This window comes from Streptomyces sp. NPDC058457, assembly GCF_042720695.1.
In the GTDB taxonomy this organism is placed as follows: domain Bacteria; phylum Actinomycetota; class Actinomycetes; order Streptomycetales; family Streptomycetaceae; genus Streptomyces.
Window position 1 is genome coordinate 112,131 of record NZ_JBHXLU010000008.1, and the last position, 55,026, is coordinate 167,156.

At 71.9% G+C, this 55,026-nt stretch carries 53 protein-coding genes and 1 pseudogene (1 of these 54 cut by a window edge); 17 read left to right on the forward strand and 37 right to left on the reverse strand.

Annotation, left to right across the window (positions count from 1 at the left end):
- The 8 genes from ACFWPS_RS09580 to ACFWPS_RS09615 form a co-directional block, all read right to left on the reverse strand.
- Nucleotides 1–330, reverse strand: the beginning of a protein-coding gene (locus ACFWPS_RS09580; RefSeq protein ID WP_383702820.1) for an acetylornithine transaminase. It extends 867 nt beyond the left edge of the window; only the first 330 of its 1,197 coding nucleotides appear in the window; it begins with the start codon at nt 328–330; its stop codon lies off the left edge, out of view.
- Nucleotides 327–1,256: an acetylglutamate kinase gene (gene argB, locus ACFWPS_RS09585; protein WP_383702822.1), complete on the reverse strand. Its 930-nt coding sequence runs from the start codon at nt 1,254–1,256 to the stop codon at nt 327–329. Before argB ends, ACFWPS_RS09580 begins: the two co-directional genes overlap by 4 nt.
- A 162-nt stretch (nt 1,257–1,418) precedes the next feature.
- Nucleotides 1,419–2,570 carry a bifunctional glutamate N-acetyltransferase/amino-acid acetyltransferase ArgJ gene (argJ, locus tag ACFWPS_RS09590; protein WP_383702824.1) on the reverse strand — a complete coding sequence of 384 codons (1,152 nt, stop codon included), beginning with the start codon at nt 2,568–2,570 and terminating at the stop codon, nt 1,419–1,421.
- Nucleotides 2,567–3,595 carry an N-acetyl-gamma-glutamyl-phosphate reductase gene (argC, locus tag ACFWPS_RS09595; protein ID WP_383702826.1) on the reverse strand — a complete coding sequence of 343 codons (1,029 nt, stop codon included), beginning with the start codon at nt 3,593–3,595 and terminating at the stop codon, nt 2,567–2,569. The genes argJ and argC overlap by 4 nt, the downstream gene beginning before the upstream one ends.
- A gap of 150 nt (nt 3,596–3,745) precedes the next feature.
- Nucleotides 3,746–4,165 (reverse strand): GtrA family protein, encoded by a 420-nt coding sequence (locus ACFWPS_RS09600; RefSeq protein WP_383702828.1) that lies wholly within the window; start codon nt 4,163–4,165, stop codon nt 3,746–3,748.
- Nucleotides 4,165–5,139, reverse strand: a complete 975-nt coding sequence (locus ACFWPS_RS09605) for a glycosyltransferase family 2 protein (RefSeq protein WP_383702830.1) — start codon at nt 5,137–5,139, stop codon at nt 4,165–4,167. The genes ACFWPS_RS09600 and ACFWPS_RS09605 overlap by 1 nt, the downstream gene beginning before the upstream one ends.
- A 23-nt stretch (nt 5,140–5,162) precedes the next feature.
- Nucleotides 5,163–7,787 carry a YfhO family protein gene (locus tag ACFWPS_RS09610; protein WP_383702832.1) on the reverse strand — a complete coding sequence of 875 codons (2,625 nt, stop codon included), beginning with the start codon at nt 7,785–7,787 and terminating at the stop codon, nt 5,163–5,165.
- 196 nt (nt 7,788–7,983) lie between these two features.
- Nucleotides 7,984–8,907, reverse strand: coding sequence for a DMT family transporter (locus ACFWPS_RS09615; RefSeq protein ID WP_383702834.1), 924 nt, complete (start codon nt 8,905–8,907; stop codon nt 7,984–7,986).
- 81 nt (nt 8,908–8,988) lie between these two features.
- On the opposite strand from ACFWPS_RS09615, the gene ACFWPS_RS09620 reads away from it, so the two are divergent.
- Nucleotides 8,989–9,897, forward strand: coding sequence for a LysR family transcriptional regulator (locus ACFWPS_RS09620; RefSeq protein ID WP_383702837.1), 909 nt, complete (start codon nt 8,989–8,991; stop codon nt 9,895–9,897).
- 129 nt (nt 9,898–10,026) lie between these two features.
- Nucleotides 10,027–10,461, forward strand: coding sequence for a carboxymuconolactone decarboxylase family protein (locus tag ACFWPS_RS09625; RefSeq protein ID WP_383702839.1), 435 nt, complete (start codon nt 10,027–10,029; stop codon nt 10,459–10,461).
- Here the strand turns inward: ACFWPS_RS09625 and ACFWPS_RS09630 are convergent.
- Nucleotides 10,448–12,934, reverse strand: coding sequence for an alpha-L-arabinofuranosidase C-terminal domain-containing protein (locus tag ACFWPS_RS09630; protein WP_383702841.1), 2,487 nt, complete (start codon nt 12,932–12,934; stop codon nt 10,448–10,450). The two genes, ACFWPS_RS09625 and ACFWPS_RS09630, sit on opposite strands and share 14 nt — an antisense overlap.
- A gap of 174 nt (nt 12,935–13,108) precedes the next feature.
- Between ACFWPS_RS09630 and ACFWPS_RS09635 the strand changes: the two genes are divergently transcribed.
- Complete coding sequence (locus ACFWPS_RS09635) at nt 13,109–13,552, forward strand: DUF6314 family protein (RefSeq protein ID WP_383702843.1); 444 nt, start codon at nt 13,109–13,111, stop codon at nt 13,550–13,552.
- A gap of 95 nt (nt 13,553–13,647) precedes the next feature.
- Here ACFWPS_RS09635 and ACFWPS_RS09640 read toward each other — a convergent pair whose 3' ends face one another.
- The 3 genes from ACFWPS_RS09640 to ACFWPS_RS09650 all read right to left on the reverse strand — a co-directional run bounded on the left by ACFWPS_RS09640 (nt 13,648) and on the right by ACFWPS_RS09650 (nt 16,292).
- Entirely contained in the window at nt 13,648–14,241 is a 594-nt protein-coding gene (locus ACFWPS_RS09640; protein WP_383702844.1) for a histidine phosphatase family protein, read from the reverse strand.
- A 116-nt stretch (nt 14,242–14,357) separates the two neighbouring features.
- Nucleotides 14,358–14,804: a GNAT family N-acetyltransferase gene (locus tag ACFWPS_RS09645; RefSeq protein WP_383702846.1), complete on the reverse strand. Its 447-nt coding sequence runs from the start codon at nt 14,802–14,804 to the stop codon at nt 14,358–14,360.
- A gap of 42 nt (nt 14,805–14,846) precedes the next feature.
- Nucleotides 14,847–16,292, reverse strand: coding sequence for a PLP-dependent aminotransferase family protein (locus tag ACFWPS_RS09650; protein ID WP_383702848.1), 1,446 nt, complete (start codon nt 16,290–16,292; stop codon nt 14,847–14,849).
- Here ACFWPS_RS09650 and ACFWPS_RS09655 point away from each other — a divergent pair.
- Together ACFWPS_RS09655 and ACFWPS_RS09660 are read left to right on the forward strand one after the other, a co-directional pair.
- Complete coding sequence (locus ACFWPS_RS09655) at nt 16,291–17,253, forward strand: DMT family transporter (RefSeq protein ID WP_383702850.1); 963 nt, start codon at nt 16,291–16,293, stop codon at nt 17,251–17,253. The genes ACFWPS_RS09650 and ACFWPS_RS09655 overlap by 2 nt on opposite strands.
- Before the next feature lie 13 nt (nt 17,254–17,266).
- Complete coding sequence (locus tag ACFWPS_RS09660; RefSeq protein WP_217550412.1) at nt 17,267–17,467, forward strand: DUF1918 domain-containing protein; 201 nt, start codon at nt 17,267–17,269, stop codon at nt 17,465–17,467.
- Nucleotides 17,468–17,504: 37 nt separating this feature from the next.
- Here ACFWPS_RS09660 and ACFWPS_RS09665 read toward each other — a convergent pair whose 3' ends face one another.
- Complete coding sequence (locus tag ACFWPS_RS09665) at nt 17,505–18,752, reverse strand: glycoside hydrolase family 10 protein (protein ID WP_383702852.1); 1,248 nt, start codon at nt 18,750–18,752, stop codon at nt 17,505–17,507.
- A 170-nt stretch (nt 18,753–18,922) separates the two neighbouring features.
- On the opposite strand from ACFWPS_RS09665, the gene ACFWPS_RS09670 reads away from it, so the two are divergent.
- A complete protein-coding gene (locus ACFWPS_RS09670) occupies nt 18,923–19,783 on the forward strand; it encodes a 3-hydroxybutyryl-CoA dehydrogenase (protein WP_383702854.1) in 861 nt (286 codons plus the stop codon).
- 207 nt (nt 19,784–19,990) lie between these two features.
- Complete coding sequence (locus ACFWPS_RS09675; protein ID WP_189264734.1) at nt 19,991–20,248, forward strand: hypothetical protein; 258 nt, start codon at nt 19,991–19,993, stop codon at nt 20,246–20,248.
- On the opposite strand, the gene ACFWPS_RS09680 is transcribed toward ACFWPS_RS09675, so the two are convergent.
- From ACFWPS_RS09680 to infC, 10 genes are all read right to left on the reverse strand, one after another.
- The gene (locus tag ACFWPS_RS09680) at nt 20,245–20,781 is read right to left on the reverse strand and encodes an NUDIX hydrolase (protein WP_217550406.1); all 537 of its coding nucleotides are present in this window, start codon (nt 20,779–20,781) and stop codon (nt 20,245–20,247) included. The genes ACFWPS_RS09675 and ACFWPS_RS09680 overlap by 4 nt on opposite strands.
- Nucleotides 20,782–20,846: 65 nt before the next feature.
- The gene (locus tag ACFWPS_RS09685; RefSeq protein WP_383702856.1) at nt 20,847–22,187 is read right to left on the reverse strand and encodes a transcriptional regulator; all 1,341 of its coding nucleotides are present in this window, start codon (nt 22,185–22,187) and stop codon (nt 20,847–20,849) included.
- Nucleotides 22,188–22,407: 220 nt separating this feature from the next.
- A complete protein-coding gene (locus ACFWPS_RS09690; protein ID WP_383702858.1) occupies nt 22,408–23,514 on the reverse strand; it encodes a PP2C family protein-serine/threonine phosphatase in 1,107 nt (368 codons plus the stop codon).
- 293 nt (nt 23,515–23,807) lie between these two features.
- Complete coding sequence (gene pheT, locus ACFWPS_RS09695) at nt 23,808–26,321, reverse strand: phenylalanine--tRNA ligase subunit beta (RefSeq protein ID WP_383702860.1); 2,514 nt, start codon at nt 26,319–26,321, stop codon at nt 23,808–23,810.
- On the reverse strand, nt 26,321–27,454 hold the full coding sequence (gene pheS, locus ACFWPS_RS09700) for a phenylalanine--tRNA ligase subunit alpha (protein WP_383702862.1): 1,134 nt from the start codon (nt 27,452–27,454) through the stop codon (nt 26,321–26,323). Before pheS ends, pheT begins: the two co-directional genes overlap by 1 nt.
- A 152-nt stretch (nt 27,455–27,606) precedes the next feature.
- On the reverse strand, nt 27,607–28,743 hold the full coding sequence (locus tag ACFWPS_RS09705) for an ATP-binding protein (RefSeq protein WP_383702864.1): 1,137 nt from the start codon (nt 28,741–28,743) through the stop codon (nt 27,607–27,609).
- Between the two features lie 53 nt (nt 28,744–28,796).
- On the reverse strand, nt 28,797–29,651 hold the full coding sequence (locus tag ACFWPS_RS09710; RefSeq protein ID WP_383702866.1) for a TrmH family RNA methyltransferase: 855 nt from the start codon (nt 29,649–29,651) through the stop codon (nt 28,797–28,799).
- 345 nt (nt 29,652–29,996) lie between these two features.
- Nucleotides 29,997–30,380: a 50S ribosomal protein L20 gene (rplT, locus tag ACFWPS_RS09715; protein ID WP_020938960.1), complete on the reverse strand. Its 384-nt coding sequence runs from the start codon at nt 30,378–30,380 to the stop codon at nt 29,997–29,999.
- 100 nt (nt 30,381–30,480) lie between these two features.
- On the reverse strand, nt 30,481–30,675 hold the full coding sequence (rpmI, locus tag ACFWPS_RS09720) for a 50S ribosomal protein L35 (RefSeq protein WP_016576627.1): 195 nt from the start codon (nt 30,673–30,675) through the stop codon (nt 30,481–30,483).
- A 133-nt stretch (nt 30,676–30,808) separates the two neighbouring features.
- Nucleotides 30,809–31,528 carry a translation initiation factor IF-3 gene (gene infC / locus ACFWPS_RS09725; RefSeq protein WP_383702868.1) on the reverse strand — a complete coding sequence of 240 codons (720 nt, stop codon included), beginning with the start codon at nt 31,526–31,528 and terminating at the stop codon, nt 30,809–30,811.
- Between the two features lie 355 nt (nt 31,529–31,883).
- Here infC and ACFWPS_RS09730 point away from each other — a divergent pair, with 355 nt between their 5' ends.
- Nucleotides 31,884–32,258, forward strand: coding sequence for a DUF1844 domain-containing protein (locus ACFWPS_RS09730; RefSeq protein WP_361291445.1), 375 nt, complete (start codon nt 31,884–31,886; stop codon nt 32,256–32,258).
- Between the two features lie 4 nt (nt 32,259–32,262).
- Here ACFWPS_RS09730 and ACFWPS_RS09735 read toward each other — a convergent pair whose 3' ends face one another.
- A complete protein-coding gene (locus ACFWPS_RS09735) occupies nt 32,263–33,000 on the reverse strand; it encodes an SseB family protein (RefSeq protein WP_383702870.1) in 738 nt (245 codons plus the stop codon).
- Between the two features lie 150 nt (nt 33,001–33,150).
- Between ACFWPS_RS09735 and ACFWPS_RS09740 the strand changes: the two genes are divergently transcribed.
- The gene (locus ACFWPS_RS09740; protein ID WP_383702873.1) at nt 33,151–34,161 is read left to right on the forward strand and encodes a serine hydrolase; all 1,011 of its coding nucleotides are present in this window, start codon (nt 33,151–33,153) and stop codon (nt 34,159–34,161) included.
- Between the two features lie 113 nt (nt 34,162–34,274).
- Here the strand turns inward: ACFWPS_RS09740 and ACFWPS_RS09745 are convergent, their stop codons facing one another.
- On the reverse strand, nt 34,275–34,547 hold the full coding sequence (locus tag ACFWPS_RS09745) for an asparagine synthase-related protein (RefSeq protein ID WP_383702875.1): 273 nt from the start codon (nt 34,545–34,547) through the stop codon (nt 34,275–34,277).
- Between the two features lie 44 nt (nt 34,548–34,591).
- On the opposite strand from ACFWPS_RS09745, the gene ACFWPS_RS09750 reads away from it, so the two are divergent.
- On the forward strand, nt 34,592–34,909 hold the full coding sequence (locus ACFWPS_RS09750; RefSeq protein ID WP_383702877.1) for a hypothetical protein: 318 nt from the start codon (nt 34,592–34,594) through the stop codon (nt 34,907–34,909).
- Between the two features lie 39 nt (nt 34,910–34,948).
- Here ACFWPS_RS09750 and mycP read toward each other — a convergent pair whose 3' ends face one another.
- Complete coding sequence (gene mycP, locus ACFWPS_RS09755; protein WP_383702879.1) at nt 34,949–36,112, reverse strand: type VII secretion-associated serine protease mycosin; 1,164 nt, start codon at nt 36,110–36,112, stop codon at nt 34,949–34,951.
- Complete coding sequence (locus tag ACFWPS_RS09760) at nt 36,109–36,924, reverse strand: hypothetical protein (protein WP_383702881.1); 816 nt, start codon at nt 36,922–36,924, stop codon at nt 36,109–36,111. The genes mycP and ACFWPS_RS09760 overlap by 4 nt, the downstream gene beginning before the upstream one ends.
- An 817-nt stretch (nt 36,925–37,741) precedes the next feature.
- On the opposite strand from ACFWPS_RS09760, the gene ACFWPS_RS09765 reads away from it, so the two are divergent.
- Both ACFWPS_RS09765 and ACFWPS_RS09770 read left to right on the forward strand, forming a co-directional pair.
- Nucleotides 37,742–38,377 carry a hypothetical protein gene (locus ACFWPS_RS09765; RefSeq protein WP_383702883.1) on the forward strand — a complete coding sequence of 212 codons (636 nt, stop codon included), beginning with the start codon at nt 37,742–37,744 and terminating at the stop codon, nt 38,375–38,377.
- Nucleotides 38,378–39,042: 665 nt separating this feature from the next.
- Nucleotides 39,043–40,245 (forward strand): amino acid deaminase/aldolase, encoded by a 1,203-nt coding sequence (locus ACFWPS_RS09770; protein ID WP_383702885.1) that lies wholly within the window; start codon nt 39,043–39,045, stop codon nt 40,243–40,245.
- Nucleotides 40,246–40,249: 4 nt separating this feature from the next.
- On the opposite strand, the gene ACFWPS_RS09775 is transcribed toward ACFWPS_RS09770, so the two are convergent.
- The 4 genes from ACFWPS_RS09775 to ACFWPS_RS09790 are packed head-to-tail and all read right to left on the reverse strand — an operon-like array spanning nt 40,250 to nt 44,657.
- Entirely contained in the window at nt 40,250–41,056 is an 807-nt protein-coding gene (locus tag ACFWPS_RS09775; protein ID WP_383702995.1) for a DUF2510 domain-containing protein, read from the reverse strand.
- Nucleotides 41,057–41,104: 48 nt separating this feature from the next.
- Nucleotides 41,105–41,896, reverse strand: a complete 792-nt coding sequence (locus ACFWPS_RS09780; RefSeq protein ID WP_383702887.1) for a 3-oxoacyl-ACP reductase — start codon at nt 41,894–41,896, stop codon at nt 41,105–41,107.
- Nucleotides 41,893–43,272 (reverse strand): aldehyde dehydrogenase family protein, encoded by a 1,380-nt coding sequence (locus ACFWPS_RS09785; RefSeq protein WP_383702889.1) that lies wholly within the window; start codon nt 43,270–43,272, stop codon nt 41,893–41,895. Before ACFWPS_RS09785 ends, ACFWPS_RS09780 begins: the two co-directional genes overlap by 4 nt.
- 8 nt (nt 43,273–43,280) lie before the next feature.
- A complete protein-coding gene (locus ACFWPS_RS09790; RefSeq protein WP_383702891.1) occupies nt 43,281–44,657 on the reverse strand; it encodes a glutamine synthetase family protein in 1,377 nt (458 codons plus the stop codon).
- A 99-nt stretch (nt 44,658–44,756) separates the two neighbouring features.
- Here ACFWPS_RS09790 and ACFWPS_RS09795 point away from each other — a divergent pair, with 99 nt between their 5' ends.
- Together ACFWPS_RS09795 and ACFWPS_RS09800 are read left to right on the forward strand one after the other, a co-directional pair.
- The gene (locus ACFWPS_RS09795; protein ID WP_383702893.1) at nt 44,757–45,491 is read left to right on the forward strand and encodes a FadR/GntR family transcriptional regulator; all 735 of its coding nucleotides are present in this window, start codon (nt 44,757–44,759) and stop codon (nt 45,489–45,491) included.
- Between the two features lie 84 nt (nt 45,492–45,575).
- Complete coding sequence (locus ACFWPS_RS09800; protein WP_383702895.1) at nt 45,576–46,274, forward strand: gamma-glutamyl-gamma-aminobutyrate hydrolase family protein; 699 nt, start codon at nt 45,576–45,578, stop codon at nt 46,272–46,274.
- Here ACFWPS_RS09800 and ACFWPS_RS09805 read toward each other — a convergent pair.
- Together ACFWPS_RS09805 and ACFWPS_RS09810 are read right to left on the reverse strand one after the other, a co-directional pair.
- Nucleotides 46,246–46,653 (reverse strand): annotated as a pseudogene (locus tag ACFWPS_RS09805) (phosphotransferase family protein); the annotation flags it as partial. The gene ACFWPS_RS09800 and the pseudogene ACFWPS_RS09805 sit on opposite strands and share 29 nt — an antisense overlap.
- Before the next feature lie 317 nt (nt 46,654–46,970).
- Nucleotides 46,971–47,891, reverse strand: coding sequence for a LysR family transcriptional regulator (locus ACFWPS_RS09810; RefSeq protein WP_383702897.1), 921 nt, complete (start codon nt 47,889–47,891; stop codon nt 46,971–46,973).
- Between the two features lie 70 nt (nt 47,892–47,961).
- On the opposite strand from ACFWPS_RS09810, the gene ACFWPS_RS09815 reads away from it, so the two are divergent.
- A complete protein-coding gene (locus tag ACFWPS_RS09815; protein ID WP_383702899.1) occupies nt 47,962–49,080 on the forward strand; it encodes a TDT family transporter in 1,119 nt (372 codons plus the stop codon).
- Here ACFWPS_RS09815 and ACFWPS_RS09820 read toward each other — a convergent pair.
- Nucleotides 48,992–49,855: a helical backbone metal receptor gene (locus ACFWPS_RS09820; protein ID WP_383702901.1), complete on the reverse strand. Its 864-nt coding sequence runs from the start codon at nt 49,853–49,855 to the stop codon at nt 48,992–48,994. The genes ACFWPS_RS09815 and ACFWPS_RS09820 overlap by 89 nt on opposite strands.
- Nucleotides 49,856–49,865: 10 nt before the next feature.
- Nucleotides 49,866–50,438 carry a helix-turn-helix domain-containing protein gene (locus ACFWPS_RS09825; protein ID WP_383702903.1) on the reverse strand — a complete coding sequence of 191 codons (573 nt, stop codon included), beginning with the start codon at nt 50,436–50,438 and terminating at the stop codon, nt 49,866–49,868.
- An 812-nt stretch (nt 50,439–51,250) separates the two neighbouring features.
- Between ACFWPS_RS09825 and ACFWPS_RS09830 the strand changes: the two genes are divergently transcribed.
- Nucleotides 51,251–52,180, forward strand: a complete 930-nt coding sequence (locus ACFWPS_RS09830; protein WP_383702997.1) for a 5'-3' exonuclease H3TH domain-containing protein — start codon at nt 51,251–51,253, stop codon at nt 52,178–52,180.
- Nucleotides 52,181–52,304: 124 nt separating this feature from the next.
- Nucleotides 52,305–53,153 carry a siderophore-interacting protein gene (locus tag ACFWPS_RS09835; protein ID WP_383702906.1) on the forward strand — a complete coding sequence of 283 codons (849 nt, stop codon included), beginning with the start codon at nt 52,305–52,307 and terminating at the stop codon, nt 53,151–53,153.
- 46 nt (nt 53,154–53,199) lie between these two features.
- Here ACFWPS_RS09835 and ACFWPS_RS09840 read toward each other — a convergent pair whose 3' ends face one another.
- Entirely contained in the window at nt 53,200–53,976 is a 777-nt protein-coding gene (locus ACFWPS_RS09840; protein WP_383702908.1) for an ABC transporter permease, read from the reverse strand.
- On the reverse strand, nt 53,973–54,980 hold the full coding sequence (locus tag ACFWPS_RS09845; protein ID WP_383702910.1) for an ATP-binding cassette domain-containing protein: 1,008 nt from the start codon (nt 54,978–54,980) through the stop codon (nt 53,973–53,975). Before ACFWPS_RS09845 ends, ACFWPS_RS09840 begins: the two co-directional genes overlap by 4 nt.
- Nucleotides 54,981–55,026: the final 46 nt, after the last annotated feature.

Genomic DNA, 55,026 nt, shown 5'->3' on the forward strand with positions numbered 1-55,026 from the left:
GTTGGCCTCGGCGCCGGAGTTGCAGAAGAAGACCCTGCCGTCCCGGCCGAAGAGCTGGATCAGCCGCTCGGCGAGGGCGACGGTGGGCTCGGCCATGAAGAAGTTGGAGATGTGGCCGAGGGACGCGATCTGCCTGCTGACGGCCTCGACGATCGCCGGGTGGGCGTGGCCGAGCGCGTTGGTGGCGATGCCGCCGACGAAGTCGTGGTACTCGCCGCCCTCGGTGTCCCAGACCTTGACGCCCTCGCCGCGGACCAGGGGCAGCCGCGGGGTGCCGTAGTTGTTCATGAGCGCGCCCTGCCACCGCGCGGTCAGTTCCTGGTTGCTCATGACTCCCCCTCCGCGTCCGGCACGACCATGGTGCCGATGCCTTCGTCCGTGAAGATCTCCAGCAGGATCGAGTGCTGGACCCGGCCGTCGATGACCCGGGCGGTGGTGACGCCGTTGCGTACGGCGTGCAGGCAGCCCTCCATCTTCGGCACCATGCCGGAGCTCAGCTCCGGCAGCAGCTTCTCCAGTTGGGAAGCGGTGAGGCGGCTGATCACCTCGTCGGAGTTCGGCCAGTCCTCGTAGAGGCCCTCGACGTCGGTGAGGACCATGAGGGTTTCGGCGCCCAGAGCAGCAGCGAGTGCCGCAGCCGCCGTATCAGCATTGACGTTGTAGACATGTCCGTCGTCCTCGGAGCGGGCGATGGAGGAGACGACCGGGATCCGGCCGTCGGCGAGCAGTGCCTCGATCGCGCCCGTGTCAATCGCGGTGATCTCGCCGACCCGCCCGATGTCGATCAACTCGCCGTCGATCTCGGGCCGGTGCTTGGTCGCGGTGATGGTGTGCGCGTCCTCGCCGGTCAGCCCGACGGCGAGCGGCCCGTGCTGGTTGAGCAGGTTGACCAGCTCGCGCTGGACCTGCCCGGCGAGCACCATCCGTACGACGTCCATGGCGTCCTCGGTGGTGACCCGCAGCCCGGCCTTGAACTCGCTGACGATGCCGTGCTTTTCCAGCGCGGCGCTGATCTGAGGGCCGCCGCCGTGCACGACGACCGGCTTGAGGCCGGCGTGGTGCAGGAAGACGACGTCCTGGGCGAAGGCGGCCTTCAGGTCCTCGTCGATCATGGCGTTGCCGCCGAACTTGATCACGACCGTCCTGCCGTTGTGCCGGACCAGCCAGGGCAGGGCCTCGATGAGGATCTGCGCCTTGGGCAGCGCGGTGTGCTTACGGGTTGAGGACTTTCGCTCTTCTGAGTGATTGACCGTCATAGCCGACTTTCGGAAGAATTTCGGATCAGCCGCCGGGCGGGCGGTTCTGGCCTGCGGAGGCGGCGTAAGACTTATCCCGGTCTCGTCCGGGGCGAGCTGCCGCCGGTGAAACAGGAACCCTCGTCGGCGACGACGGGGACCCGTGACAACCAAGCGGGCACGTCAAGACGAGTACGCGCTGTTCTCGTGGACATAGTCGGCCGTCAGGTCGTTGGTCCAGATCACCGCAGACTCATTGCCTGCCGCGAGGTCCGCCACGATGTGGACCTCGCGGTAGCGCATGTCGACCTTCTCGCGGTCCTCGCCGACCCCGCCGTTCTTGCACACCCAGACGCCGTTGATGGCGACGTTGAGCTGGTCGGGCTCGAAGGCGGCCCTGGTGGTGCCGATGGCGGAGAGCACACGGCCCCAGTTGGGGTCCTCACCGTGGATGGCGCACTTGAGGAGGTTGTTGCGGGCGATGGAGCGGCCCACCTCGACGGCGTCGTCCTCGGTCGCGGCGTTGATCACCTCGACCTTGATGTCCTTGCTGGCGCCCTCGGCGTCCCGGATCAGCTGCTGGCCGAGGTCGTCGCAGACGGCGCGGACCGCCTCGGCGAACTCCTCGTACCGAGGGGTGACTTCGCAGGCGCCGGAGGCGAGCAGCAGCACGGTGTCGTTGGTGGACATGCAGCCGTCGGAGTCGACGCGGTCGAAGGTCGTACGGGTGGCGGCGCGCAGCGCCTCGTCGAGGGCCTCGCTCTCGACAACCGCGTCCGTGGTGAGGACCACCAGCATGGTGGCGAGGCCGGGGGCGAGCATGCCCGCGCCCTTGGCCATACCGCCGACCGTCCAGCCGTCCTTCGTGACGACCGACGTCTTGTGCACGGTGTCGGTGGTCTTGATGGCGATGGCCGCCTTCTCGCCGCCGTGCTCGCTCAGGGAAGCGGCCGCGGTCTCGATTCCCGGCAGCAGCCTGTCCATGGGCAGGAGCACGCCGATCAGGCCGGTCGAGCAGACGGCGACCTCGATCGCGCCCCGCCCCAGCACCTCGGCTGCCTTCTCGGCGGTCGCATGGGTGTCCTGGAAGCCCTTGGGACCCGTACAGGCGTTGGCGCCGCCGGAGTTGAGGACCACGGCGGAGACCTGGCCGCTCTTGAGGACCTGCTCGGACCACAGCACGGGGGCGGCCTTCACGCGGTTGGAGGTGAAGACGCCCGCGGCGGCACGGCGGGGCCCGGTGTTGACCACGAGGGCCAGGTCCGGGTTGCCGTTCTCCTTGATCCCGGCGGCGATGCCCGCGGCCGTGAATCCCTTCGCTGCCGTCACGCTCACGGCGCAACTCCGATCGTGGTCAGCCCGGTGGACTCGTCGAGCCCGAGGGCGATGTTCATGCTCTGCACGGCACCGCCGGCGGTGCCCTTGGTCAGGTTGTCGATGGCGCTGATCGCGATGATGCGGCCCACGGCCTCGTCGTATGCGACCTGCACCTGAACGGCGTTGGAACCGTGGACGGACGCCGTGGCGGGCCACCGGCCCTCGGGGAGCAGGTGGACGAAGGGCTCGTCGGCGTAGGCCTTCTCGTAGGCGGCGCGCACGGACTCCCCCGTCACCCCGGCCACGGCCTTGGCGCTGCACGTGGCGAGGATGCCCCGGGGCATCGGCGCGAGCGTCGGCGTGAAGGAGACGGCGATCCGCTCCCCCGCCACCGCGCTGAGGTTCTGGATCATCTCGGGGGTGTGCCGGTGGCCGCCGCCGACCCCGTACGGGGACATGGAGCCCATGACCTCGCTGCCCAGCAGGTGCGGCTTGGGTGCCTTGCCCGCGCCGGAGGTGCCGGACGCGGCGACGATCACCGCCTCGGGCTCGGCGATCTGGGCGGCGTAGGCCGGGTAGAGGGCGAGAGAGACGGCGGTGGGGTAGCAACCGGGTACCGCGATGCGCTTGGACCCCTCCAGCGCGGCACGGGCACCCGGCAGTTCGGGGAGGCCGTAGGGCCAGGTGCCGGCGTGCGGGGAGCCGTAGAAGCGCTCCCAGTCGGCCGGGTCCTGCAGGCGGAAGTCGGCGCCCATGTCGACGACGAGGACGTCCGGGCCGAGTTGCTCGGCGACGGCGGCGGACTGCCCGTGCGGAAGCGCGAGGAAGACGACGTCGTGCCCGGCGAGGGCTTCGGAGGTCGTCTCCGCCAGGACGCGGTCGGCCAGCGGGAACAGGTGCGGCTGCAGCGCGCCGAGGCGCTGGCCCGCGTTGGAGTTGCCGGTCAGGGTGCCGATCTCGACCTCGGGGTGCGCGAGGAGCAGCCGCAGGACCTCTCCGCCCGCGTACCCGCTCGCTCCGGCCACCGCCGCACGTACCGCCATGTCCATCCTCCTCCAGATGGCATGACTATACGGTGGCATGCACTTTTATGCAACGCCCACCTCGGCGCCCCGTAAGGGGGGCGCGGGGCCGTATTGAATTTGCGACTACCGCCGCACGGGCGCGACCAGCCACGACGCAGCCGCAGACGACTACGCGGCCTCCACCTTCGGCAGCATCACCCATCGCGACACCACAAAGGTCACCGGAATCGCCGCAGCCGACGCCATCAGCGGAGCGAACTTGCTCGCCCCGTGCAACATGTCGACGATCACGTACACCCCCACCGTGGTGATCACGAAATTCGTCGCGTTGGTCAGCGGAAAGAGCAGGAATTTCCGCCAGGTGGGACGCGTCCGGTAAGTGAACCTGGCATTGAGAAAAAACGAGCCGATCATACTCAGCAGGAATGCGAGAATATGCGCGGCCAGGTACGGCAAATACATCAGAAAAAGCAGGTAAAGGCCGTAGTACGTCGCCGTGTTGACGACACCCACCAGTGCGAAGGTGATGATCTGCCCGGATATCGGGCGGGTGGGTCCGGTGGCGGTCGACAGGGTGGCGTTCGGCATCAGGGGATGAGGTCCTTCGTCGTGCCGCGGGTGCGGTCTTCCGTTCGGTCCACGTTCGTCGCCTTCACCAGGAAGTGCGGACGCCCCTTGACCTCGTAGTAGATCCGGCCGGTGTACTCGCCGATGACCCCGAGCATGATCATCTGTACGCCGGCCAGGGCGGTGACGGCTGTAATGATGGTGACATAGCCGGGCGTCTGTACGCCGTTGATCATCGCGGCGCCCACGATCCACGCCGTGTACGCACCGGCCAGGGCCAGCAGGGTCATGCCGAGGTAGAGCGCGGCGCGCAGCGGGCGGTTGTTGAAGGAGAGCAGCCCGTCGAGGCCGTAGTTGAGCAGGCTGCGGAACGACCAGGAGCTGCTGCCGTGTTCGCGCACCGCGTTCTCGTACTCGAAGGTGGTACTGGGGAAGCCGACCCAGGCGAACAGGCCCTTGGAGAACCGGTTGTACTCGGTGAGGCTCACGACCGCGTCCACCACCCGGCGTGACATCAGCCGGAAGTCGCCTACGCCGTCGACGAGTTCGATGTCGACCATCCGGTTGATGAGCCGGTAGTAGAGGCGGGCGGTGAGGGTGCGGGTGACGCGGTCGCCCTGCCGGGTGCGCCGGGCGATGACCTGGTCGTAGCCCTCGCCGCGCAGTTCGACCATCCGCTTGATGAGGGCCGGCGGGTGCTGGAGGTCGGCGTCCATGACGATCACGGCGTCGCCGCCGGCGTGCTTCAGGCCGGCCAGCAGGGCCGACTCCTTGCCGAAGTTACGGCTGAAGGAGACGTACCGGACCCGCGAGTCGCGGTCGGCGAGCCGGCTGAGGAGGGTCAGGGTGCGGTCGCGGCTGCCGTCGTCGACGTACACGAACTCCATGTCGTGGCCGAGCGGCAGGAGTTCGTCGGCGATCTTCTGGACCTGCTCGTGGAAGCGTTCTATGACGTCTTCCTCGTTGTAACAGGGCGCGACGATCGATATCAGCATGGGTTCTTCCCCCTGGGGACGGGTCAGTGAGCGGTGGTCGTGCGCTCGCCGGAGCGGATGGCGGTTCTACGGCGTACGGCCGAGACGGTGCCGATGAGGATCAGGGCCAGCAGCGAGGTGCCGCCGACGGCGGCGCCCAGGCGCAGACCAGGCGGGTGGAAGGTGCAGGTCAGGCTGGTGGCGGAGGCGCCCAGCGGGACGGCGATCAGGCCGTGGAACTCGCTCGCCGCGACCTCGTGCCCGCCGGCGGAGCAGCGCCAGCCGGCGATCCGCGGGGCGGCCACGACGGCGGTCCCCTTGCTGCCGGCGGGCAGTTCGGCGTGCAGGGTGCCGTCGGAGACGGTCACCTCGGTCGCGCCGGTGGACTTCAAATGCTGTACGGCGGTGCGCAGTCGCGCGGTGTCGAGGCAGCCGACCGCGCCCTGCGCCGGGACGCGGCTGAGCCGGTCGGGCTTGAGCTCGATCCGGACCTGTCCCGCGGCGCGTACCGTGCCGAGCGGCTGCATCGCGGCGATCTTCGTGTTCTCGGCGTCGGACCGGTACAGCTTCTGCTCGCCGCCACTGGCGAGTTGGGCGGTACCGGAGTAATGCGGTGCCCACAGGAAGACCGAACTCCCGGGCCGGCACTGCGCGGTGATCGTCTGCTCCCCGTCGACCAGCAGGCCTCGCGCCGCGTCGCCCCTGCGCACGCCGCTGAGGGTGGTGCGGGGCAGGGTGTAGACGCGTGCGCCGAGCAGGAGTTCCTGGTTGCGGTACGGGGACGGGCCGAAGGCGGCGGGGGTGGAGTGCGCGGCGGTGGGCCGTACCGTCACCAGCGGCGGGACGTCCTCGCGGGTCACGGTGGACGGGCCGCCGCCCTGGGGCAGCCACTTCTGGTGCGGGTCCGGCGGGTTGTGCACCCGGGCGCCCACCGAGAAGATCGCGTCGGTGACGGGGTTGTCGAGGCTCTGCAGGCTGCGGCCGCGCGAGGTCCAGCCGTCGCCGAGCGCGGTGAGGGTGCGGCTGAGGACGTCGGCGGTGAGACTGCTGTAGTACTGGGAGCCCTGGCCGCCGACCATCATGGGGTCGTTGCCGACGGTCTGGTCGCGGCCGGGGTCGGTGCGGTACGCGGGCCAGGCGTCGGCGCTCGCGACCGCGTCCGCCTCCTGCTGCTGGCGGTCGCCCCAGGGCGCGTAGTCGTCCATCTGGCCGAGCCGCATCCGGGTGGCCACGGCCGAGGTGGCGGCGGCCTCGCCGAACTGCGCGCCGATCAGCAGCGCCACGGCCAGGCCGGCCAGCACCGGCCTGCCGTTGCCGAGGCCGAGCAGCGCGAGCCCGCCGAGCGCGCCCGCGACCGCGAGCAGTACCACCGGCCAGGTGTGGTGGCTGTGCTGCTGGGTGAGGGTGCTACGGCTCGCGGCGGCGGCGATCAGGACCAGCAGCACGGCGGCCGCGCCGAGTGCCCGCCGGTCCGGCAGCCCGTGGGCGAGTGCCTGCCAGGCGGCGATGACCAGCAGGGCGCAGAGCACGAAGGCCTGCCGGTAGGAACTGCCGTTCGGGGCGGCGAAGGCGTGCCAGGCCAGGCTGGTCGGCGCCCACTGCAACGACAGGGCCACCACGAGCACCAGCACCGACCAGCCGGCCCGCACCCGGACCGGGACCTTCCGGTGGAAGGGCAGTGCGAGGGCGAGCACCAGCGCGGTGATGCCGACGTAGAGGGCCGGGGAGCTGTAGCTGTACGTGGTGGGCAGCAGCCGGGCGAGCAGGTCCTCGGTCCCGACCGGGGCGAAGTGGCCCTCGCGGCCCGGGTAGGCGTGCTTGGTGCCGGAGTACACGACGATCACCAGCGGCGCGGCCAGGCCGATGCCCAGTCCGACGGTCACCGCGGCCCGGCCGAGCACCGCCGGGGCGCGCCGCCACGGCAGTTCGGCGAGGACCAGCCGGAGCAGCAGCACCAGGGCGGCGCCGAGGGTGGCCATGTAGGCGGTGTAGAAGTTGGCGATCCAGGCGAGCGCCACGATCAGCACCCCGAGCAGCGGGCGCCGGCCGGCCATGACCCATTCGCCGACCAGGCACAGCAGCGGCAGCGCGATCAGGCCGTCGAGCCACATCGGGTTGTAGGAGGCGAGGGCGAGGCTCCAGCCGCACAGGGCGTAGGAGGCGCCCAGCAGGCCGGCCGCCCACCAGCGGCCGCGGCGCAGGCTGAGCAGCAGCCAGGCCATGGCGGCGCCGGCGACCGCCGTCTTCAGCACGGTGATCACGTACACCGCGAGGTCGATCTCGTCGCGCGGGAAGAGGGCCACAAGGAGCGCGAACGGACTGCTCACATAGGTGCCGAGGTCCGGCAGGAAGCCGGAGCCGTAGCCGGACTGCCAGTTGACGAGGAGGCCGCCGTCGGCCCTGCCGTGCAGCAGGTCCCACAGGTGGGCGTGGAAGGGCACGTACTGGTTGCCGAGGTCGTTGACGCCACGGGTGCGGGACCCGAACGGGTAGCTGCCGGCGACCACGTCGGCGGCACAGAACGCCACGGTGGTGAGAAGGGCCGCGAGCAGCGCGGCGGCCGCTCTCGGATCGGCGCTCCGCCATTTCGCGGAACCGGTTTCCCGTTCCTCTTCGCGCCCTGCCGGTTTCGCCCCCTGTTCGCGCCCGGCCAGGGTGGTGCGATTCATTCTGTGCGGCCCCCAGATAAAAAACGGGGGCGTCACTCCCCGCAGGTCGGTGTTTCGCCGACTTAGACGGAGTGAGGTTCCTGATGGTTGTGCCGCGCCTGTGAAGTAATAAGCCGAATTCCGAATCCATGTGCGCTATCGGAAAGAATTCGCGACTTCAGAGGGAACAGAAGATTTCGGGAACATGATTCGGAGGTTAACGAGCCCGTGCGGCGCCCGTGCCGGCGTCGTGGCGGACCGTGTCGCGCACCGCCGCCGGGGCGGGCCGGCGATGGGCGCGTTCGACGGCCTCGCCCCAGTACGTCCCCGTGACGATCAGCGTGGCCCCCAGGACGGAGAGCCCGGTGAGCCGCTCGCCGCCGAGGACGATGCCGACCAGCAGGGCCCACACCGGTTCGGTACCCAGCAGCAGTCCGGCGCGGGTCGCCGAGGTGCGCTGAACCGCCCAGGTCTGGGCGAGGAAGGCGAACAGGCCGCAGAAGAGGGCCAGGTAGAGGAGCTGGGCCCAGGTGACGGCACCCGTCCGGGCGAGCGCCGGCAGCCTGGGGGCCGCGGGCAGCAGGAACAGGGCGGTGCCGACGGCACACTGCACGGCGGTCAGCTGCAGCGGGCGCAGGGCCCGGCCCGCGGTCACCCGGCCGACCAGCACCACATGCCCCGCGCGGACCACGGCCGCCGCGAGCATCAGCAGATCACCGGCTCCGGGGGCGCGGAGCCCGTTGCCGGAGACCAGCAGTCCGACACCGGCCATGCACACCCCGGCGGCGAGGAAGAACCTCCCCGGCAGACCGACCCGGTCCAGGACAGGGGTGAGGACGAGGGTGAGGCTGATGATCAGGCCCGCGTTCCCGGCGCTGGTGTGGGCCACGCCGTACGTCTCCAGGACGAGGACGGCGGCCTGGGTGAGGCCGAGCAGGCAGCCGTAGGCCTTCTCGTCCCGGGTGAGGCCGCCGAACCGGCGCAGCACGGCGGCGCAGGCGAGCGCGGCGACGGCGTAGCGCAGGAAGAGGACGGTCGGGACGGGGAGGGCGTCCGTGGCGGTCTTGGCCGTCAGGTAGCTGGAGCCCCAGACGACGGCGACGGCCAGGAGCACCAGGTCGATGCGGCGGGTGGTCGGCATGCTGTTCACGATCCACGGCCTGCACGTTGAAGTAAACGACGACTTTCTCAACCAACCTTTTAGCGAAGCTACACTCAGCTCGTGGACGAACGGCAGCTGCGGGTCCTGCGGGAGCTGGGCGAACTGGGCAGTGTCACGGCGGTCGCCGAGGCGCTGCGGGTGACGCCCTCGGCGATCTCGCAGCAACTGCGGCTGCTCCAGCGCTCGATCCCGGTCCCGCTCACCGAGCGGGCCGGCCGCCGGCTGGTCCTCACACCGGCCGGGCAGGCCCTGGCGGAGGCGGCGATCGGCGTGGAGACGGCGCTGGCCCGGGCCCGCCACACCATCGACGCGTACGTCGACGAACCCGACGGCACGGTGTCGCTGGCCGCCTTCCACAGCGGAGCCGCCGCGTTCTACCCCTTGCTGCTACGACGGCTGGACCGGCCGGGCTCCCCCCGGCTCACCCTCCACGACGAGGACGTGGCCCAGGCCGACTTCCCGCCCCTGACCCGCGCCTACGACCTGGTCCTGGCCCACCGCCTGGACCACGCCCCGCCCTGGCCCCGGACCGCCACGGCCACCCCGCTGCTGCGCGAGCCGCTCGACATCGCCCTGCCGGCCGGCCACCCGCTGGCCGCGCGGCCCGCCCTGACCGCGCACGATGTCGCCGGGCAGCCCTGGATCACCGTGCACGACGGCTTCCCGCTGCTGGCCACGGTCGAGGCCATCGCGGCGGCAGCCGGGCGCGGGGTCGACATCGTCCACCGCGTCAACGAGATCGCCGTCGTCGCGGAGGTGGTCGCCGCGGGCGGCGGAGTCGCCCTGATGCCCCGCTGGACGTCCCGTCCGCACCCGGGCGTCATCCTCAGACCGCTCAGCGGCATCGAGGCCCACCGCCACATCGACGTACTGCACCGCCCCGAACGCACGGCCCGCAGGGCTGTGCGCACCGTTCTCGGCGAACTCGTCGCGGCCGCGGAGGTCATCCGAAGCCGGGGTCACGGCTGACCGGGATCCCGCATGTCCGGGTGCGCTCCCGCAGCCGCCGCTGCCGGCTTGACCTGGAGTGCGCTCCAGCTCCTAGCGTTCGGGGCGTGACCGTGTCCGATGAGATCCGATGCGAACGGAAGAGCTGACATGAGCGAGAGCAGCACCCGCGACGAGCGTTTCGCCCGCGGCCTCGAGGTCCTGGGCCGGGTCGACGGCGGCACCGGGCAGCGGGTCCTCGACACCCTGGCGGACATCAGTCCCGAGCTGGGCCACCAGGTGGTCGCCTGGGGCTTCGGCGAGATCTACTCCCGGCCCCAGCTCCCGCCCCGGGACCGGCAGCTGGTGACGCTGGGCATGCTCACCGCGCTGGGCGGGTGCGAGCCCCAGCTGGAGGTGCACATCAACTTCTCCCTCAACGCAGGGCTCACCCCCGAGGAGATCGTCGAGGCACTGCTGCACTCCGCCGGGTACTGCGGTTTCCCCAAGGCGCTCAACGCCACCCTGGTCGCCAAGAAGGTCTTCGCCGAGCGCGGGCTGCTGCCGGTCGGCCAGCAGCCCGCGCAGGACGCTAACTCTGCCTGATCCGCAGGAAGGTGACCGAGTCGGCCGGGAAGGTGTACGTGAACCGGTCGGCGACCCCGGTGAAGGTGGACGTGACCGGGGCGACCGCGGTGGTCGTCTCGGTGTTCACCGCGTCGGGCGCCGCCGCCAGCGTGGTCACCCTGGCCTTCCTGGCCACCTTGGCGCCGCCGAGGTCGATCGCCGTACGGGCCGCCGCGGACTGGGCGTTGACGACCTTGACGATCAGGTCGCCGGTCTTCCGGTCCTCGGTGACGACCTGCCGGAACGGCTCGGCCGGCTTGTCGTCGGTGAAGCTGCCCCACTCCCGGCCGTCGAGGGAGAGGGTGACCTGGCGCCCCCGCACCTTGATGTCGACGTCGTAGGCCCGGCCGGTGTCGACCGACCCGGGCTTGGCGATCAGCGTCGACTTGCCGCCGTCGACGGCCTGCTCGACCGCGGTCTGGGTGTTGTTCCAACCGCCGATGTTCCACCAGTAGTAGTTGCCGGTGTCCTTGACGCCGAAGGCGACGAGGAAGCCCTCCTTGCCGGACTTCTTGACGGCCTTCACGTGCAGGTCGTAGTCGTGCCAGGACGGGTCGCCGGCCGTGACCATGGTGTTCTCGGCGGTGTCGGAGGTCTCGACGTACTGCCCGTCCTGCACCGCCCAGCTGCCGCCACCGGTGTGCGTCCACTGCGACGCGTCACCGGAGAAGTCGTCGGTGAGCAGCGTGTTCCCGTCGGCGCCGGTCACCTTGACGTCGTCGTACGCGGCGCTGGTGTTCCAGGTGGACAGGCCGACGGCGCCGGTGATGGGGGCGAGCAGGGAGGGGGTGCCGGTGGCCGTGGAGGGCACGACCCGGTCGCCGACGTTGTTCATGAACAGCTTCTGGACCTCGTAGTTGGCCGAGCCCCAGGAGGCGTGGTTGTTGAACCACACCATGTCCGGGCTCCACTGGACGTAGTCCTCGTTGGCGAACAGCGGCGCGTAGGAGGCCAGTTTCACGACGTCCGCGTTGCGTTCCAGGCCGGTCATGTAGGCGGCCTCGGCGAGACCGTTCTTGAAGCTGTTGCCGCCGGAGGCGTACTCGCCGACGAAGACCTTCGGCCCGCTCCGGTCGTAGGAGTCGTAGCGGTCGTTGTTCTGCAGGAACCACTGCGGGCTGTTGTAGTAGTGCTCGTCGACCATGTCGACCTTGGCGTCCTTGTTGAGTTGCCAGGCCGTGTCGAAGGTCGTACCGGAGTCGTCCGGACCGGAGTTGGAGATCACCTGCATGTAGGGGTACTTCGCCTGGATGGCCGTCCGGAACTGGGTGAAGCGGGCGAAGAACGCGGCGGGCAGGTTCTCCTCGTTGCCGACCTCGATGTGGGTGAGGTGGAAGGGCTTCGGATGGCCCATCCCGGCGCGCAGCCTGCCCCATTTCGAGGTCACCGGGCCGTTGGCGAACTCGATGAGGTCGAGGGTGTCCTGGATGTGCCGCTTGAGCAGCGCATCGTCGTCGACGGCCTGGTTCTGGCCGCAGCCGGTGACCAGAGCCGGCACCACGGGCAGCGGCATGGCACCGACGTCCTCGGCGAAGCGGAAGTACTCGTAGTAGCCGAGGCCGTAACTCTGGTTGTATCCCCAGAAGTTGGCATTGGTGGCGCGGGTCTCGACCGGGCCGACGGTGTCCTTCCACTGGTACGACCGCTTGCGCTGGTAGCCGGAGGCCTCGCTGTAGTCCTGCATCGAGCCGGTGTTGACCAGGCAGCCGCCGGGGAAGCGGACGAAGCCCGGGTGCAGGGCGGCGATCTTCTCGGCGAGGTCCTTGCGCAGGCCGTTGGGCTCGTGCTTGTAGGTGTCGCGCGGGAAGAGGGAGACCATGTCGAGCGCGGCGGCGTCGGCCGTGGCCACGGTGAGGCGGCCGGCGGAACTGGTCCGGGTGGCGGTGAAGGTCGCCTTGTACCGGGCCCAGCCGTTCTTCTTCACGGCCACCTGACGGGCGGTGGCGAGAGCGCCGCCGGAGTCCTGCAACGACACGGTCAGTGCCGTACGGCCCGCGGCGCGGGCCCAGACCGAGAAGTCGTACTTCTTGCCGTCCTCGACGCGGATCCCGGTGTTGTAGCCGGAGTTGGTGACGGCCGAACCGGCGGACAGGGAAAGGTAGTTGCGGTTGCGGGCGTTCAGGCGACCGTCGTCGTCCACGACCTGGGCGCCGCCCGTGACCGTCCAGGCGGTGAGCGGGGTGTACGACTTGTTGTCGTCGGTCGAGTACTCGAAGGACCGGTTCTGGACCAGCTCCGCGTACAGACCGCCGTCGGCAGCGCGGTTGATGTCCTCGAAGAAGACGCCGTACATCGTCTTGTCGATGCCGGCGCCCGGAGTGGCCGGGTCGACGGTGATCGCGTAGTCGGTGACGTCCTCGGCGTGGGCGGGGGCCGGCAGGAGGCCGGCAGCGAGGAGGAAAGCGCTTACTCCAAGGCCGAGTCTCAGCCGGGTGCGCGTGGTGCGTGACATGGATACTCCGCGGCTCGTGAGGAGAATTGCGTCATTCGAAATATCGGACAACGGTCAGCACTTCGAACGGCAAGATAGGTAGAGGGTCATGAGCGCGTCAATGGGGCGGGGGCGACGGGCGGCTCTGCCGAGGGCGGGGGCGGCGTAGGGTTGTGGGCCGACGAAGGGACGACCGTGGGCGAGTTCTGGCCGGTGGCGGACGTACTGGCCCATCTGGCCGGGCGGTGGCGGGTGGACCGGACCGTGCGGGACCTGGCGAGCGGGGACGAGGGCCGCTTCGAGGGGGCCACGGTGTTCCGGCCGCTGGACGGCGGCGGTCTGCTGCACGAGGAGGCGGGGACGTTCACCTGGCAGGGCGTGGCCCGGCCCGCCGAACGCACCCTGCGCTTCCTGCCCGGCCCGCGCCCCGGCACGTCGGACGTACGCTTCGCCGACGACCGCCCCTTCCACGACCTGGACCTGACGTCGGGGCGATACGTCGCCGACCACCCCTGCTCGGCCGACCTCTACCGCGGCGAGTTCACGGTCCACGACGCCGACCACTGGCGCACGGTATGGCGGGTCGGCGGCCCGGCGAAGGACCTGGTTTTGACGACCGACTACGTGCGCGAGCACTGAGGGACGGTTCGGCAGCGCCCCGCAAGGGGCGCGGGGAACTGCGCGACCAGCCACAGCGCGCCGCAGCCGACGACGTCACGGCGCTCCCAGCGGAGCTACCTGCGCGAAGCCTGAGCCGACGCCGTGTCGAAGCGCAGGTTCCAGCGGCCGCCCCGACCTGTCACCGTGGTGGTCGAGAGCGGGCGCACGTCGATGTTCCAGTAGGTGGACGGCGGCGCCTTGAGGGCGTAGACGAGGGCGGCCCGGATCACCGAAGGCTCGGCGACGGCGACGATGCGGCCGCCGTCGTCCACGGGACGGGTGTCGAGCCAGCCGCCGACCCGGGAGATGAACGCCAGCAGCGACTCCCCGCCATGCGGGGTGGCGCGCGGGTCGGTGAGCCAGGCGTCCACCTGGTCCGGCTCCCTCGCCATCGCCTCGCCCAGCGTCAGCCCGCGCCAGCGGCCCATGTCACAGTCGCGCAGGGCGAGCTGGACCAGCGGCGCGTAGCCGAGGACGTCGCCGGTCGCGCGGCTGCGGGGGGTCGGCGAGCAGTAGCGCAGCTCGGCCGCCGCGAGGGGCAGCAGCTCACCGGCGACGCGCTGCACCTCGTCCCAGCCCGCCGTGTCCAGCGGGCGGTCGTCCTCGAAGCGCTCCGCGAGCAGCGGTGAGCTGCGCGCGGCCGCGACGAACGTGACCCGAAGTGGCATGCGGCGATGGTGTGACGCGCATGTGCGCAGGTCAAGGGCGATCGGCCTGTGAGTTGTGGGACGTGGAGGAAATGTTACTCAAAGGTCAGGAGGTGTCCGACAAGTCGGCCGGAATGTCACTCGGGCGACGTGTAGTAGAGCGCCATCCACTGGTCCGGGTGTTCGAGCGGGGCAAATCCGAGCTTCGCGTAGACCCCGTGGGCGTCGTGGGTGGCCAGCAGTACGCGCCGCACGCCGGACGGCCGCAGGTGCTCGCGGACCGCCCCGACCATCGCCGTGCCCACGCCCTTGCCGCGCACCGACGGGTCGACGTACACGTCGCAGAGCCAGGCGAACAGCGCCCCGTCGGTCACCACGCGCGCGTACGCCACCTGCTCACCGGTGACGCTGTCGTAGACCCCGAAGTTGAGCGAGCCCGCCATCGCGCGCTCCTGCTGCTCCGGCGGGCGGCCGGTCGCCCAGTAGGCGTCGGTCGACAGCCAGCGGTGGACGCGCTCGACGTCCACGCGGTCGGTGTCGGCGGAGAACTCGTAGCCCTCGGGGAGGCCTGGTGCGTCGCTCATGCGGGGATCCTCGCCGGTCGGGGCCCAGGCGTCGATCGGATTTCAGGGTCTGGGACGCAGCACCTCGTCGCACGCGGCCCGCAGCCGTCGTACCCCCTCCAGGATCTCCCCCGTCCCGGCGACCGCGGCGAAGCTCAGGCGGACGTGGGCGGCCGGGGGCTCGGCGCTGAAGTACGGGCGGCCGGGGGTGATGGCGACGCCCGCGCGGAGGGCGGCGGCGGTCAGCGTCGCGTCGTCGGTGCCGTCGGGGAGGCGCGGCCAGAGGTGGTAGCCGCCGGAGGGGATGTACGGGAGGACGAGTTCGGGGACGTGGTGGGCGAGGGCGCCGGTGAGTGCGTCCCGGCGGGTCTTCAGCTCGGCCGCGAGGTTGCGCAGGTGGCGGGGCCAGGCCGGGGAGCCGACGAGTTCCAGGGCGGCTTCCTGCAGCGGGCGGGGGACGAAGAAGGTGTCGACGATCTGGATGGCGCGCAGGCGTTCCAGGACCGGGCCGCGGGCGGCCAGGGCGGCCACCCGGAAGCTCGGCGAGGTGGCCTTGGTGAGCGAGCCGACGTGGACGACGACTCCGTCGGGGTCGTCGGCGGCGAGCGGGCGGGGCAGCGGGCCGGCGTCCGCGTGCACCAGTCGTCGTACGAAGTCGTCCTCGATCACGAACGCGCCGGCCTGGCGGGCGATGTGCAGCACCTCGGCGCGGCGGTCGGGGGCGAGGACCGCTCCGGTCGGGTTCTGGAAGAGGGGCTGGCAGACGAAGACCCGGGCGCCGGTGGCCTTGAAGGCGTCGGCGAGGAGGGCGGGCTTCACGCCGTCGGGGTCGACCGGGACCGGGACCGGGCGCAGGCCGGCGGCGCGGGCGATGGCGAGCATGCCGGGGTAGGTGGGCGACTCGACCAGGACCGGGGCGCCGGGCGGGGCGAGCGCGCGCAGGGCGGTGGCCAGGGCGGACTGGCCGCCGGACGCGATCAGTACCTCGGCGGCGGTGACCGTGCCGCCGATGTCCCGCGCGAACCACTCGCGCAGCTCGGGAAGGCCTTCGAGCGGCGGCCGGCCCCAGGTGCCGGGGCGGCGGCCGGCCCGTGCCAGTGCCGCCGCCAGCGCGCGCTCGGGCTCCAGGGAGGCGTGCAGGTAGCCGCCGCTGAGTTCCAGCACGCCGGGCGGCGGGGCGGCGAGGCAGACCGTGACCCCGGAGGCGTCGACGGTGCGCGGGACCACGTCGAGGGCGCCGTCGGCGCTGAGCGCCACCTCCTGCCAGGAGGTGTCCCCGGTGGGCTCGGCCGCGGTGCGCGGCGGGGCCTTGAAGGCACCGGCGCCGGGGCGGGTGACGACCAGCCCCTCCGCGACCAGCTGGGCCAGCGCCCGGGAGACGGTCACCGGACTCACCCGGAACCGCTCGACCAGGGCCCGGCTCGACGGGAGCTTTCCACCAGGCGAGTAGCGGTCGAGATCCCCTCGCAGCCGTTCCGCCAGTTCCAGCACACTGCTACGCTCTTGCATGAGAGCACAGAGTAGCGCTACCAGCCCGACTTCGATAGCGGTCAGCACGCCCGCAGCCGACACCCCGGCCCCTTCCCCGGCCGGCTCCCCGGCCGTCCGCTCCGCCCAGCGGCTCGGCACGCTGCAGGCCGCGCTCGGTGTCGTCGCCTTCTCCCTCACCTTCCCGGCCACTGCCTGGGGCCTGGAGGGCTTCGGGCCGTGGGCGCTGGTGGCGGTGCGCAGTGTGCTCGCGGCGGCCATGGCGGGCGGCTGCCTGCTCTTCCTGCGGGTACGACTGCCCGAGCGCCGGCACTGGGCGGGGCTGGCGGTCGTCGCGGCCGGGGTCGTCCTCGGCTTCCCGATGCTGACCACGCTCGCCCTGCAGACCTCCACCACCTCGCACGCGGCGGTGGTGGTGGGCCTGCTCCCGCTGACCACCGCCCTCTTCTCGGCCCTGCGGATGGGCATCCGTCCCTCCCGCACCTTCTGGGCGGCGGCCCTGGCGGGCGCGGCGGCCGTGCTGGCGTTCACGGTCGCCCAGAGCGGCGGGGCGTTCACGGCCGCCGACGGCTGTCTGCTGGCGGCGCTGGTGGTCTGCGCCGCCGGTTACACCGAGGGCGGCCGGCTGGCCCGGATCATGCCGGGCTGGCAGGTCATCGGCTGGGCGCTGGTGTTCTGTCTGCCGCTGACCGTGCCGGCCGCGGTGGTCGCGCTGTCGTACGAACCGGTCGTCTGGAACGCGCACGGCGTGGCCGGTGTGCTGTGGGTGGCGGCGGGCTCGCAGTTCCTCGGCCTGGTGGTCTGGTACCGGGGCATGGCGGCGGTCGGCATTCCGAAGGCCAGCCAGTTGCAGTTGGCCCAGCCGCTGCTCACACTGGTGTGGTCGGTGCTGCTGCTGGGCGAGCACCTCACCGCGGCCGCTCCACTCACGGCCGCCGCCGTGCTCGTGTGCATCGCCGTCACCCAACGATCGCGATCATGAGGAGGCCCTGGAGATGCGTGCATCCGAGGGCGACCAGCTTGTCCAGCACGGCAGGGTGGTCGGACAGCACGACCAGGTCTCGGAAATCGTCCAGGTACTCGGCCCCGAGGGCAACCCGCCCTACCGGGTCCGTTTCGAGGACGGCCACGAGGCCATCATGTCCCCCGGTCCCGACTGTCAGGTCAGGCACCGGGAGACCCACCGGCAGAAGTAGCCCGCGACGAGACGAGGTGATCGCCGGCCGCTCGCGGTCAGCCCGGCGGAAGCGCGGGCTGCTGGTAGTGGTCGGCGACCACCCGTGACAGAGCCCCGATCGGATCGGCGGCCACGTCCTTGGCCGCGAAGTAGACATGCCCGCCGACCTGCGGGTACTGGTCGGCCAGAGTGAGATGCCGGGACAGCTCGGCCGGGTTCTGCCAGGCCGAGGGGGCGTCGGCGGCCCCTGCCTGGTAGAGCGCCTCCCCGATGTACAGCGCGGTCCCCGACCCCTTGGCCACCCCCGCCCACCAGTCGACCACCTTGGCGTAGTCCGCGGCGGAGTTGCCGATCTGCCAGTACACCTGCGGGACGATGTAGTCGATCCAGTTGTTCTGCACCCACTTCCGGGTGTCCGCGTAGAGGTCGTCGTACGTCTCGACGCCCGCCTTGGTGTCCGAACCCCGGGAGTCGGTGGTGGCGTTGCGCCACACCGCGAACGGGCTGATCCCGAAGCGGGTGCCGGGCCGCAGCTTCTTCACCCCGTCGGCGATCTCGGTCACCAGTTTGTCGATGTTGTCCCGCCGCCAGGCCGCCCGCGACGAGAAGTCGCCGCCGTGGGCGTCGTACGCGGCGTCGTCGTCGAAGGTCTGGCCGGCCACCGGGTACGGGTAGAAGTAGTCGTCGAAGTGGACCGCGTCCACGGGATACCTGGCGACCGCGTCGAGGACCGCCTGCTCCACGAAGGTGCGGACGGCCGGGATGCCCGGGTTGTAGTAGAGCTTCCCGCCGTACGGCACCACCCAGTCCGGGTGCTTGCGGGCCGGGTGCGAGGCGACCAGCTTGCCCGGGTCGGTGTTGTTGGCGATCCGGTACGGGTTGAACCACGCGTGCAGGTGCAGGCCCCGGGCGTGCGCCTCCTCGACGGCGGTGCCCAGCGGGTCCCAGCCGGGGTCTTTGCCCTGGGTACCGGTGAGGTACTGCGACCAGGGCTCGTACGGCGAGGGCCAGAACGCGTCGGCGGTGGGCCGCACCTGGAACATCACGGTGTTGAGCCGGTAGTGGACCGCCTTGTCGAGGAAGGCGGTCAGCTCCTTGCGCTGGTCCGCTGCCGACAGCCCGGTACGGGAGGGCCAGTCCCGGTTGGAGACGGTCGCCAGCCACATGCCGCGCATCTCGGTGGCCGCCCGGCGGGGCCGCCCCGACGGCCCGGCCGGGGCCGGTGCGGCCGACGCGCCCGGTGCCGCCGACGCCACCAGGGACAGCGCCGCCAGCGCGAACGCCCTGCGAGACACTCGTGCCATCGTAAGACCCTCTCACTCTCCGGATCCGCTCGATCACGGATCGCCTCCGCGGCACAGGATGCCCCCACCCGGACGATCGATCATCGATACTTACGGGTAACGTGCACGAACGGAGCAGGCGCCGGATCCGGAGGCCTGCGGGCCGCCCGTAGATCAGCGAAGGGGACGATGTGACCGACATCGAGAAGGTCGGAGTCGTGGGCTGCGGCCAGATGGGAGCGGGCATCGCCGAGGTCGTCGCCCGCGCCGGTCTGGACGTGCGGGTCGCCGAGACCACCGGCGAGGCCCTGGAGTTCGGCCGCACCCGGCTGCACAACTCCCTGGCCAAGGCCGCCGAGCGCGGGAAGATCTCGGCGGAGGAGCGGGACGCCACGCTGGCCCGGCTGAGCTTCACCACGGACCTCGGCGAGTTCGCCGACCGCGACCTGGTGATCGAGGCCGTCGTCGAGAACGAGCAGGTGAAGACGGAGATCTTCCAGGTGCTCGACCAGGTGATGACCCGCCCGGACGCGATCCTGGCCTCCAACACCTCCTCGATCCCGCTGGTGAAGCTGGCCGTCGCCACCTCCCGCCCCGACCACGTCGTCGGCATCCACTTCTTCAACCCGGCCCCGGTGCAGAAGCTGGTCGAGCTGATCCCCGCGCTCACCACCTCCGAGGGCACCATCAGCCGCGCCCAGGCCTTCGCCGAGAAGGTGCTCGGCAAGCACGCGATCCGCGCCCAGGACCGCTCCGGCTTCGTGGTCAACGCGCTGCTGGTGCCGTACCTGCTGTCGTCCATCCGGATGTTCGAGTCCGGCATCGCGAGCCGCGAGGACATCGACAACGGCATGGAGCTGGGCTGCGCCCACCCGATGGGCCCGCTGAAGCTGTCCGACCTGATCGGCCTGGACACCATCGTCTCCATCGCGAACAGCATGTACGCCGAGTACAAGGAGCCGTTGTACGCCGCTCCCCCGCTGCTCCAGCGCATGGTCGAGGCGGGCCGGCTGGGCCGGAAGACCGGCTCGGGCTTCTACACCTACGGCTGAGCACACCCCGCCGGTCACAGGGAGCGATGTACCACGGGCCCAGCACCGTCACCGGTGCCGGGCCCGCGTGTTTCACACACCGTGTGCACCAGGGGCACGCATATGCCCTTCGCACACTCTCCCCACGCGCTCACCAGGCGAGTTCACTCTTCATGCGCATGTAAAGGGATGCGGAACAACACCCTCGATCACGCAAAGGAGTGGACCGTGACCGCCGAACCGGAGCATCCCGTGGTCCAAGGAGAACTCGCAGAGTTACGCCGTCGCCTCGATGTGGCCTACGCCCAGGTCGAGGGAGGGCTGAACCTGCTCAGTCACCGGACCAAGGAGACCGCCAAGGAACTGGACGAGCTCAACACCCGCCTGGCCTCACTGGAACACGCCCGCTGGCCCCTGCCCTCCATCGCCGCGCTCACCGCACTGGGCGCCCTCGTCGTCACGGTCTGGCAGGCACTGGCCCACTAGTCGTCAGTGAGCCTCATGTGATGCAACAGGAGTAATGCGGCCGCCATGTTGGCGGCCGGGACCTCCCCGCGGGCGATCATGTCCGGGACCAGCTTGAGAGGGACCCACTCCCGGCGGTCCGATTCGAAGTCGTCCACGGGGTGTCCGACGTACTCGCCCTCGTCGGACCAGTAGATGTGGTGCCGGGCGTCGGTGAGGCCGTTGGACGGCTCCACGGTCATGAGATGGTGCAGGGTCCCCGGCCGCCAGCCGGTCTCCTCCTCCAGTTCCCTGGCGGCCGCGACGGCGATGTCCTCGCCGTCCTCGACGACTCCCGCCGCGAGTTCCCAGCCCCAGCTGTCGGTGATGAAACGGTGGCGCCACAGGAGGAGGACCTCGCCCGCCTCGTTGACCACCGTCGCCACGGCCACGGGCCGCAGCCGTATCAGGAAGTGGTCGAGGTGCCGGCCGTCCGGCAGCTCGACATCTGCGAGATTGACGCTGAACCAGCGGTTTTCATACACAGTTTGTTCGTTCTGTTTCGTCCACTGCACGGTTCTGCCACCTTCCGCCGAGTAAGTGGCAATATCGCAGCAGCGGCTTTGAAGGCCTACCGCGCCTAGAGCGGTACGCGCAGTGCGCCGTCGATCAGTTCGGCGGCCTCGGCGGTTCCGGAACCGCCGCTGCGCACCAGGTGCTCGCGTACCGCGCGGAGTCTGTCGCGCAGGCGCTGGGACTCCATCCCGCGGGCCTGCTCGGCCATCTGCACGGCCATGGCCACCGCGTTGTCGGCGTTTCCCTGGCGCAGTTCGATGGTGCTCAGCATGGCGAGCCGGTGCACCCGGCCCCGGTCGTGGGCGGGGTTGTCGACGGCGGCCGCGGCATGCTCGCGGGCGGCGGCGAGCTCGCCGAGGCTGAGCAGCGCCTCGGCCACCTGCACATTGACCAGGCCGGGCTGGACATAGCCGGTCTCGTCGGGTTCGTGGCCCCGCCGGATGCGTTCGGCGGCCGTCTCGGCCCGCCGGATGCAGGACAGCGCGCTCGTGCCGTCGCCGAGGTGGGCGTACGCCTTGGCCTGCATCGCGTAGAGGTCGGAGGCGAGGGCGGGGGTGATGTGCTTGCCGGCGGTGCGCAGCGCGGCCTCCGCGAAGGCGACGGCCTGCCGGAACTCCCGCATGAACAGCGACTGGTTGACGAGCAGCGCGATGACGTAGGCGCCGAGTCCCCGGTCCCCGCTGGCCTTGGCGAGGCGCAGCGCCTGGTGGAAGTAGCGCTGGGCGAGCCCGTGCGCGTCCGAGTCGTATGCGCAGATACCGGCGATCGCCACCAACCCGCCGGTGGCGCGGTGAAGTTGACGGCCCGTGGCATCCGTGTAGCTGCCGCGCAGCAGCGGTGCCGCCTCGGCGTTGAGGAAGCCGATGATCCGGGTGCGGGTGGCCATGCCGCCGGCCTTGCGGTACATCTGTTCGTAGTGCGCCCGGGCGGCACGCAGCATCTCCAGGTCGGCCGGGGTGACCCGGTGCCGCCCGCCGCGCGAGACGTCGACGTCCTCGGGCGGGTTCTCCCACTCCCACACCGGCATCACTGCGGGCGTGCCGGTGACGGCGGGGGCGCCGAGTATGTGCGGGCGCTGCTGTTCGTCGGAGCGCCACAGGGCGGTGGCCCGCTCCACGAAACCGGAGAGCGAGGTGGCGTGCGGGACGCTGGGCTCGCCGGGGACGCCGAGCCCGATGTCGTCGAGGGTGACCTGGCGGTGCAGCCGGGCGGCGAGCACCTCGCAGATCAGGTCCGGCACCTGACCGCGCGGCCGCTGGCCCTTCAACCACCGCGCCACGGCGGTGTGTTCGTAGCGCAGCGAGAGTCCACGGACCCGGCCCGCCTGGTTGACATGGGCGGCTAGACCGGCGTGCGAGATCCCCGCCTCGTCCAGGATCGCGTCGAGCAGAGAGTTGGGCTGCATGGATGCCCCCCGAGTGGCCTGGTGCCGTCAGCGTAGTGCGGTTGCGTTCACACGGGGTGTGAACGAAGTGCGCGCATCCGTAGCGTGCGCGCACTGTCGCGGAGAGTGTCGGACCGGTTGACTTAACTGCCTCGCAAGAGGCAGGCCGGGCCGCCGGCTCCCCCTCGTACAGTGCGGTGGCCTGGCCGTTGGCTTGGCCGACGACCAGAAGAGGGGGCCGTTAGAGGTGGTTCGTCGGCTCCGGGTGCGTTGTGGTTACTCGCGCAGTTCCCCGCGCCCCCAAGAAGGGGTATTGGTGCTGGCGCTCGTTGCGCAGCACAAGGAGTGCGATGTCATCAGTCGGGCGGCCGTTGGTGTGGTGGAGCAGGGCGGTGAAGACCGTGCGGAGAATGGTCTGGGGGGAGACCGGGCGGTCCCGAACCGCGTCCCTGAGCGCTTCCGGCAGGGAGAAGAAGTGGCCCTTCGGGCTTCTCGCGTCCTCCGCGCCGTCCGTGTAGAGGACGAGTGACTCGCCGTCGAGCAACTGGCCGCAGTCGGTGGCGGTCAGATCCGTCGGCAGCGGGAAGGGCCCGAGGGGCGGTAGTGGATCGGCCGCTGACAGGGGCTCCACTCGCGCACCGCTCAGCACGTACGGCCATGGGTGGCCGCAGTTGATCGCCCGAAGCCCGCCGTCTCCCGCGATCTCCAGCAGCAGAACGGTGACGAACTCCTCGGCCACCGGGCTGTCGGGATCCTGGCCGCTGGACGGGTGCTCGGCCCTGGCTCGTTCTCGTAGGTGTCTGGCCAGGGCGCGGTCCAGGCGGCCGAGCACGCTGCCCAGTTCGGGTTCGTCGTGGGCGGCCTCGCGGAAGCTGCCGAGGACGGCGGCGACGGTACCGATGGCGGACAGTCCGTGCCCGCGTACGTCGCCCATCACGACCCGTACGCCGTGTTCGGTGGCGACGGCCTCGTAGAGGTCCCCGCCGATGCTCGCGCCCCGGTCGGCGGAGAGCTGGGCGGCGGCGACGCTCAGCCCGGCGAGCCGGGGTGGCAGCGGCCGCAGCAGCACGCTCTGCGCGGCGCCGGCGACCATGCGGGCCTGCCGCAACTCCCGGAGCAGGGCCCGGCGGACATGCAGTATCAGCCCGGTGCCGACCGCGAAGAACACGGCGCTGGTGACGATCCGCGCACCGAGCCCGGTCTGCTCGGCCAGCGGGCATCCGAATTTGTAGCCGACCGCGACGGCGCCCCACACCGTGGGCAGCCCCAGGGCGAGAGCACGGCGCCCGGGCCGTGAATTCGTCCGGGGCCGCCTGCTGCGGGGAACTCCGGCTTTGCTGCGGATCATGCCGATGGCCCCCATGTAGGCGCCTGACAGAACAGACGGACCGACCCCGAAAGGCCGGTCCGATTCTGTCGACGGCATGCCCCGAAAGGGCCATGTCTCGGATGGATCTCACCCAAATGAGTGACCACCAACGAGACACCCGCATTTATGCAGGTAGCAGTACATGTAAGCGCCCTCGCGGACGCGCCCGTTCAGGGGCGCTGGGGGTACCCCCGGCCGAAGGCTGGGGGAGGAACTGCGCGATCAGCCACGACGAAACCCGCACCCGGCCGAAACGCGCAGTCCCCACGACGCTAGCCGCGCAGCACCGCTCCCGTACGCTCCCCGGCAAGGGCGACAGCCGCATCGCGAGCAGCCGACGCCTCTTCGACGGTCAACGTCCGGTCACCCGCCCGGAACCGCAGCGCATACGCCAGCGACTTCTTCTCCTCGCCGAGCTGCGCAGCATTCTCGTACACGTCGAACAGCCGGATGGCCTCAAGGAGTTCACCGGCACCTTCACGCAGCGCCGCCTCGACCTCCGCCGCCGGCACCGGCTTGTCCACCACGAGGGCGACATCCTGCGTGGCCACCGGGAACGTCGAGATGCTCGGCGCCTGCGGAGTGCCGTCGCCGACCCGCTCCAGGGCGTCCAGGTTCAGCTCCATCGCGCAGGTGCGCGCGGGCAGCCCCAGGGCCTTGAGCACGCGCGGGTGCAGCTCACCGGCGTGGCCCACGACCTGCTCGGCGCCGTCGGCGACGACCACCAGATCGGCGCACCGGCCGGGATGCCACGGCCCGTACTGGCCCTTGCGGACGATCAGCTCGGCCCCGGCCTCACGCGCGACCGCGCGCCCCGCCTCGACCGCGTCGGCCCAGTCGGCCGGACGGCCCTTGCCCCACCAGCCGGCCTGCTCCCGGGCGCCCGCGAGGACGACGGCGACATGGCGCGGCTGTTCGGGCAGCACGGCGTTCAGCGCGGCGAGCTCCGCGTCGGTCGGACGCCGGTCGACCGGCAGGTGGCCGGCGACGCCCTGCTCCTCGCGCGGCAGGAAGACCAGGCCGGTCTCGAACAGCGCCAGGTCGTGCGCACCGCGCCCGTCGTTGCGGCGCAGCGCACCGAGCAGACCCGGCAGCAGCGAGGTGCGGAGCGCGGGCTCCTCGTCGTTGAGCGGGTTGGTGAGCCTGACGACACGGCGGGCCGGGTCGTCGGCCGCCAGACCGAGCTGGTCGAAGACCTGCTCGCCGACGAACGGGTAGTTCGGCGCCTCGACGTAGCCGGCCCCGGCCAGCGCGCGGCCCACCCGGCGGTGCAGGCGCTGCCGGTGGGTCAGGCCACGGCCGGCCGGCGGCTTGGGCAGCGTGGAGGGCAGGTTCTCGTAACCCTCCAGGCGGATGACCTCTTCGGCCAGGTCGTTCTGCTCAAGCAGGTCGGGCCGCCAGGACGGGACGGTGACAAGCAGCTCGTCCTGCCCGTAGACGTCGCAGCCGACCTCCTGGAGGCGGCGGACGACGATCTCCCGGCCGTACTCGACACCCGCGACCTGGTCGGGGTGGTTCGCCGGGACGGTGATGGTGTGCGGCGCGGACGGCGCGATGACCTCGGTGACACCCGCCTCGGCGGTGCCGCCGGCGAGCAGCACCAGCAGGTCGACGGTGCGCTGCGCGGCGGCGGCCGCGGCCTGCGGGTCGACCCCGCGCTCGAAGCGGCGGGAGGCCTCGGAGGACAGCTTGTGCCGGCGGGCGGTGCGCGCGATCGCGACGGCGTCGAAGTGGGCCGCCTCGATGACCACGTCGGTCGTGGCGTTCTCCACGTCCGCGTGGTCGGCGATCTCCGTGTTGGCGCCGCCCATGACGCCCGCGAGACCGATCGGGCCGCGGTCGTCGGTGATCACCAGGTCTTCGGCGTGCAGCTTCCGCTCGGTGCCGTCGAGGGTGACGATCCTCTCGCCCTCGGCCGCGCGGCGGACGCCGATGGTGCCCTGGACCAGGGAGCGGTCGTAGGCGTGCAGCGGCTGGCCGAGCTCCATCATCACGTAGTTGGTGACGTCGACGGCGAGCGAGATCGGACGCATGCCGACCTTCTGCAGGCGGCGCTGCAGCCAGATCGGGGAGCGGGCCTCGGGGCTCAGACCGGTGACGGTGCGCGCGGTGAAGCGGTCGCAGCCGAACGGGTCGGAGACCTGGACCGGGTAGCCGAAGGCGTTCGGTCCCGGCACGTCGAGAAGGGCCGGGTCGCGCAGCGGCAGGCCGTAGCCGATGGCGGTCTCGCGGGCCACGCCGCGGATGGACAGGCAGTCGCCGCGGTTGGCGGTGACGGCGATGTCCAGGACCTCGTCGACCAGCTCCAGGAGCTCGATGGCGTCCTTGCCGACCTCGGTCTCCGGCGGCAGCACGATGATGCCGTGGGTGCCGTCGTCGCCCATGCCCAGTTCGTCGCTGGAGCAGATCATGCCGTGGGAGGTCTTGCCGTACGTCTTGCGCGCGGCGATGGCGAAACCGCCGGGCAGCACCGCGCCCGGGAGCACGACCACGACCTTGTCGCCGACGGCGAAGTTGCGGGCGCCGCAGACGATCTCCTGGGGCTCACCCGTGCCGTTCGCCGTACCCACGTCGACGGTGCAGAACCGGATCGGCTTCTTGAAGCCGTCCAGCTCCTCGATGGTCAGTACCCGGCCGACGACCAGGGGGCCCTTGAGGCCGTCGCCGAGCTGCTCGACGGTCTCGACCTCCAGACCGGCCGAAATCAGCTTGGCCTGCACGTCGCGGCCGGTCTCGGTGGCCGGCAGGTCGACGTACTCCCGCAGCCAGGAAAGCGGGACCCGCATCAGATCTCCATCCCGAACGGCCGGGTGAACCGGACGTCACCCTCGACCATGTCTCGCATGTCCTCGACGTTGTGGCGGAACATCAGCATCCGCTCGATGCCGAACCCGAAGGCGAAGCCGCTGTACTTCTCCGGGTCGACGCCGCAGGCGATGAGCACCCGCGGGTTGACCATGCCGCAGCCGCCCAGCTCGATCCAGCCCTCGGAGGAGCAGGTACGGCAGGGCCGGTCGGGGTTGCCGACGGACTCGCCCTTGCAGACGTAGCAGAGCATGTCCATCTCGGCGGACGGCTCGGTGAAGGGGAAGAAGTTCGGCCGCAGCCGGGTCTTCATGCCCTCGCCGAACAGCGACTGGACCATGTGGTCCAGGGTGCCCTTGAGGTCCGACATGGTCAGGCCCTCGTCGACGGCGAGCAGCTCGACCTGGTGGAAGACCGGGGTGTGGGTGGCGTCCAGCTCGTCGGTGCGGTACACGCGGCCCGGGCAGATCACGTAGACCGGCAGCTCACGGTCGAGCAGCGAGCGGATCTGGACCGGCGAGGTGTGGGTGCGCAGCACGACCCCGGACTCGGTGCCGCCGGACCCGCCATTGGATGCGGTCTGCACGAAGAACGTGTCCGCCTCGCCGCGGGCCGGGTGGTCCGGGCCGATGTTGAGGGCGTCGAAGTTGAACCACTCGGCCTCGACCTGCGGACCCTCGGCGACCTCGTAGCCCATGGCCACGAAGATGTCCTCGATGCGGTCGGACAGCGTGGTCAGCGGGTGGCGGGCGCCGGCCGGGACGCGGTCGTACGGCAGCGTGAGGTCCACCGCCTCCTCGACCAGCACCCGGGCGTCGCGCTCGGCCTCCAGCTCCTCCTGTCGGCCCGCGAGGGCCTTGTTCACCGCGCCGCGGGCCTGGCCGACCAGCTTGCCGGCGGCGGCCTTGGCGTGCGGGGGCAGCGCGCCGATCTCGCGGTTGGCGAGGGCCAGCGGGGAGGCGCCGCCGGTGTGGGCGACCTTGGCCTCCTGGAGCGCGTCGAGGGAGTCCGCGGCGGCGAAGGCGGCGAGCGCCTCGTCCCGCATGCGCTCGATCTCTTCCGGTTTCAACGCCTCGACCTCGACAGGGTCGTACGACTTATTCGGTGCCGACATCTCTTCCCGTGCTTCCGATTGTCCCCCAGCTAACGCTGGGAGGTGCCCCCAGGCGGATGGTCCCCAAGACCGTTGATCGGCCATGTGGAGGACACAAAGGTGCCAAAGGCCGAGTCTAACGGGGTGGAGGTATTCGAAGAGCCCGTGGGCCGTCAGGCGAGATACGCCGGCGCGCTCACGGGCAACGTAAATCGGAACTCGGCGCCGCCGCCGGGGGCGCGTCCGACGGTGATGGTGCCGCCGTGGGCCTCGACGATGCCCTTGACGATGTACAGCCCGAGACCGGTGCCACCGCGCTTGCTGCCCCGCCAGAAGCGGGTGAAGACGCGGTTCATGGATTCCTCCGGGATGCCGGGCCCTTCGTCGCTCACCGTGACCGACGTGCCGACGTCCTCCCCTTCGCGCGGGGACGCCGTGGCCGTGATGTCGATGGTGACAGTTCCCTCGCCGTGCCGCACGGCGTTTTCGATGAGGTTGCTGAGGACCTGGTCGACCTTGTCCGGGTCGGCCCACAGCGCGGGCAGCGGCTGCTCGACGCGGAGCAGGAAGCGGTCGGCGGGCTGCCCGGCGGCGACGTACGCCTGGATGTGCCGTCCGACGGCGGCGCCTATGTCCACGGGTTGCCGACGCACTTCGAGCCGCCCGCTGTCGATCCTCGAAATGTCGAGCAGCTCGGCGATGAGCCGGGTGACCCGGTCGGCGTCCGCGTCGACCGTCTCCAGCATCAGCCGTTTCTGGTCGTCGGTGAACCGTTCCCATTTGGCGAGCAGGGTCGCCGTGAACCCCTTGACGGAGGTCAGGGGCGAGCGCAGCTCGTGCGCGACGGTGGCGATCAGCTCGGCGTGACTGCGTTCGGTACGGCGCCGGGCCTCGGTGTCCCGCAGCGATACGACGACTCGGCGGACGGGCCCGGTCGGCTCGGCCCGCACGTACCTGGCGGACACCAGCACCTCCCGGCCGCCGGGCAGCAGGAGGTTGCGCTCCGGCTGGCCGACCCGGATGGCGAGGCCGCCGTAGGGGTCGGTGAGCTGCCACCAGCGCCGCCCCTCCAGGTCCTCCAGAGGGAGGGCCTTCTCCAGGCGCCTGCCCAGGGCGTCGGCGGGGGCGGTGGCGGTGATGCGGGCCGCGGCGGCGTTGAAGCAGACGACGAGACCGTGCTCGTCGGCGATCACCAGGCCGTCGGGCAGTTCGTCGGGGTCGATGCCGAGCCCGGTGAGGGCGCCGTGCCGGGGTGCGGGTACGCGGCCGGTGCCGTGGCCCCCCGGCGCGTTGCTGGTGCCGACACTCATCCCCGTACTCCACCTCTCAGACGGCGCAGCAGGCCCCCGAGCTGGTCACCCTACTAGCTCTCGGTGACGGAACGGCACCCTCCGGAGGCGCGCTGTGCACGGGCCGATGCGTAGAGACATACGGCGGCGGCGGTGGCGAGGTTCAGGCTTTCGGCCTTCCCGTGGATCGGGACGCGCACGACGGCGTCCGCCAGCGCGCGGGTCTCCTCCGGGAGCCCCCAGGCCTCGTTCCCGAACACCCACGCCGTGGGCCCGCCCATGGTGCCCTTGTCAAGCTCGTCGTCGAGGTCGTCGGTCCCGGCCCCGTCGGCGGCGAGGATCCGCACGCCGACGCCCTTCAGCCCGGCCACGGCCTGCTCGACGGGCACGCCGACGGCGACGGGGAGGTGGAAGTGCGACCCGACGGAGGCCCGGACCGCCTTCGGGTTGTACAGGTCCACGGACGCGTCGGTCAGGACGACCGCCTCCGCCCCGGCGGCGTCGGCGCACCGCAGCACGGTGCCGGCGTTGCCGGGGTCGCGGACGTTGGCGAGGACGGCGACGAGCCGGGGGCGGGCGGCGAGGATCTCCTCGAAGGGGGTGTCGAGGAACCGGCACACACCGACCAGCCCCTGGGGGGTGACGGTGGTGGAGATGTCGGCGATGACGTCCTCGGAGGCGAGGTGGATCCGGGCGCCCGCGGTCCTGGCCTCTCCGATGATGTCGGTGTACCGCTCCGCGGCGTCCACGGTCGCGAACAGCTCGACGAGCGTGGGCACGTCACCGACCCGATGCCCGGCCGCCTCCCGCACGGCCTGCGGCCCCTCGGCAAGGAACAGCCGCTCCTTCCCCCGGAAGTTCCGCCGCTCCAGCCGCCGGGCAGCGGCGACACGGGCGGAGCGGGGAGAGATCAGCTCGGGGGTGGGCATCTTCGTTCTTCACCTTCAGCAAGAGGTTTCCCGCCGCAACGGCGAGCTACCACGACGTACCTTTTCGGCGGTGCCGAGCCCCGGGCTGGGGCAATGGTTTCACTTGCCCGCGTTTGCGGGGTGCCGCCGCGCCCACCCGTGCCGCCCTGCGGCACGCCTGCCCGCAGCTGGGTCAGCTGACAAAGCGCCCGCGGCTGTAGCGCCCCTTCAGGGGCGCGGGGAACTGCGCGACCAGCCCCCCACCGGCCCGCGGCCGAAGAAACAGGCTGCGGCAGCAACAGCAGGACCCGCAAGCCATTCAGCCTGCGGGTCCTTCAGTCACGTCGGCCTAGAGCCAGCGCAGCGTCACGCCGCCTTGGGGGCGTTGACATCCGACGGCAGCGCCTTCTGGGCCACCTCGACGAGCGCCGCGAAGGCGTTGGCGTCGTTGACGGCCAGCTCGGCCAGGATCTTGCGGTCGACCTCGACGTTCGCGGCCTTCAGACCCTGGATGAAGCGGTTGTAGGTGATGCCGTTGGCGCGGGCAGCGGCGTTGATGCGCTGGATCCACAGCTGACGGAAGTCACCCTTGCGCTTCTTGCGGTCGTTGTAGTTGTAGACCAGCGAGTGGGTGACCTGCTCCTTGGCCTTGCGGTACAGGCGCGAACGCTGACCGCGGTAGCCGGAGGCCGCCTCGAGGATCGCCCGGCGCTTCTTGTGGGCGTTGACTGCCCGCTTGACGCGTGCCACTTTTTACTCCTTGTAGCGGGGCCGCGGTTGGACTCACGCGGCCCGGAAACGACTTGGGTCCCGGTACTTCTGACTCAGGGCGCCGGCAGGCACCCGCGGGTCACTTGCCGAGAAGCTTCTTGATCTTCGCGGCGTCGCCCGGGGCCATCTCGGCGTTGCCGGTGAGGCGGCGCGTCACGCGGGACGACTTGTGCTCGAGCAGGTGGCGCTTGCCGGCACGCTCACGCAGGACCTTGCCGGAACCGGTGACCTTGAAGCGCTTGCTGGCACCGCTGTGCGTCTTGTTCTTCGGCATAGCGCCGTTATCTCCTCGTCGGTGGCGCTCCGGTGCCCGGTCGTGAAACCGGGCACGGTGGAACGTCGTTCTTGTATCGGTTACATCCTGGGACTCGCGCCCCTGGTGCTGACCTGGGGCGTTGACCCCGGGGTCACGCCTCGGCGGGCTCCTCGGCAGGCGCCTCGGCCTCGACCTCGGCAGCGTCGACCTCGTCGGCGTCGAGTTCCGCGGCGTTCTGCGAGCGGCCGGGGTTGGCCTTCGCATCCGCCTTGCGGGCCTCCTGCGCCTGCCGGGCCTCGGCCATGGCCTCGGTCTTCTTCTTGTGCGGACCGAGCACCATGATCATGTTCCGGCCGTCCTGCTTCGGGTTCGACTCGACGAAACCGAGGTCCTGGACGTCCTCCGCGAGACGCTGCAGCAGTCGGTAGCCCAGTTCGGGCCGGGACTGCTCGCGACCACGGAACATGATCGTGATCTTGACCTTGTCGCCCTGCTTGAGGAACCGGACGACGTGACCCTTCTTGGTGTCATAGTCGTGCGGGTCGATCTTCGGCCGGAGCTTCATTTCCTTGATGACCGTGTGCGCCTGGTTCTTGCGCGCCTCACGGGCCTTCATGGCCGACTCGTACTTGAACTTCCCGTAGTCCATGAGCTTGCAGACCGGCGGACGCGCGCTCGCCGCTACCTCAACCAGGTCGAGGTCGTACTCCTGCGCAAGCTCCAGCGCCTTGGCAAGCGGAACAATCCCGACCTGCTCGCCGCTGGGACCGACAAGTCGCACCTCGGGAACGCGAATCCGGTCGTTGATGCGGGGCTCGGTGCTGATGGATCCTCCTCGGTAGCACCACGCGGCGGTCTGGCGGACAGCCACGTAACGTCTGTTTTCGTAAGACCTAACCGCACCGAAGCAGAAAAAATGCCCCAGACGATCACAGGCGGGGCTCCTCGAACTACCGGAGCACCGCCGCGGGGATCGCGGGGCGCACTATCGGACGGATCGCCGTCGCCGTAGCGGCGAAGCAACCGTCTGACCGGTGACCTGCCGCCCGAGAGGGTGGTCAGGTGGGAGTTCGGAGCCTCCACTTGTGGGCCGGTTCAGCTAGCGGTGAGGCATACCTGTCCGGCCGGTCGTCACACAAGGCTAGCAGCAAAGCCGAGGCAGGGCTAATTGAGACGACCTGGGGCTAAGTAAGAGCCCCCTCCCCCCTGCGCCTATCGTGTGGGGCATGAGTGAGACGCCCCTTCCCGGCCCCGGTGACGCCGAGCAGCCCGACTTCGACGAGATGACCCGCGATATCGCCGAGGTCCCCGCGGTCGAGGTGATCGTGACGGTCGCCGTCAACCTGATGAGCGCCGCGGCCGTGAAGCTCGGTCTGACCGAGGAGGGCGACAAGTACAAGGACCTGGACGAGGCCCGCAAGCTGGTCACCGCCCTCGCCGGGCTGCTCGACGCGTCCGCGACCGAGATCAGCTCCTTCCACGCGGCCCCGCTGCGGGACGGCCTGAAGTCGCTGCAGCTGGCCTTCCGCGAGGCCTCGATCGTCCCGGACGAGCCGGGCCAGGGCCCCGGTGAGAAGTACACCGGACCGGTCTACGGCTAGTAGCTCAGCTCTCTCTTACGTACAAGGGCTCGCCCGGAGGCGTGGTCCCGGCCGGCAGCAGTGCCAGGTCGAGGCCGCGCACCAGGCGGGCCCTCAGTGTCTCGTCGGCGGCGAGCCGCTCGGCGACGGCCCTGGCGGCCTCGGCGGGCGGCGCGGCGGCCGGGTCGAGGACCAGCGCCAGCGTGCCGTCGGCGGAGCCGGGCCCGAGATGGGCGCGGAGCACGGCGGGCTCGGCGGCCACCGCGGCCCGGACGGCACCGACCACGGCCGGGTCGGCGAGCGGGTCACCGGTCGTACGCCCCTCGGCCAGGGCGAGCAGCGTGGCACCGGTCAGTTCGAACGGCACCGGCCCCGACAGGTCGAGGACCACCGTGTCCGCGTTCTCGTGCGCGGCCGCCTGGAGCGCCTGGTGCAGGGGAACGGCGACGGGCCGGGCCGCCGGGTCCCAGCGGGCCAGCGAGGCGGTGGAGGTGAAGGCCGGCAGCGCGGTGCGGTGGCCCGCCTTCAGGGTGGGGACGGCCATGTCGCTGGTCTTCTCGCGGCGCAGCCCGTTCTCGTCCTCCTCCACCTCGCCGAGGACGGCGACCACCGGAACCAGCAGCCGGGCGCCCTTCAGCGCCTCCAGAACCGGTCCGACGGCGCTGCGGTCCCCGGCCCAGGCGGCCAGCGCGGCGGTCAGCCGGGGGTCGGCGGAGCCGTCGTCGTCGGAGTAGCCGGAGTCGGGAATGTTCTTGTTCGCCACGGTCCCCGACCCTATCGGTGGGATGCTGCTGCGCTTGTGCGGCCCCCGAAACCCGTCCGACACGGGTTTCACCGGAATCTCAGATTTCCCTGACCTACTTCTAACGTCCAGCAAACGGCTCACACAGTCCCCGCCCCGAGCATCGCGGGCATGGAGTCCCCCAGAGCCACCTCAGGATCCCGCCGGGCCCGCCGCCGCGGCCGGCCCCGGCGCCGGGCCGTTCTCTACGTCTCCCTCGCCACGGTCGCCGTCGTCGGCGCCACCGCGGCGGGCACCGTGTACGTGAAGGCGCACGCGCGCGACAACGCCGTATCCTCGGCGGCGTCGCCGGCGCCGTCCTCCTCGGCCTCGGCCGCGGCGAGTGAGGAGGCATCGGTGGAACCCGTGACGGAGCCGGCCGTGGACCGGGACGCGCTGCTGAGTTCGGCGCTGGGCAAGGTGACCGTGCCGTCCGGGGCGAAGGTCTCGGCGGCCGTCCTCGATCTCGACTCCGGCGACAGCGCGGCCTACGGCGACTCGGCCTTCGACACCGCGAGCATCGTCAAGGTCGACATCCTCGCGACACTGCTGCTGCAGGCGCAGGACGCGGACCGGCATCTGACGGCGACGGAGAAGGCGTACGCCACGAAGATGATCGAGAACAGTGACAACACGTCGGCGTCGCAGCTGTGGGACATCATCGGCAAGGCGGCGGGCCTGGACGCCGCGAACAAGCGGTTCGGGCTGACGTCGACCGAGGGTGGCGACGGGGCGCTGTGGGGGCTGACGCAGACCACCGCCGCCGATCAACTCACCCTGCTCCAGCAGGTGTTCGGGGACGACTCGAAGCTGAGCGAGGCCTCGCAGGCGTACATCCAGGGGCTGATGAAGACGGTCGAGTCGGACCAGCGGTGGGGCGTCTCGGCCGCCGCCGACGGTTCGGAGTTCGCGCTGAAGAACGGGTGGCTGGCGCGCAGCACGACGGGGTTGTGGGACGTCAACAGCATCGGGCGGGTGACGGTGGACGGCACGGACTACCTGGTCGCCGTGCTGTCCAAGGGGACCGTGAGCCAGGCGAAGGGGATTTCGCTGATCGAGGCGGCTGCGAAGGCGGCGGTGGGCTCCTTCACCGAAGCCGATTCGTCCGCGTCGGCTTCGGCCTCGGCTTCGGCTTCGCAGTAGCGGGTCGGCGAGGGGGCTGCTCGTGCAGTTTCCCGTGCCCCCTGGGGCGCGCCACCCCGAGGGGGCGTTTCAGAGGGCGTCGTGGGAGTTGGCGCGCAGGGTGCCCGTACGGCTCAGAGCACGATGTCCACGTCGTACGTACGCAGCCAGTCGTCGAGTTGAAGCGTGGTCTCCAAGGCGGCCCGGCTCATTCCGTTCTCCAGTGCGGCGCCGCGCACGACGTCGGCCAGGCGTTCGCGGAGCGGGCGGCCTTCGTGAACCCAGGGGAAGGTGGGTGAGAAGACCGCGTCGGGGTCACGCTGCCAGCGGTACCCACCGAACACCTCGTCGCCGCACTCTCCCGAGAGGGCCACGGTGGAGTGCCCGCGCACGATGCCGAACAGCATGTGCAGCGAGGCGTGTTCGTCGCCCTTGGCGATCGGCAGATCGTATGCCTTCAGGACGGAGTCTCGGCCACAACAACGGAACGTCCGTCCACACCGATCCACACCTGCTCGGCACCGGCGCCTTCCGCTACGGCCATTCCGCCGAGGTGCGCGGCGTGATCGTCGCCGCCAGTTCCCGGAGCACCGATCAGGACCTGTACGAAGCCTCCCGCCTCGCCGCCGAACTCGTCGAGGAGATCGCCGCCCGCCACCACGAGTACGAGTGGCGCCACGGCGAGACCGACTGGCTCTCACCCGACGAGCAGCCCTCCGCCCTGTACAACGAGATGCTCGCCTGGTTCCCGGACCACGGAGACGACTGACGCGGGTCCTTTGGCGGCCCCTCAGGGAGTCGGCACGTTTCAGGTGTTCCTGCGCCGTTGCCGCCAGAGAACTCCCGCCGCCACCACCAGCACCCCGCCCGTGCCGCCGGCCAGCGGGGCTGCCCAGTCCGATGCGCTCGTGGCCTTCTCCTGCGGGTCCGGGCCGGAGCCGAAGTACTTCTTGCTGTACGACGCGGACGTCAGGTTCTGCGTCTTCAGGCCGGCCGCGGCCTTGATCGCCGCCGCCGGGTCGATCATGCCGAAGCCCCGGGAGTCGTCGCGGCCGCCGGCCGGGGCGTCACGGGCGGTGTCCTCCAGGAGTTTCTTGATCTGGGCCGGGGTGAGGCCCGGGTGGGCGGCCTTGACCAGGGCCACGGCGCCGGAGACGAAGGCGGAGGCGGCGCTGGTGCCCCAGCCCTCGTAGTACTTGTGGTCCGGGTCGGCGATGACGATGTCGACGCCGGGCGCGCTGACCGTGGCGTACCAGCGGCGGGTGGAGAAGTCGGCGCGGGTGCCGAACTTGTCCACCGCGGTGGCGGCGATGACGCCCGGGTAGGCCGCCGGGTAGGAGATGTGGTCGCCCTTGTCGCCGCCGTTGCCGGCCGAGGCGACGACCACCACGTCCTTCTTCAGGGCGTACTGGATCGCCTCGTCCTCGCTGGGCTCGGGGTGCGCGGAGTCGGAGTCGTCGCCGAGGGAGAGGTTGATGACGTCGGCACCGTGGTCGGCGGCCCACCGGATGCCCTCGGCGAGGGCGTTGCCCCGGGTGGAGCGGGCCTTGCCGCGAGCGCTGTCGCCGTCTTCGAGGATGACCCGGACGGGGAGGATCCTGGCCTCGGGCGCGACCCCCATCACGCCGTCGCCGTTCCCGACACCATGACCGTGACCGGCGATGATGCCGGCCATGGCGGTGCCGTGCCGGGCCCAGGTGCGGTCACCGGGCTCGGCACCGAAGCCGATCATGTCCTTGGCGGTCAGGACGTTGCCGACGAGGTCCGGGTGGTCGGCCTCGACGCCGGTGTCCAGGACGGCGACGGTGATGCCCTTGCCCTTGGTGGTCTGCCAGGCCTCGTCGAGGTGCAGGGCGGACAGGCCCCACTGCTGGGCGCGGATGCTGTCCGCGTACGCGGTCGTGGACGGCAGCAGGGCGAGCGAGCCGGCGAGCAGCAGGCTCACCGCGGCCCCGGTTGCGCGGCGCTTCATGAGGGCTTCTCCGTTGCCGGTCCTGCGATGTTCTGGCGCAGTCGCCGTTCGATCCGGTCGGCCAGGCCCTGCGCCTCGTTGCCGAGGCCGGCCTGGGCCGCGGCCGTGGTGGCACCGGACGTCTCGGCGTCGGCGGCGGGCTGCGGGGTGTCGACGGTGCGGCCGTCGGCCCAGCCGGAGACGGCGTAGGCGACGACCGGCGCGTCGGTGAGCACGGAGATCGTCCAGGAGGCGCGCTGGTGCGGCCCGAACCGCTCGGCGGCGGTGTTCTTCGCCGCGTACGGGCGGGGCAGCAGGTCGGTACGGCGGTCCAGCCGCTCGTCGGTGAACCGCTTGGCGAGGGCGGTCATCCCGGCCGAGTCGGCCTTCGTGAACAGCAGGCCGACGGTCGTCACATAGCTCTGGGTGGCATCGGTGTAGGTGGCGCGGATCAGGCGCTGGCAGCCGACGGGGGCGAGCGCCTTGCGCAGCAGCGGGTCGAAGGCGTCGGCGCAGCCGCCGGCCGGGGCGACGGCGATCCGGGTCCAGGTGCGGTCGGCTCCGCCAGGGCCGGCGCCGGTGCCCTGCACGGTGGGCGGGAACAGTTCGTCGACCGGCACGTTGTGCCAGAGACCGGAGGTGGTGCTGAAGCTGGTCGCCGCGGTCGTGTCACCGCCGTCGTCGGCGATCCAGCCCCCGGTCACCGCGCCGCCGATGAGTCCGAGGCCGAGCACCATGCAGGCGGCGGCAGCGGCGGTACGAGGCGCCACGCGACCGACCAACGACAGCCCCCGACCACGCTCGTCGTACCCCTCGGGCTCACCGAACGTCACAACGGGCCGCTCCCGGCCGGGAGTTCCCGCAGAGGCGCTCCAGGACATGGCGGGGTCCGGGGCGGGGCCGTGGGGGTGGGCCGGCGGGGCGGTGTCGCGGTAGGAAGGAGGAGCGGTCGCGGGACGCGGCGCGGTGCCGGAGTCCCGGTGGGCCGGAGCAGTCGAAGGCCGCGGCGGCGCTCCCGCCGCGGACCGTGCGGGAGCGTCGACGGCCGGGAACCCCGTACCGGTCGCCGACGAGGCCGCGGGACGCGCCTGGGCACCGCTGTGCGCAAGCCCCGTCGGACGCGGCGGGCCGGAGGGCGCCTGGGCACCGGGCCGGTGCGGCGCATCGGCCCCCGGGACCTTGCCGGGCTGTGCCGGAGGCTCGGCCGGACGCGGCGGAGCAGCGGGCCGCGGGACGCCCGTCGGACGCGAGGGAATGCCGGTCGCCACAGGTTCGGCCGGACGCGAGGCGGCACCGGATGCCGGAGGGCCGGCCGGACGCCGCGGTGTGCCGGTCGCCGCAGCGCCCGTCGGTCGCAAGGAATCGCCGCTCGCCGCAGGCTCCACCGGACGCGACGCGGTATCCGCCACCGCAGGGTCCGCCGGACGCGGGGGTGCGACGGCCGCTGGAGGACCGGTCGGACGCGAGGCGGCACCGGATGCCGGAGGGCCGGCCGGACGCCGCGGTGTGCCGGTCGCCGCAGCGCCCGTCGAACGCGAGGGATCGCCGCTCGCCGCAGGCTCCACCGGACGCGACGCGGTACCCGCCGCCGAAGGATCCGCCGGACGCGGGGGTGTCCCGGTCGCCGGGGGGCCGGAAGGACGCGGCGGTGTGCCGGACGCCGGGGCGTCGGCCGGACGCGGTGAGGTGCCGGCGGCCGGGGGCCGGGGCGGGCGGGGCGGCGGTGGGGTGGCCTTCGGGGGTGTCGTGGGGCGTGGCGGGGCCGTCGGTACCGGGAACGTCCGCATGTGCGGGCTCCAGGCGCTGCCCGAGTCCGGCGTGCCGATGGCGCCGGCCGGGAAGTCACCGCGGGGCCGCTCGAACCGTCTGGGCCCGGACGCACCGGACGTGCCCCCGGCCGGGTCGCTCGACGGCGCGGCCGGGCGCGCGGCCGACGGCCCTGCGGTGCCGCGCCGCTCGTCCGGCGACGGCTCCGTTTCCTCCGCCGTGCGGAGGGGGCGCAGCGAGGTGGTCGGTTCCGGCCCGGGCTGCGTGCGTCGTGGCGAGGGGCCAGGACCGTACGACAGCCGGAACGGCGCGGTACGCCCGGTCTCCCGCCCGGAGGACGCGGGCGGCACCGGTCGGCCGGACTCCCGGCCCGAGGACGTCGGCGGCACGGCCCAGCCGGTCTCCCGGTCGGAGGGCGCCGGGGGCAGGTCCGGGAAACGGGCCGAGGCCGGTGGCGGCGGGGGCGCGGTGGCCGCGCCCTGGGGCGGCGGGCCCTGGGGCGGACGGAAGCTGGGATAGCGGGGCCGAACGATGCGTTCGGCGGACGTCGAGCGGCCGACGGCCCGGTCCCCCGCATCCTGATCGCCCTGCCCCACCGCACCGCCCCGACTCGTCCGGTCATCACGACTCTGCTGCCCGCCGGGCCGTCCCGGCAGCTGGTCCTGCCCGGTGGTCCCGGCCCCACCGGTGGATACGTCCGTCCGCTGCGACCGGTTCATCCGGCTCGGCCGGTCGAAGAACCCCGGCCGGTCCACGCGGCCGGCCGCACCGGACGCGTGCGGGACATCGCCCTTGCCGGTCCCGCCGTTCCCCGGCCGGGTTCCGTCGGCGGTCGGCGCGGGCTCCCCCGGGGAATCCGTCGGGACGGGGTCGGGCGAAGGCCGTCGCGGGATCGGGGCGTGCCGCGCTTCACCGCTCATGCGCCCCCCGTTTCCTCGTGCCCGGGCCAACTCCTCGTACGGGCCGTCGTGCTCCCCGACGCGGAGACGTCCGCCCCCGGGCACGCATACCCGCACGCGCGGATCCGCATCCCGGCGCGGGTCAGGCGGCCGGGTTCGTTCCGCCGTACGTGCGCGTCACTCTACGGGTTGTCCGACGGCGAACGGGAACCAGTCCGCGACCCCGGGGCATCTGCCCGGATCGTCCCCCTACCCTGCGGTAATCCTGTCTGGCAGGCTTCGTTCATGACTGCGCGCGCCGCCGACCGGGCCCGTTACGACCGGGCCACCGCCCACCTGGACGCCCCCCTCGCGATCGTGGATCTCGAAGCCTTCGACGCCAACGCGGACGATCTGGTGCGCCGGGCCGGCGGCAAGCCGATCCGGGTCGCCAGCAAGTCCGTCCGCTGCCGCCACCTGCTGGAACGCGTCCTCGCGAAGGACGGTTTCGCCGGGATCATGTCCTTCACGCTCGCGGAGTCGCTGTGGCTCGCGCGCTCGGGCTTCGACGACGTCCTGCTCGCCTATCCGTCCGCCGACCGGGCCCGGTACGCCGAGCTGGCCGCCGATCCCAAGCTGGCCGCCGCCGTGACCGTGATGATCGACGACCCGGCGCAGCTCGACCTGATCGACGCCGCCCGTGACGGCGGCAGCGAAGTGGTCCGGGTCTGCCTGGAGTTGGACACCTCGCTGAAGCTGCTCGGGGGCCGGGTGCGGGTCGGGGCCCGGCGCTCGCCGCTGTACTCTCCCGCCCAGCTCGCCGATCTCGCGCGGACCGTGGTCCGGCGGCCGGGCTTCAGGCTGGTCGGGATCATGGGGTACGAGGGTCACATCGCCGGTGTCGGGGACGATGTCGCGGGCCGGCCGCTGCGGTCGCGCGCGGTGCGGCTGATGCAGGCCACCGCCCGCCGCGAGCTGGCCGAGCGGCGCGCCGCGGTGGTGCGGGCGGTCCGCGCGGTGGCGCCGGACCTGGAGTTCGTCAACGGCGGCGGCACGGGCAGCGTGCAGACCACGGCCGCGGAGGACGCGGTCACCGAGATAGCGGCCGGTTCGGGCCTGTACGTGCCCCGGCTCTTCGACAACTACACGTCGTTCACCGGCCGTCCGGCCGCGCTGTTCGCCATGCCGGTGGTGCGGCGGCCCGGTGTCGGGGTCGTCACGGTCCTCGGCGGCGGCTACCCGGCCTCGGGCGCAGCGGGCCCGGACCGGCTCCCGGTGCCGTACCTGCCGGAGGGACTCTCGTACGACGCCCAGGAGGGCCCCGGCGAGGTGCAGACCCCGCTGCTCGGCTCCGCCGCGGACGACCTGCTGATCGGCGACAAGGTGTGGTTCCGGCATGCCAAGGCGGGCGAACTGTGCGAGCGGTTCGCCGAGCTGCAGCTGATCGAGGGCGACCGGGTGGCGGCGACCGAACCCACGTACCGGGGCGAGGGACACACGTTCCTGTAGACGTCTAGGGCCTGTCCGCCGGGCGGATGCCCTTCGTGATCGCGTCCATGTCGGACAGCGGCGGTCCGTCCGGGCCCGCGTCGAAGACGAACCGGACGACGACCGGGGCCGGGATACCGGTGTCGGACGGGAAGGCCAGGGACTGGACGTAGCCGCCCGGTCCGTCGGCCGTCCGTACCCGCCAGCGCACCAGGTAGCCGTCGCGGCCCGCCACCGCGACCCGCCCGGCCTTGACGACCCGGTGGGACCGGATGCCCCCGAAGGGCCGCCCGCCGCCGGGATCGTGGCCGTAGGCCGCCTCGGCCGCGTCGGGTACGTCCCGTTCGGCGACGGTGCGCGGGGAGGTGCCGTCGACGCTGCCCGCCGTACTGCTGCTGACCTCGCCGTGGCGGCACCGGCCGGTGTCGGCCGGGCAGGCGTAGGTGCCGTCGGTGGTCATCACGACGTCGTCCTGGGCGAGGTACGAGGAACCGGTCCAGCCGGCCGGCACCGGCAGGGTGATGCCGTTGAGCTGGTCGACCACGAGGGACGGGGGCGCCGCCGCGCTGGGGGCGGCGTGGACCGTCGTGTCGGCGCGGCCGTTCGCCTCGTCGGTGCGGAGCACGGTCGTACCGGAGACGATCGCCGTCGCCAGCACGGCCGCGGCGGATACCAGCGCGACCGTCCTGGCCCGTCCGGACGCCCCGGCCGCCGGGGCCGGCGGCGCGGGGAGGCCGGACAGGGTGCGCCGGTGCTCGGTCCAGGCCCGTCCGTCCCACCAGCACTCCAGGTGCGGGGCCTGCGGGTCGGCGTACCAGCCGGGCGGCGTCATGCTCACTCCCGCACTGTAGGACGGGGGTCGGGGTCCGTACACGGACTCCTAGAGGGGCGTGACGTACGCCCCAGAGATCCCGCCGTCCACCAGGAAGTCGCTGGCGTTGACGAAGGAGGAGTCGTCGCTGGCCAGGAAGGCGACGGCGGCGGCGATCTCGTCGGCCTCGGCGAACCGGCCGAGCGGGATGTGCACCAGGCGACGGGCGGCCCGCTCCGGGTCCTTGGCGAACAGCTCCTGCAGGAGGGGGGTGTTGACCGGTCCCGGGCAGAGGGCGTTGACGCGGATGCCCTCCCGGGCGAACTGCACGCCCAGTTCACGGGACATGGCCAGAACCCCGCCCTTGGACGCGGTGTAGGAGATCTGCGAGGTGGCCGCGCCCATCCGGGCCACGAAGGACGCCGTGTTGATGATGGAGCCCTTGCCCTGCTGCCGCATGTAGGGGATCGCGGCCTTGCAGCACAGGTAGACGGAGGTGAGGTTGACCTCCTGGACGCGCTTCCAGGCCTCCAGGCCGGTCTCCAGGATGGAGTCGTCGTCGGGCGGCGAGATACCGGCGTTGTTGAAGGCGATGTCGACGCTGCCGTAGGTGTCGAAGGCGGTCTTGAAGAGGGCCTCGACCTGCTCCGGGTCGGTCACGTCGACCTTGACGAAGATGCCGCCGACCTCCTCGGCGGCGGCCTTGCCGCGGGCCTCGTCGACGTCGCCGCAGACGACATGGGCGCCCTCGGAGGCCAGCCGCCGCGCGGTGGCGAGGCCGATGCCGCTGCCGGCTCCGGTGATGACGGCGGTACGGCCGACGAGTCGGCGGCAGACGATGTCAGGGGTCTCAGCGGTCACTGTGCGGGGCCTTCCGTGCTGATGAAGACGTTCTTGGTTTCGGTGAAGGCGGTGAGCGCGTCCGGGCCGAGTTCACGGCCGATCCCCGACTGCTTGAAGCCGCCGAAGGGGGTCCAGTAGCGGACGCTGGAGTGGGAGTTGACGGACAGGTTGCCGGCCTTGACGGCCTGGGAGACGCGCAGCGCGCGGCCCACGTCCCGGGTCCAGATCGAGCCGGAGAGGCCGTAGTCGGTGCCGTTGGCGAGCCGGATCGCGTCGGCCTCGTCCTCGAACGGGATGACCACGGCGACCGGTCCGAAGACCTCCTCCACGGCCACGCGCGCGTGCGGCTCGACGCCGGTGAGGACGGTGGGCGGGAACCAGAAGCCGGGGCCCTCGGGGGCCTTGCCGCGGATGCCGGGCGCGTCGGCGTCGACGTACGAACGGACGCGTTCCAGCTGGGACTTGGAGATCAGCGGCCCCATGTCCGTCCGCTCGTCGGCCGGGTCGCCGACGGTGACGGACTCGACGGCGGGGGCGAGGAGTTCGACGAAACGGTCGTAGACCGGGCGTTGGACGAGGATGCGGGTGCGGGCGCAGCAGTCCTGGCCGGAGTTGTCCAGGAAGGACATGGGGGCGGCGGCCGCGGCGGCCTCGATGTCGGCGTCGGCGAAGACGAGGTTGGGGCTCTTGCCGCCGAGTTCGAGGGTGACGCGCTTCACCTGGTCGGCGCAGAGCGCCATGATGCGCTTGCCGGTCCGGGTGGAGCCGGTGAACACGATCTTGGCGACGCCGGGATGGCGGACCAGGGCCTCGCCCGCGATGTCGCCGCGGCCGGGCAGCACCTGGAAGAGGTGCTCGGGAAGGCCTGCCGCCAGGGCGAGTTCGGCGAGCCGGAGCGCGGTGAGCGGGGTCGTCTCGGCGGGCTTGAGGATGACCGCGTTGCCGGCGGCGAGCGCGGGCGCGGTGCCCCAGGCCGCGATGGGCATGGGGAAGTTCCAGGGGGCGATGATCCCGACGACCCCGAGGGGTTCGAGGAGGGTGACGTCGAGGCCGCCCGGGACCGGGATCTGACGCCCGATCAGGCGCTCCACTCCCCCGGCCGCGTAGTCGAACAGGTCGCGGACGTTGCCGGTCTCCCAGCGGGCGTTGCCGATGGTGTGCCCGGCCTCCCGGACCTCCAGAAGGGCGAGTTCCTCGCGGTGTTCGTCGACGACGACGGCGAACCGGCGCAGCAGCCGGGCCCGTTCGCCGGGTGCGAGCGCGGCCCATCGCTGCTGGGCCCGTGCGGCCCGTCGTACGGCGGTGTCGACGTCCCCCGCCACAGCACCCGGGACGGTCGCGATCACCTCTTCCGTGGCCGGGTCGAGGACGTCGAGTTCGTACTGTTGCGACAAGTGATGCCTCACATGCGTTCGAAGGAGCGGCGCAGCTCCCAGTCGGTCACCGCGGCGTCGAAGGCCTCCAGTTCGACGCGGGCCATGTTGCGGTAGTGCGCGACGACCTCGTCGCCGAAGGCGGCCTTGGCGACGGGGCTGTTCTCCCAGAGCTCGGCGGCCTCGCGGAGGGTGGTCGGGACATGCGCGAAGTCGGCGGTGTAGGCGTTGCCCGCGCAGGCCTCGGGCAGCTCCAGCTTCTGCTCGATGCCGTACAGCCCTGCCGCGACCAGGCCGGCGACGGCGAGGTGCGGGTTGACGTCGCCGCCGGGCAGCCGGTTCTCGAAGCGCAGCGAGCGGCCGTGGCCGACGACGCGCAGCGCACAGGTGCGGTTGTCCTGGCCCCAGGCGACGGCGGTCGGGGCGAAGGAGCCCGGCTGGAACCGCTTGTAGCTGTTGATGTTGGGGGCGTAGAGGAGCGAGAAGTCGCGGAGGGCGGCGAGTTGTCCGGCGAGGAAGTGCCGCATCACGTCGGACATGGCGTCGGGGCTGCCGTGTCCGTCGGGGGCGGCGAAGACGTTGTGGCCGTCCGCGTCCGTCAGCGAGAGGTGGATGTGGCAGGAGTTGCCCTCGCGCTCGTTGTACTTGGCCATGAAGGTGAGCGAGACGCCCTCCTGGGCGGCGATCTCCTTGGCACCGGTCTTGTAGATCGCGTGCTGGTCGCAGGTGACGAGGGCCTCGTCGTACCGGAAGGCGATCTCGTGCTGCCCGGGATTGCACTCCCCCTTGGCGGACTCGACGGTCAGCCCGGCCCCCGCCATCTCGTTGCGGATCCGGCGGAGCAGCGGCTCGATCCGCCCGGTCCCCAGCACCGAATAGTCGATGTTGTACTGGTTGGCCGGGGTCAGCCCCCGGTAGTTCGCGTCCCAGGCCGCCTCGTAGGTGTCCTTGAACACGATGAACTCCAGCTCCGTACCGACCTGTGCGGTGTAGCCGAGTTCGGCGAGGCGCTCCAGCTGGCGGCGGAGGATCTGCCGGGGCGCGGCGACGACCGGGGAGCCGTCGTTCCAGGCGAGGTCGGCGACGAGCATCGCCGTGCCCGCGTTCCAGGGCACGCGGCGGAGGGTGGAGAGGTCGGGGTGCATGGCGAAGTCGCCGTAGCCACGGTCCCAGGAGGACATGGCGTAGCCGTCGACGGTGTTCATCTCGGTGTCGACGGCGAGGAGGTAGTTGCAGCCCTCGGTGCCGTGCCGCAGGACCTCGTCGAGGAAGAAACGGGCGGCGAACCGCTTGCCCTGCAACCGCCCTTGCATGTCGGGGAAGGCCAGGACGACAGTGTCGATCTCACCGCCCGCGACGAGGGTGTGCAGTTCCTCGACGCTCAGCGGGGGTGTGCGGTCTGCCACGGGAGCTCCTTCGGCTTCTTTCACGCAACGCTTCTGGGGCCGGTCGGGGAGCTCTAAGGTATTGAAGAGAACCATTGCTTGGGAAGGGGGTACGGCCATATGTCGTTGGACGCGGACGGCGCCCTCGACGACCCGTTGACTCCGGTGCTGCGGCCGGTGCGGGCGGGCAACGGCTTCGAGGAGGCGCTGGAGCAGATCCTGCAGGTCGTCCGGCTGGGCCTGGTTCCGGGCGGCGAGCGGCTGCCCGCCGAACGGGAGCTGGCGGAGCGGCTCGGGATCAGCCGGGTGACGCTGCGCGAGGTACTGAAGGTGCTCCAGGACCAGGGCCTGGTGGAGTCCCGGCGCGGCCGGTACGGCGGGACGTTCGTGCTGCCGCGCACGGACGCGGGCGGCGAGGACGAGCTGCGGCGCCGGATCGCCGAGGTCGACATCGAGGACGTGCTGCGCTTCCGGGAGGTCCTGGAGGTCGGCGCGGCAGGCCTGTGCGCGGCGCACGGACTGACCGGCGAGCAGGCGTTCCGCCTCCGCGAGGCGCTGGCCCGGACGCACGAGGCTCCGCTGGCGGACTACCGCCGCCTGGACACCCTGCTCCATCTGACGATCGCCGAGCTGTGCGGGTCGCCCTCCCTCACCGCTCAGTACGCGGCGGTACGGGCGACGGTCAACGACCTCCTCGACTGCATCCCGCTCCTGGTCCGCAACCTGGAGCACTCGCAGCGCCAGCACATCGCCCTGGTGGAGGCGGTACTGGACGGGGACGCGGACGGCGCGCGGGAGATGATGCGGGAGCACTGCGCGGGAACGGCCGCGTTGCTGCGGGGCTTCCTGGCCTGACACCCGACCGGCCTGCCACAAAGGTGTGCGATAAAGGTGTGGACGCACACCTTTATCGCACACCTTTATGACAGGGGAGGGCCCATGGCCGGACGGCCGCTGATCGGCGTGAGCACATACCTGGAGGCCGGGGCGCGCTGGGGCGTCTGGGAGCTGGAGGCGGCCCTGCTGCCGGCCGGCTACCCACGGCTCGTCCAGCGGGCCGGCGGCCTGGCGGCGATGCTGCCGCCGGACGCCCCGGAGCACGCGGCGGCGACGGTGGCCCGCCTTGACGGCCTGGTGATCGCGGGCGGCCCGGACGTGGAGCCGGTCCGCTACGGCGCCGAGCCCGACCCCCGCACGGGCCGTCCCGCCCGCGCCCGGGACGCCTGGGAACTGGCCCTCGTCGACGCGGCGCTGGCCGCGGGCCTACCGCTGCTCGGCATCTGCCGGGGCATGCAGCTCCTGAACGTGGCCCTGGGCGGCACCCTCGTCCAGCACATCGACGGCCACGCGGAGGTGCCGGGCGTCTTCGGCCGCCACCCGGTCAAGCCGGTGCCCGGGACCCGGTACGCCGACACGGTCCCGGAGGAGACATCGGTCCCGACCTTCCACCACCAGGCGGTGGACCGCCTCGGGGCGGGGCTGCTGGTGTCGGCGCACGCGGCCGACGGGACGGTCGAGGCGATCGAACTGCCCGCCGACCGCGGCTGGCTCCTCGGGGTGCAGTGGCATCCGGAGATGGGCGAGGACCTGCGGGTGATGCGCGCCCTGGTCACCGCCGCGGTCGCAGCCGTGTCCTGAGCCAGGACAGGGCCGCCTCGCCCTGTGCCCGCTGGAACGGGCGCAGGGTGGGCAGGCCGGGCGGCGCGGGCCGCACCGAGTGCTCCAGGAAGAAGCCGGTGAGCACGGCGAGGACGGCGGTGACGGCGCCCGGGTCCGCGTCCCGGCCGAGCGGGTGCGCGCCGAACACGCCTTCCGGCTCCGGCCCGCCCTGTGCCATGACGCACGGCAGCATGACCAGCAGGTCGAACCAGGGGGCGGCCCGCACCGCGTGCGGCCAGTCCACGAAGACGACGCCTCCGTCGTCCGTCAGCAGCATGTTGTCGGCCCTCAGGTCGGCGTGGGCGAGGGTGCCGCCGGCGGCGGACTCGGGCCAGGGGGCCGCGAGTTCGGCCAGCTCGGAGATTTTCGCCCCCGCCGCCCCTACCCGTTCCATCCTCCAGGGGCGCCCCCCTCGACCGCCCGCCCGGGGGCTGCCGCCCCCGCACCCCCGCATCGGCCTGAACGGCCTCGTCCTCAAACGCCGGACAGGCTGGATCGTGGTGCCGACCGGTCTTCGTCCTCAGACGCCGGACGGGCTGGAGGGAGGTGCGGAGCGGCTCTCGTCCTCAAGTTCCGGGCGGGCTGGCTTTTCAGACCGCTTCTCTTCGGGTGACCAAGTCGGGTGGTGGGTGGGTGGAGGATGCGGGGGGCCAGGGGGCGGAGCCCCCTGGGACGTTATCCGCGGGTGAGGGCGAGGAGTTCGCGGGCCGGGCCCGTCGGGCGGTGGCCTGTTGGCCAGACTGCTCGTAGGTCGCGGCGGAGGGCGACGCCCTCCAGCGGGATGCTGACCAGGCGTCGTATCGCCAGCTCCTCCCCGACCGCCAGTTCGCTGAGGACCGCCGGGCCCGCGCCGCTGACCGCCGACGCCTTCACCGCCGTGGTCGACGACAGTTCGATCAGCGGCCGGGCCAGACCGCCCAGCGCCACGTCGAGGACCTGGCGGGTGCCGGAGCCGCGTTCGCGGAGGATCAGCGGGGTCGCCGCCAACTCCTGCGCGGCGAGGGGGCGTCGGCGGCGGGCCCAGGGGTGGGCGGGGGCCACGACGACGATCAGCCGGTCGTGGGCTATCACCGCCGAGTCGAGACCGTGCGGGACCGTCAGCCCCTCCACGAAGCCCAGATCCGCCTCGTCCGCGAGCAGCCGTTCCGCCACCGCCGCCGAGTTGCCGGCGAGCAGGGACACCGCCGTGTCGGGGCGCTGGGCGCGCAGCGCGAGCAGCCAGCCGGGGAGGAGGTACTCGGCGATGGTCATGCTCGCCGCGACCCGCAGCCGCGAGTCCCGTCGGTCCCGGAGCGCCTGGGCACCCGCGTCGAAGGCCTCCGCCGCCTCCACCACCCGCCGCGCCCAGTCGGTCACCAGCGCCCCCGCGTCCGTCAGCCGGGACCCACGCGGTGAACGGTCGACCAGCGCCACGCCAAGCTGCCGTTCCATGGAGCGGATCCGGCTGCTGGCCGCCGGCTGGGTGATGCCGACCTCCCGCGCCGCCGCCCCGAGGCTGCCCAGCCGCGCCACCGCCAGCAGCAGCTCCAGCGCGCCGAGGTCCGGCACCCGGTGCGCCAGCGTGCCGCCCCCTGCCCACTCCTCCGTCTCGCTCATAAGACCAGCTTATGCCCCCATAGGTGAGGACTCCCTGGTCGACGGCGGGAAGCAGCGGCACGTTGGATCCATGGTCACCACAGTCCGCCACCTCGGCCCCAACTGGTACGCCTCCGTCATGGGGACCGCCGCCCTCGCACTGGGCGGCGGCGCGCTCGGCGTCGACGGCTCGCGTGAGCTGTTCGTCGGCGTGTGGGCGCTGTCCCTGCTGCAACTCGTGGTCCTGCTGTTCGCCCGGGCCCTGCACTGGGCCCACCATTCCGACCAGGCCCGCGCACACCTCCGCGACCCCGCGGTGGCCCCCTTCTACGGCTGCCTCTCCATGGCCCTGCTCGCCGTCGGCGGCGGTGCCCTCGCCCTCGGGCGGGACTGGATCGGCGAGCCGGCCGCCGTCGCGCTCGACTCCGTGCTGTTCGTCGCCGGTACCGCCGTGGGACTCGTGGCCGCCGTCGCCGTGCCGTACCTGCTGGCCGTCCGGCACCGGGTCGAGCCCGGTCAGGCCTCCCCGGTGTGGCTGCTGCCGCTGGTCGCGCCCATGGTGTCGGCCGCGCTCGGGCCGCAGCTCGTCCCGCATCTGCCGCCCGGGCAGCCGCGCGAGGCCCTGCTCTACGGCTGCTTCGCGCTCTTCGGGCTGAGCCTGCTGACCACGCTGCTGATGCTGACGCTCGTCTTCGCCCGGTTGGTCACCGGCGGTCCGCTGCCACTGGCGCTGACCCCGACGGTCTTCCTGGTGCTGGGTCCGCTCGGGCAGTCGACGACGGCGGCGGGCGCCTTCGCGGACCTCGCCCCCGGTGTCGTACCGCCGCCGTACGCCGCCGGCTTCGGCCTCTTCGCCGTGCTGTACGGCGTTCCCGTCATGGGGTTCGCGCTGCTGTGGCTGGCGCTGGCGGCGGCGCACGTGGTGCGGGCGTGGCGGCAGGGGATGCGGTTCGCGATGACGTGGTGGGCGTTCACCTTCCCCGTGGGGACGTGCGTCACGGGCGCGGCCGCGCTGGGGCGGCACACCGGGTTCGCGGGGTATCACTGGCTGGCGGTGGGTCTGTACGCCCTCCTCGTCGCCGGCTGGCTCGCGGCCGCCTCCGGGACCGTACGCGGGCTGTTCAGCGGTGAGCTGCTCGCAGGGCCTCGCCCAGCACCCGTGGCGCCTCGGCCAGTGACGGTCCGTACCACGTCAGGTGCCGTCCGCTGACGAGCGCACAGGGCAGCCCCGGGAACGCCTCCGGGCCGTCGGCGGCGGTGAAGCGGTAGGGCTCGTCCGGGAGGACGACCAGGTCGGGGGCCGCGTCGAGCAGTTCCCCGACCGGGAGGCGGGGGTAGCGCTCGGGGTGGCCCTCGAAGAGGTTGCGTACGCCCAGCCGGGCCAGCACGTCCCCCGCGAACGTGTCCCGGCCCAGGACCATCCACGGCCGCCGCCAGATCGGTACGACCGCCGTCGTGCGGGGGCCGGGGGGCACCGGTGCGGACCAGGCCCGCTCCGCCTCGTCCAGCCAGCGGGGGCGGCCGCCCGCACCGCACGCGGTGAGGACCCTGTCCAGCTCGCGGAAGGCCTGCGGCACGTTCCGCACCTCCGTGAGCAGGACCTCCACGCCTGCGGTGCGCAGGGCGTCGAGGTCGGGGGCGCGGTTCTCCTCCTCGTTGGCGATCACCAGGTCGGGGGCGAGGGCGAGGATGCGGTCGAGGTCGGGGTTCTTGGTGCCGCCGATGCGAGTGACGTCGAGGCCGGCCGGATGGGTGCACCAGTTCGTGGCGCCGACGAGGACTTCTCCAGGGAGCGTTTCTGCGATTGCCTCGGTGAGGGAGGGGACGAGGGAGATGACTCGCCATGGTTGGGTGCGGGTGCGTGGGGGCTGGTCGCGCAGTTCCCCGCGCCCCTTTCGGGGCGCTCCAGCTCGGGGCGCTCCAGCTCGGGGCGTCTCAGGCCGGGGCGTCTCACCTCGGGGCGTCTCAGGGGCAGGGGGTTTCATGCGCGGCGGTTCAGCGGGGGCGGTCCTGGACCGCCTCGATGTGTTCCGCGACCGCGACCACGATGACCCGGGTGTCCGGGACCGTCGCGCGCCAGCGGTGGCGGACTCCGCCGGTGAGGTAGAGGGTGTCGCCGCGGCCGAGGCGGTAGGCGCGGCCCTCGGCCTCGATCTCCACGGCGCCGTCGGCGACGTACATCAACTCGTCGTTGCGGTGCTGGAATTCGCGGCCGGCGTCGTGGTCGCCGGTGAACTCCGAGGCGTGCAGCTGGTGGTGACCGCGGACCAGGGAGCGGACCTTGGGCGCGAAGTCGGTCTCGGTGGCGTCGTCGGCCCGTACGACGTCGACGCTGCACGCCGGGTCGGCGGCGGCGAGGAGTTCGACGGCCGTGGTGCGCAGGGCGTCGGCGAGCTTCTCCAGGGAGGTGCGGCTGGGGCGGGCCCTGTCGTTCTCGATCTGGCTCAGGAAGGGCACCGACAGGCCGCTGCGCTCGGCCACGGCGGCGAGGGTGAGCTCCAGCGCACGGCGGCGCCGCCGGACTGCCGCGCCCACCCGCACGGGCTGCTGGTCTTTGTGGTCGCCCATCGCTCCGGCTCCCTCCTTCGCTCGTCGTTCCGTCCTTCGGGCACCCCGCTGCGGCCGGGCCCCTCCTGATGGGTTCTCTGCACCCTATGCATGTTCGGCAAACCGTTTCAGGCGGCCGTCACATCCCCGTCACGTCCGGTGAGCGCGACCCTCACAGTTCGCGCCAGTGCACGAGCTCGCCGGACTCGCCGGGCACCGACTCGTCCTTCGGGATGAACACGCTGACCAGGGGGCCGGACGGCCGTCGGGGTCGGTCAGCGGTGGCACCGGCGGATCGGCGGAGGCACGGGTGCCGCCGGGGGTGCGCGGGCTCGGCCGCCCGGCCCGGCCGGAGGCGGGGTCACGGGCAGGCGGGGACCGGCTCCCGAGGTCGTTCCGCGGGCGCGCCCCCTCGATCAGGACGAGGGGGCACCCCGTGGGTTAAATGCGCGAGCCGCCGCCGATGTTCCCGGCGGCGCCCCGGGCGCGGAGTGCCTGGTCGAGGTGCTGATCCGGGCGGGCCCGCCGGACGGTGAAGCCCCGCAGGGTGCGCCGGACTTGACAGTGGGCGGCGCAGTCGGCGCGGTGGTGGCCGGCCGGTTCCACGGTGTCGTCGCGGACCGCGGTGCCGTCAGGGGCGCCCCCGGTACGGCGGGACGGGGTGCGAGGCGCGTCGAACGCACGGTCGGCCGTTCCGGTCGGCGGGGCGGAAAGGCTTGGGCAGTGCCGTAGCGCTATGTGGTTGGCCGGATCCTTTTCGTAGGCGAGGAGATCCGGCTGCAGACGCGGTCGGAGTGATCGGCACCCGGTCGCCGTCAGTGCCGTACGGCATGATGCGTGGCGTGACCGCACGACTGATGCTTCTCGACACCGCCTCGCTGTACTTCCGCGCCTACTTCGGCGTCCCGGACTCCGTGAAGGCGCCGGACGGCACGCCGGTGAACGCCGTGCGCGGGCTGCTGGACTTCATCGACCGGCTGGTCAGGGACCACCGCCCGGACCTCCTGGTGGCCTGCATGGACGCCGACTGGCGGCCGCAGTGGCGGGTCGATCTCATCCCCTCCTACAAGGCGCACCGGGTCGCCGAGGAGCGCGAGACGGGACCGGACCAGGAGGAGGTGCCGGACACCCTCTCCCCGCAGGTGCCGGTCATCGAGGAGGTGCTGGACGCGCTGGGCATCGCCCGGGTCGGCGTGGCGGGCTACGAGGCGGACGACGTGATCGGCACGTTCACCGCGCTGGCCGACGGCCCGGTCGACATCGTCACCGGCGACCGCGACCTCTACCAGTTGGTGGACGACGCGCGCGGGGTGCGGGTGCTGTACCCGCTGAAGGGTGTGGGGACGCTGCAGACGACCGACGAGGCGTGGCTGCGCGAGAAGTACGGGGTGGACGGAGGCGGGTACGCGGATCTGGCGCTGCTGCGCGGGGATCCGAGCGACGGTCTGCCCGGGGTGCCGGGCATCGGTGAGAAGACGGCCGCGAAGCTCCTCGCCGAGTTCGGCGACCTGGCCGGGATCATGGCCGCGGTCGACGACCCGACGGCGAAGCTCACGCCGTCGCAGCGCAAGCGGCTGGACGAGGCGCGGCCGTATGTCGCCGTGGCGCCGAAGGTGGTCCGGGTCGCCGGTGACGTACCCCTGCCGGACGTCGACACCGCGCTGCCGAAGGCTCCCCGCGACCCGGCGCGGCTGAACGCCCTGGCCGCCCGCTGGGGTCTGGGCGGCTCACTGCATCGCCTGCTGGTGACCCTGGAAGCCTGACCCAGCCTGACCCCGAAGGAATTGTTCCGGCAAAACACACTCATCAAGTGTTCATGGAGGAGGTGTTAACTGGACGGAGATGCTAACTTAGGTAAACCTAACCAATGGAGCAGGGAGGCCGGTCATGGCGGAGCGCCCGGGACGTAAGCCGCGTAAGCCCCATTCCGCCCAGGTGGTGCGCACCGAGCGGTTGAGCCCGCACATGCAGCGCGTGGTTCTCGGCGGTGACGGACTGGCCGGCTTCGCCGCGGACACCTGCACCGATCATTACGTGAAACTCCTCTTCGGACCGGCGGGCGTCACCTATCCCGAGCCCTTCGACCTGGAGCGGATCCGCGCCGAGTTCCCCCGCGAGCACTGGCCGGTGACCCGGACCTACACCGTGCGCTCCTGGAACGCCGAACACCAGGAGCTCGCCCTGGACTTCGTGGTGCACGGCGACGAGGGCCTGGCCGGGCCGTGGGCCTGCCGGGTCCAGCCCGGCGAGACCGTGCGCTTCATGGGTCCCGGCGGCGCCTACGCCCCCGACACGGGCGCCGACTGGCATCTGCTCGCCGGCGACGAGAGCGCGCTGCCCGCGATCGCCCGCGCCCTGGAGTCCCTGCCGGCCGGGGCGAAGGCGTTCGCCTTCGTCGAGGTCTCCGGCCCCGAGGAGGAGCAGAAGGTCGACTCCGACGTGGAGGTCGTCTGGCTGCACCGAGGTGAGCGGCCGGTCGGCGAGGCCCTGGTCGCGGCCGTACGGGCGCTGGAGTTCCCCGAAGGCCGGGTGCACGCCTTCGTGCACGGCGAGGCGAGCTTCGTGAAGGAGCTGCGGGCGCTGCTGCGCGTCGAGCGCCAGATCCCGCGCGAGGACCTGTCGATCTCCGGCTACTGGCGCCTGGGTCACAACGAGGACGGCTGGCAGGCCTCCAAGCGCGACTGGAACGCCCGGATCGAGGCTGAGCAGGAGGGCGGCGGGGCGGCCGCGGCCTGAGCGGACCGGCGGCACCTCACGAGAAGGTGCCGCCGCCCCGGGTCGGTCACACCGACCGCTGGTACGACCGGAACGTCCTGATCGACAGCCACACGGCCGCGACCGCCAGCGCGAGGAGCGCCCCGCCGCGGCCGAGCACCGCGCCCCAGTCGGGGTCCGCCGACATCGCCGAACGGCCCGCCACCATCGCCCAGTCGAGCGGGTTGAAGTCGGCGATGTGCCGCATCCAGCCGGGCATCTGGGACGGTGCCATGAAGGCGCTGGAGAGGAAGGTCAGCGGGAGCAGCAGGAAGGTGTTGATCCCGATGATCGACTCCCGCTCCCGCACCAGCATGCCGAGCGCGTTGGACAGCGCGCCGAAGACGGTGCCGAGCAGTACGGCGGCCACCACCAGAACGACCGTGCCCACGACCCCGCCCGGGTAGTCGGCGCCGCCCAGCAGGCCGAGCAGCACGATGATCAGTGACTGGCCCGCGGTGACCAGGCCGTTGTTCACCACGTTGCCGTTCATCAGCGCGGCCCTGCTGACCGGGGTGGTCAGGAAGCGGTTGAGGGTGCCGCGCTGGATCTCCTCCAACGTGCCCATGCCCGCCCACATGTTGGAGCTGAGGGCGCTCATCACGACCACGCCCGGCACCAGGTAGTCGAGGTAGGACGTGGTGCCGAAGCCGCCCAGCTCGACGACCTTCTTGAAGAGGTTGCCGAAGAGGAACAGCCAGATCACCGGCTGGATCAGGGTGATCACGGCGAACGCGGGCTGCCGGGCGAACACCAGCAGCTGGCGCTGGGTCATGTACCAGGTCTGGGACATCGCGTTGCTCATCGGGCACCTCCGGCCAGGGCGAGGGAGTCGGTGGTGCCGGCCTCCGCGTAACGGCGGCCCGCGTAGCGCAGGTAGACGTCGTCGAGGGAGGGCCGGGCGACGGTCGCGGCCGTCACGGTCACCCCGGCCCGCTCCAGGGCCGCGAGCAGCGCGGGCATGGCGGCGGCCCCGTCGTCGGCGCGGGCGCTGATCCGGCGCCCGTCGAACAGCACCTCGTGCACGCCCGGCAGCCCGGTCAGGGCGCCCGCGAGCAGGGTACGGCCGGCTTCCCCCGGCGCCTCGCGCAGTTCCACGTGGACGGCGTCGCCGCGCAGTTCGCCCTTGAGGGAGTCGGGGGTGCCCTCGACCACGACCCGGCCGCGGTCGACGATCGCGATCCGCTCGGCGAGCCGGTCGGCCTCCTCCAGGTAGTGCGTGGTGAGCAGGATGGTCAGGCCCTCCTCGCCGGCCAGCCGGCCGATCTCGTCCCACATCGCGGTGCGGGCCTCGGGGTCGAGACCGGTGGTGGGCTCGTCGAGGAAGAGCACCTCGGGGCGGTGGACCAGGCCGAGCGCCACGTCGAGGCGGCGCCGCATGCCGCCGGAGTACCCCTTGACCTGACGGCCGGCGGCCTCGGTGAGGGTGAAGCGGTCCAGCAGCTCGTCGACCCGGCGGTTCAGCCCGGCCCCGCGCAGGCCGTAGAGCCTGCCCTGGAGCCGGAGGTTCTCGCGGCCGGTGGCGACCGGGTCGGCGCCGGAGTTCTGGGCGACCACGCCGATCGCGCGGCGCACCCGGTCGGGGTGGCGCAGCACGTCGTGGCCGGCCACGGTGGCGGTGCCCGAGTCGGGGCGCGCGAGGGTGGTGAGGATCTTGACGGTGGTGGACTTGCCGGCGCCGTTGGGCCCGAGGAGCCCGAAGACGGTGCCGGGTTCGACGGTGACGTCCATGCCGTTCAGCGCGGTGACGTCACCGGGGTAGGTCTTGATCAGCTGGCGCGCCTGCACTGCGGGCGCACGGGTGTTCATGACAGGGCTCTCCTGAATGAGCGGATGACAGATGACAGGGGATGAC

What these genes read in the sequence shown, in the direction of transcription:
- argB (WP_383702822.1), bottom strand. Translation starts at nt 1,256, where the DNA reads ATGACGGTCAATCACTCAGAAGAGCGAAAGTCCTCAACCCGTAAGCAC.
- argC (WP_383702826.1), bottom strand. Translation starts at nt 3,595, where the DNA reads ATGGCGGTACGTGCGGCGGTGGCCGGAGCGAGCGGGTACGCGGGCGGA.
- ACFWPS_RS09600 (WP_383702828.1), bottom strand. Translation starts at nt 4,165, where the DNA reads ATGCCGAACGCCACCCTGTCGACCGCCACCGGACCCACCCGCCCGATA.
- ACFWPS_RS09605 (WP_383702830.1), bottom strand. Translation starts at nt 5,139, where the DNA reads ATGCTGATATCGATCGTCGCGCCCTGTTACAACGAGGAAGACGTCATA.
- ACFWPS_RS09610 (WP_383702832.1), bottom strand. Translation starts at nt 7,787, where the DNA reads ATGAATCGCACCACCCTGGCCGGGCGCGAACAGGGGGCGAAACCGGCA.
- ACFWPS_RS09615 (WP_383702834.1), bottom strand. Translation starts at nt 8,907, where the DNA reads ATGCCGACCACCCGCCGCATCGACCTGGTGCTCCTGGCCGTCGCCGTC.
- ACFWPS_RS09625 (WP_383702839.1), top strand. Translation starts at nt 10,027, where the DNA reads ATGAGCGAGAGCAGCACCCGCGACGAGCGTTTCGCCCGCGGCCTCGAG.
- ACFWPS_RS09630 (WP_383702841.1), bottom strand. Translation starts at nt 12,934, where the DNA reads ATGTCACGCACCACGCGCACCCGGCTGAGACTCGGCCTTGGAGTAAGC.
- ACFWPS_RS09640 (WP_383702844.1), bottom strand. Translation starts at nt 14,241, where the DNA reads ATGCCACTTCGGGTCACGTTCGTCGCGGCCGCGCGCAGCTCACCGCTG.
- ACFWPS_RS09645 (WP_383702846.1), bottom strand. Translation starts at nt 14,804, where the DNA reads ATGAGCGACGCACCAGGCCTCCCCGAGGGCTACGAGTTCTCCGCCGAC.
- ACFWPS_RS09655 (WP_383702850.1), top strand. Translation starts at nt 16,291, where the DNA reads ATGAGAGCACAGAGTAGCGCTACCAGCCCGACTTCGATAGCGGTCAGC.
- ACFWPS_RS09650 (WP_383702848.1), bottom strand. Translation starts at nt 16,292, where the DNA reads ATGCAAGAGCGTAGCAGTGTGCTGGAACTGGCGGAACGGCTGCGAGGG.
- ACFWPS_RS09660 (WP_217550412.1), top strand. Translation starts at nt 17,267, where the DNA reads ATGCGTGCATCCGAGGGCGACCAGCTTGTCCAGCACGGCAGGGTGGTC.
- ACFWPS_RS09665 (WP_383702852.1), bottom strand. Translation starts at nt 18,752, where the DNA reads ATGGCACGAGTGTCTCGCAGGGCGTTCGCGCTGGCGGCGCTGTCCCTG.
- ACFWPS_RS09685 (WP_383702856.1), bottom strand. Translation starts at nt 22,187, where the DNA reads ATGCAGCCCAACTCTCTGCTCGACGCGATCCTGGACGAGGCGGGGATC.
- ACFWPS_RS09690 (WP_383702858.1), bottom strand. Translation starts at nt 23,514, where the DNA reads ATGATCCGCAGCAAAGCCGGAGTTCCCCGCAGCAGGCGGCCCCGGACG.
- pheT (WP_383702860.1), bottom strand. Translation starts at nt 26,321, where the DNA reads ATGCGGGTCCCGCTTTCCTGGCTGCGGGAGTACGTCGACCTGCCGGCC.
- pheS (WP_383702862.1), bottom strand. Translation starts at nt 27,454, where the DNA reads ATGTCGGCACCGAATAAGTCGTACGACCCTGTCGAGGTCGAGGCGTTG.
- ACFWPS_RS09705 (WP_383702864.1), bottom strand. Translation starts at nt 28,743, where the DNA reads ATGAGTGTCGGCACCAGCAACGCGCCGGGGGGCCACGGCACCGGCCGC.
- ACFWPS_RS09710 (WP_383702866.1), bottom strand. Translation starts at nt 29,651, where the DNA reads ATGCCCACCCCCGAGCTGATCTCTCCCCGCTCCGCCCGTGTCGCCGCT.
- rpmI (WP_016576627.1), bottom strand. Translation starts at nt 30,675, where the DNA reads ATGCCGAAGAACAAGACGCACAGCGGTGCCAGCAAGCGCTTCAAGGTC.
- ACFWPS_RS09730 (WP_361291445.1), top strand. Translation starts at nt 31,884, where the DNA reads ATGAGTGAGACGCCCCTTCCCGGCCCCGGTGACGCCGAGCAGCCCGAC.
- ACFWPS_RS09740 (WP_383702873.1), top strand. Translation starts at nt 33,151, where the DNA reads ATGGAGTCCCCCAGAGCCACCTCAGGATCCCGCCGGGCCCGCCGCCGC.
- ACFWPS_RS09745 (WP_383702875.1), bottom strand. Translation starts at nt 34,547, where the DNA reads ATGCTGTTCGGCATCGTGCGCGGGCACTCCACCGTGGCCCTCTCGGGA.
- ACFWPS_RS09750 (WP_383702877.1), top strand. Translation starts at nt 34,592, where the DNA reads ATGCCTTCAGGACGGAGTCTCGGCCACAACAACGGAACGTCCGTCCAC.
- mycP (WP_383702879.1), bottom strand. Translation starts at nt 36,112, where the DNA reads ATGAAGCGCCGCGCAACCGGGGCCGCGGTGAGCCTGCTGCTCGCCGGC.
- ACFWPS_RS09770 (WP_383702885.1), top strand. Translation starts at nt 39,043, where the DNA reads ATGACTGCGCGCGCCGCCGACCGGGCCCGTTACGACCGGGCCACCGCC.
- ACFWPS_RS09775 (WP_383702995.1), bottom strand. Translation starts at nt 41,056, where the DNA reads ATGACGCCGCCCGGCTGGTACGCCGACCCGCAGGCCCCGCACCTGGAG.
- ACFWPS_RS09795 (WP_383702893.1), top strand. Translation starts at nt 44,757, where the DNA reads ATGTCGTTGGACGCGGACGGCGCCCTCGACGACCCGTTGACTCCGGTG.
- ACFWPS_RS09800 (WP_383702895.1), top strand. Translation starts at nt 45,576, where the DNA reads ATGGCCGGACGGCCGCTGATCGGCGTGAGCACATACCTGGAGGCCGGG.
- ACFWPS_RS09810 (WP_383702897.1), bottom strand. Translation starts at nt 47,891, where the DNA reads ATGAGCGAGACGGAGGAGTGGGCAGGGGGCGGCACGCTGGCGCACCGG.
- ACFWPS_RS09815 (WP_383702899.1), top strand. Translation starts at nt 47,962, where the DNA reads ATGGTCACCACAGTCCGCCACCTCGGCCCCAACTGGTACGCCTCCGTC.
- ACFWPS_RS09820 (WP_383702901.1), bottom strand. Translation starts at nt 49,855, where the DNA reads ATGAAACCCCCTGCCCCTGAGACGCCCCGAGGTGAGACGCCCCGGCCT.
- ACFWPS_RS09825 (WP_383702903.1), bottom strand. Translation starts at nt 50,438, where the DNA reads ATGGGCGACCACAAAGACCAGCAGCCCGTGCGGGTGGGCGCGGCAGTC.
- ACFWPS_RS09830 (WP_383702997.1), top strand. Translation starts at nt 51,251, where the DNA reads ATGCGTGGCGTGACCGCACGACTGATGCTTCTCGACACCGCCTCGCTG.
- ACFWPS_RS09835 (WP_383702906.1), top strand. Translation starts at nt 52,305, where the DNA reads ATGGCGGAGCGCCCGGGACGTAAGCCGCGTAAGCCCCATTCCGCCCAG.
- ACFWPS_RS09840 (WP_383702908.1), bottom strand. Translation starts at nt 53,976, where the DNA reads ATGAGCAACGCGATGTCCCAGACCTGGTACATGACCCAGCGCCAGCTG.
- ACFWPS_RS09845 (WP_383702910.1), bottom strand. Translation starts at nt 54,980, where the DNA reads ATGAACACCCGTGCGCCCGCAGTGCAGGCGCGCCAGCTGATCAAGACC.